We start from the raw sequence: 56,549 nt of genomic DNA on the forward strand, positions 1-56,549 counted from the left end.
ATCAGCATGCCGAGCATCAGGGAGACCTTGGGGCCGTGCTTGGCCGAGATACGGGCGTAGAGCGGCGCGGTGAACATCATCGTCAGGCCGAGCGGTGCCACGCACAGACCCGCCACCACCATCGACTGGCCCAGGCCGTATCCGGTGGAGGCCGGGAGCTGGAGAAGCTGGGGCAGCACGAGGGAGATCGCGTAGAAGGCGACACCGACCATGATCGACGTGAGGTTGGTGAGCAGCACCTCACGCCGGGCGCTGGTGCGCAGATCGACCAGCGGCGCGGAGCTCCTCAGCTCCATCACGCCCCACAGCAGCAGGATGGCCACCGCCAGGCCGAAGAGTCCGAGAGTGGTGGACGAGCCCCAGCCCCAGTCGCTGCCCTTGGTGATCGGCAGCAGCAGGGCCACGAGTCCGGCGGAGAGACCGAGCGCGCCGAGCCAGTCGAACCGGCCCGGGGCGCGTACCGAGGACTCGGGTACGAAGAAGACGGTGAGCAGCATCGACAGCACACCGAGACCGGCGGCGCCGAAGAAGAGCGCGTGCCAGTCGGCGTTCTGCGCGACCAGGGCCGCCGCGGGCAGCGCGAGACCGCCGCCCACACCGATGGAGGAGCTCATGAGCGCCATGGCCGAGCCGAGCCGCTCGCGCGGCAGCTCGTCGCGCATGATGCCGATGCCGAGCGGTATGGCGCCCATGGCGAAGCCCTGGAGCGACCTGCCGACGATCATGATGACCAGATCGTCGGTGAATCCGCAGATCAGCGAGCCGATCACCATGACGGCGAGGCTCGCGAGCAGCATCCGCCGCTTGCCGAAGAGGTCGCCGAGCCGTCCCATGATCGGTGTGGAGACCGCACCGGCGAGCAGTGTCGCCGTCATCACCCAGGTGGCGTTGGCGGGCTCCGTGTGGAGCAGTGTGGGCAGATCCTTGATGACGGGTACGAGCAGGGTCTGCATCACCGCGACGGTGATGCCCGCGAAGGCGAGGACGGGGACGACACCGCCGGTGCCCCGTTCCCGTGAGTCCGGGCGAGTCCCGGCGTGTTGAGCGGTCGTCGTCTGCGGCATTCGTGCGGCCTCCGGGCGGCAAAAGGTGTTATGGGAATGAGATGCGGGCGGGCGCGCGGGCCCTGGCCGGACAGCGTTGTCCGTGAAGTCGGCGCGGGGATTCCATGAAGTCGGTGCACCATGAAACCTTCACTGGCGGCGCGATATTCCGACGAACGTGTTACGAACAGCACCTGAAGCCCGCGAAGCGGTTGTGCTGACGGTGCGTCAGGCGTGCATGGCGGGGGCGCTCGTGGGGCGCGAAACCGGCCGTGGTATCTTCCCGCGCCGTCAGACCGGTCGGCGCCGTCGCGCGGTCACAGCCAGCCCTGTCGGCGGGCGGTGCGTACCGCCTCCGTGTGGTCGCTGGCGCCGGTCTTGCCGATGGCCGAGGAGAGAGAGTTCCGTACGGTCGACTCGGGCAGCCGCAGCTTCGCCGCGATGTCTGCGATGTCTGCGAGGTCCGCGCCGTCCATGGACGCGTTCAGCGCGTCCCGCTCCCTCGCCGTGAGCGGGTTCGGGTCCGCGCTCAACGCGGCCGCTGCCAGGGCCGGGTCGATGACGGTCTCGCCGGTCAGCACCCGGCGGATCGCGGTGGCCAGCTCCTCCACCGGACCGTCCTTGACCAGGAAGCCCGCCGCTCCCGCCGCCATGGCCCGCCGCAGATGGCCGGGCCGGCCGAAGGTCGTCAGGATCAGGACCCGGCAGTCGGGCACCTCGTCCCGCAGCAGCGCGGCGGCGTCCAGCCCGCTGAGGCCGGGCAGATCGATGTCCAGCAGCGCCACATCGGGACGCGAGTGGAGCGCGGTCTCCACGATGGCGTCGCCGGTGCCGACCTGGGCGACGACCTTGATGTCCCGTTCCATGCCCAGCAGCAGCGCGAGCGCGCCGCGCGTCATGCTCTGGTCCTCGGCGAGAAGGACGCGTACGCGCGTGGCCGGCCTGCGGTCCCGGGGCATCTCCGTCACGAGCACAGGGTAGGGCGGCCCGGGCCGTCCGGCGCGGGCATGCGCCCGGGCCGGTGACGCCGGCTCGCCGGGACGGTCCTGTCTCACCGCCCGGCGGACAGTCCGTCCGGCGGAGACCGTCCTGGAGCCGCGCGACACCCGCCAGGAGCCGGCCCGTTCGGCGGTGGACGGGAACGGCTGGATTCTGTGGCCTTTTTAGGCTTTTGGCCTTTTTATCCCTCTCGGCTGCCGGGAGGTCCGCGGTGTCATATCGTCCTCGCCGAACGGCGGTACGAGACCACGGCGTAGGCGCCGAACACGAGCAGCCAGCCGAGCAGGACCGCGACGGTGACGGCGCCCGGGGCCGTGCCCCGCGCGGCGGACCAGCCCAGGTCGGCGAACCGGTTGGCCGGTGTGTACTCGGCGACCGAACGCAGCCAGCCGGGAAAGGCGTCCGCCGGGAACCACAGCCCGCCGATGATGGCCAGGCCCATCAGACAGCCCGTGTTCACCACGCCGGTCGTCTGGGCGGAGAGCCGGTAGCCGTTCGCGATGCCGAGCAAGGTGAAGGGCAGCGCGCCCGCCCACAGCAGGACCGTCAGTGCGGCCCACTGCCAGAGGCCGAGCCGTACGCCATTGACCACGGCTCCCGCGACGAGCACCGCCAGCAGCGCGGGCAGGACCGTCACGGAGCCGCTGATCGCGCGGCCGAGTACGACCTGACGGGGCAGCATGGGTGTCACGCGGAGCTGGCGCAGCCAGCCGAGGGACTTGTCCTCGGCGATGCCGGTGCCGGTGCTGACGGCCGCGCCGAGCGCACCGTACGCGGCCATGCCGACCATGGAGGTGGTCTTCCAGCCGTCGTCGCCGCCTCCGCCGAGGTTGGTGAACAGCAGATACATCAGGACCGGCATCCCGGCACCGAAGATGACAAAGCCGGGATCGCGCAGCGTCCGGCGCACTTCGAGCTTGATGTACTCCAGCATCACGCGGTCTCCTTCTCCGGCACGCTCTCCGTGGCGTTCTCCGGCACGTTCTCTCCGGCGTTCTCCGTGGCTGCCTCGTGGAGGCGTTCCGCCGTCTTCCGTGTGAGCGTCAGGAAGGCGTCCTCCAAGGTCGCCGGGGACACTTCGAGCCGGCGGATCGCGCCGAGCCCGGCGAGCGCGACCACGGTGGCGTCGGAGTCGTCCGAGCGGAGCCGGGCGCGAGCGCCGCGTATCTCGGCCGACACCACGCCCGGCAGCAGCCCGAGCCACTCCGTGTCGTCGCCGCTCGCGCCGTCCGGCAGGTCGAAGGCGACGAGATGGCCGCCGGCCGAGCGCTTGATCAGCTCACTGGTGCCGTCGGCGACGATCCGGCCGTGGTCGATGACGACGATCCGGTCGGCGTAGCTGTCGGCCTCCTCCAGATAGTGCGTCGAGAAGAGCACGGTGTTGCCCCGGTCGGCATAGGCGCGCATGGAGGCCCAGAACGCGCGGCGGGCCTCCACATCGAGGGCGGCGGTCGGTTCGTCGAGGACGATCAGTTCCGGGCCGCCGGCCAGCGCGACCGCGAATCTGACGCGTTGTATCTGGCCGCCGGAGAGCTTGTCGACGCGGCGGCCGGCGAGTTCCGTGAGCCCGGCGAGGGCGAGTGCCTCGGCCACGGGCAGCGGACGCGGAAAAGTACTCGCGACAAATGTGACCAGTTCCCGCACGGTCACGCGGCGGATCGGCCGGCCGTCCTGAAGCATCGCTCCGACCCGCCCGGCCGCGACGGCCCGCGCGGGCGGGCGGCCGAAGAGCCGTACGGCGCCGGCGTCCGGCTCGTCGAGCCCGAGGAGCAGCCCGATGGCGGTCGACTTGCCGGCGCCGTTGCGTCCGAGCAGCGCGACGGTCTCACCGCGCGGGATGTCGAGGCCGGCTCCGTCGACCGCCCGGACCGTTCCGAAACTCTTGACCACGCCGGTGAAGCTCACCGCGGGCGAGGTGTCCGCTGTCTGCGTCATGCCGATGACGCTACGGAACAGACCCGTGGTCCCGACAGATGTTCGTGTACGGACGTGGCCAGTACCGATGTTCCGCCGTCGGCGGCGGCGCGGATCACCGAATGGCGCCGGGAGAGAGGCCGTTGGGTCTCCGGCTCCGGATGAGTCGGCATGACGTGACGTCAATTCCGCTCCGTACGACCGGTGTTGGACGCCGTGTTGGACGCGTCCCGGTGCGGCCGGGCATGCCGAGAGGCCGGCGCGGAGCTGCCGCGGCGGCCTCTCGGTGTACGCGTGGGCCGTCAGGCCGCGTTGCTGGTTTCCGCTGGTCGGCGGTGGCGGCCGTACGCCGGAGACATCGAGTCCTCCGTCGAGGCCGCACCTCCTCGGTGCTTGCCGTGGTTGCCGAATTCGTCCCGGTCGGCCGCCGTTCCCTGCGGGCGCTTCTGGGTCGTGTCGGTTCGGGCTTCAGACATGTGGGAAGTCACCCCGTCGTGATCGCTGCTTGCGTGGCACAGGGCACCAGCCGTCCCGTACCACCCCGACAACGGCACGGTCACTGTCCACATCACAGTCACCGACGGCGTCCGGTCGGTACGGCTGCGTAGCCCCCGCGAAAGTCTATCCAGGTGCCGCCCGGCCGGTGAGCGGCGCCTGCTGCAAGGGCACCGGCCTGCACATCACAGGAGTGCGCGGAGCGCCGGACGGTTCCGTGTCCGCGGATTCCGTTCGCGCCGGTTCCGTGATCACGCCGGATCCGGAGCCCGGTCCGCCGCCGGAGCGCGGTTCGAATCCGGCTCCGGGACCGGGTGCGTCGGTCACGAGGCTGGCCAGCCCGCACGGCACCGCCGCTGTCGCGTAAGGCAGCCGCAGCACACCTTCGCGGGTCCACAGCCCTGCGCCCGCCAGCCATCCCTCGGGCGCGGGCAGTTGACGCAGCCCACGGCCCATCGGCCGCCACACTCCCACCCAGCTACCCGCCGCGCCGTCGATCCGGAACGCCACCGCGCAGCTCTCCGGCATCAGCGCCTGTCCCGGCTGCACCGCGAACGGTGTCACCGCGCAGTCCGCCTGCCGCAGGCTCTCGGGAAAACGCACCGGCCGCGGACTCCCGAGCACGCCCCAGCCCAGCCGGTCATGGCCGGGCGCGTCCGAGCGGATCAGCAGCAGTCCGCTGTCGGCGTCCGCGAGCAGCAGCCGGTCGTTGCTCTCCTCCGTGATCTGCAACAGAGGCGACACCTCGCCGCCGCGCTCCAGGTCGACGACGACGGCCTTCACCACACCGTCCCGCTCCCGGTCCAGGGCCAGCATCCGGCCCGTACGGTCCAGCCATACGCCGCCCGAGCAGCGGCCCGGGACCTCCGCGACCCGCTCGGGTCCGCGCCCGCCGTCCGCCACCAGCCAGACCGCGGTGGAGTGTTCACCCGGCGAAAGGGCGTACACGCACCGGCCGTCCGGCGACGGCGGCAGCAGCGTCAGCTCCGGACAGCCGATCGCGCCCACCGGGAGCTGCCCCGTACCCGGTCCGGTCGGATACAGCAGGGAGAAGTCATGCCGGTCAGCGACCCGACGGCGGATCAGCACCCGCCCGTCGGCCAGCGGAAGGACCTCGGTGCCGGGCTCCTCCGGCTGGTCGAGCGGAAGGGACACGGCATAGGGCTCGGGCCCGTCGAGGGTCCACCGCTCCGGGAACCACGCGTCCCCGCCCGCGTCGTCGCCGACGTCTCCGCCGTTCCGGGGCCGGCCGAGTGTCAGCCGTGCGGCATACGTCCCGTCCGCCGTCATCGCGAACTCCGTACGCCGTACCGCTCCGTCCTCGGCGGTCAACTCGATGGCACAGGCTGTCATCGGTTCGTCACCTCCGGCGACGAAGCTAGTTTTCGCACTTCCTGCCGAACAGCACGGGAGCGTCTACTTCACACATAAGGGTGGCCACGCCGCGATTCGCCTGAATGTGCGGGGGTGGGTGTGCTGGTCCGGAGGGCCACCGTTAAGGTAAGGCACGCCTAAGTGACCACCCTGAGCACCGCCCTGCATCGCTCTTCTTCGCCTGCACGCCTTGCTCGACCTCTCCATCAGGAGCATGTAGATGTCCATACGACGCCGTGGCGCCGCCGCCGTCGTCGCCCTCGCCGCCGCGCTCTCCCTCGCGGCCTGCGGCAGTGGCGACTCCTCCAGCAGTGGCTCCGCCAAGTCCGACGACGCCGGCGGCAAGAAGGCCGCCGTCGCCACGGGCGGCAAGGACTTCGCCGACGCGGCCAAGAAGACGGCCGGATACGGCACCGACGCCGAACCGGGCCAGTTCCCGCGCACGATCACGCATGCCATGGGCAAGACGGAGCTGAAGGCGCGGCCCGAGCGGGTCGTCGTGCTCGACGTCGGTGAGTTCGACAACGTGGTCTCACTCGGCGTCAAGCCGGTCGGATACGCGCCCACCGAGGGTGACGAGGCCATCCCCAGCTATCTGGAGAAGGGCGCGGGCGAACCGAAGAACGTCGGCACCATCAACAATCTCAACCTTGAGGCGATCGCCGGTCTCAAGCCCGACCTCATCCTCGGCAGTCAGCTTCGCGCGGCCGACAAGTACCAGGAGCTGGCGAAGATCGCTCCGACGGTCTTCGCCATCCGGCCGGGCTTCACCTGGAAGGAGAACTACCTCCTCAACGCCCAGGCGCTGGACCGCACCGCCGAGGCGAAGGCCGCGCTCGCCGCGTACGACAAGAAGGCGGCCGACCTGAGCGCGGCGATCGGCCCCGACAAGCCGAGCGTCTCGATGGTCCGCTACATGCCGGGCCGGCTGCGGCTCTACGCGAAGGCGTCCTTCATCGGCACGATCCTCCAGGACGTCGGTCTGCCGCGGCCCGCGAACCAGCAGATCAACGATCTGGCCGTGGAGATCAGCCCGGAGAAGATCGACGACGCGGACGCCGACTGGATCTTCACCGGTGTGTACGGCGACGCGAAGAAGACCGACCGGGACACCGCGCGTTCCAACCCTCTGTGGAAGAACCTGAAGGCGGTCAAGGCCGGCCAGGCGAAGGACGTCAAGGACGAGACCTGGTATCTGGGCCTGGGCGTCACGGCGGCCAACCTGGTCCTCGACGACCTCCGCGGCTATCTCGTCAAGTAGTACGACGGCCGGCGACGACCGCCGCACGGGGCCGCACGGCTCCGTGGCGCACGGCTCCGGCCCGGCGCCACGGGAAGCCGCGCGGCCCCGGTCCACACCGGCCGCACCGCACGGCGACCCGGGCGGCCGGTGGCCGTTCGCGCGGCCGGAGCCATGGTGGGCGGCGCACCCAGGACAGGTAGCCTTTCCCACGTGCCCCGTCTGTCCGAAGTCCTCGCCGCTCTCGACGCCCTCTGGCCTCCCGAGCGGGCCCAGCAGTGGGATGCCGTCGGGACGGTCTGCGGTGATCCCGATGCCACGGTGACGCGCGTCCTGTTCGCCGTCGATCCCGTCCAGGACATCGCCGAGGAAGCCGTGACACTCGGCGCCCAGCTCATCGTCACGCACCATCCGCTCTATCTGCGCGGTACGACGACGGTCGCGGCCTCCACCTTCAAGGGCCGCGTCGTACACACCCTCATCAAGCACGACATCGCGCTGCACGTCGCCCACACCAACGCCGACAGCGCCGACCCCGGCGTCTCCGACGCCCTCGCGGGCGCGCTGGACCTGCGGATCGTGCGGCCTCTCGTGCCGGATCCCACCGACCCGGCCGGCCGGCGCGGCCTCGGCAGGGTCTGCGAGCTCGACCGCCCCGCCACTCTCGGCGACTTCGCGCTGCGCGTCGCGCACCGGCTGCCCGCCACCGCGCAGGGCATCCGGGTCGCCGGTGACCCGGACGCCCTCGTCCGTACGGTCGCGGTCAGCGGCGGCTCCGGCGACAGTCTCTTCGACGAGGTCAGAGCGGCGGGCGTCGACGCGTTCCTCACCGCGGACCTGCGCCACCACCCCGCCTCCGAGGCCGTCCAGCACTCACCGCTCGGACTGATCGACGCCGCGCACTGGGCCACCGAATGGCCCTGGTGCGAGCAGGCCGCCGCCCAGCTCGACGAGATTTCCGACCGCCATGGCTGGGACCTGCGGGTCCATGTCTCGAAGACGGTCACCGATCCCTGGTCCTCCAGCCTCGCCCCTGCCACCGTCCTTCCAGCGGGCGCTTCGAGCGCCTCCGCCGATTCCCCAGGAGCCCCCAACTGAACGCCGCCCCCGCCGACCAGATCCGACTCCTCGACGTCCAGGCCCTCGACGTACGGCTGTCGCAGCTCGCCCACAAGCGCAGGTCGCTGCCCGAGCACGCCGAGATCGAGTCGCTGAACAAGGATCTCGTCCAGCTCCGCGATCTGCTCGTCGCCGCGACGACCGAGGAGAGCGACACGGCCCGCGAGCAGACCAAGGCGGAGCAGGACGTCGACCAGGTGCGCCAGCGCGCCGTACGCGACCAGCAGCGCCTGGACTCGGGCGCGGTCACCTCGCCCAAGGACCTGGAGAACCTCCAGCGCGAGATCGTCTCGCTCGCCAAGCGCCAGGGCGACCTGGAGGACGTCGTCCTCGAAGTGATGGAGCGCCGGGAGTCCGCCCAGGAGCGCGTGGCCGAGCTGACGGAACGTGTCGCCTCCGTCCAGGCCAAGGCCGACGACGCGGTCGCGCGCCGGGACGCCGCCGTCGCGGAGTTCGACCTTGAGGCCGCCTCCGTGGCCAAGGAGCGCGAGGTCGTCGGCGCGTCCATCCCGGCCGATCTGCTGAAGCTGTACGAGAAGCTGCGGGTGCAGCAGGGCGGGGTGGGCGCGGCCCGTCTCTACCGGCGCCGCTGCGAGGGCTGCCAGCTCGAACTCAACATCACCGAGGTCAACGATGTCCGGGCCGCGTCCGCGGACACCGTGCTGCGGTGCGAGAACTGCCGCCGCATCCTGGTCCGTACCGCCGACTCGGGTCTGTAGCGGATGCCGGAGCCGCAGCGGACTCCGAAGTTCGTCGTCGAGGCCGACGGCGGCTCCCGGGGCAACCCGGGGCCCGCGGGTTACGGAGCCGTCGTCCTCGACCCGGTGACCGGAGAGACGCTCGCCGAGGCCGCCGAGTACATCGGTGTCGCCACGAACAATGTCGCCGAGTACAAGGGACTGCTCGCCGGTCTGCGCGCCGCGAAGGCCCTGGATCCGGCCGCCGAGGTCCATGTCCGGATGGACTCCAAGCTGGTCGTCGAGCAGATGTCGGGCCGCTGGAAGATCAAGCACCCGGACATGAAGCCGCTGGCCGCCGAGGCCGCGCGGGTCTTTCCCACGGGACAGGTCACCTTCGAGTGGATCCCGCGCGAGAAGAACAAACACGCGGACCGGCTGGCCAACGAGGCGATGGACGCGGGCAAGAAGGGCAAGCGGTGGGAGCCGTCGGCGTCCACGGCGGCGCTGGACGCAGCCGCGGCGCGTTCGGCCGCCTCGACCGCGCCGCCGGCCGGTCCGCCCGGTGACGCGGCGGCGGGCGCGGCGAGGGCGCGAGCGGCCCTGGCGGGACGGACCGGATCACCGGGCGGTGCCGGACGTACGGCGCTGACCGAGCCCGCCGCGCCGGAGCGGGCCTCCGCGGCCACTCCGTCGGTCGGCTGGGGCGCCGCCGCCGACCTCGGCGTCCCCACCACCTTCGTCCTGCTGCGGCACGGCGAGACCGCGCTCACTCCCGAGAAGCGCTTCTCGGGCAGCGGCGGCAGCGATCCGGACCTGTCGGCGGTGGGCCTGCGCCAGGCCGAGGCCGTCGCCGAGGCACTGGCCGCACGCGGCACCGTGCAGTCCATCGTCTCCTCGCCGCTCGGCCGCTGCCGCCAGACGGCGGAGGCCGTGGCCACCCGGCTCGGCCTGGACGTCGGCGTCGAAGAGGGCCTGCGCGAAACGGACTTCGGTGCCTGGGAAGGTCTGACCTTCGCGGAGGTCCGGGAGCGGTATCCGGACGATCTGAACGCCTGGCTCGCATCGCCCGCCGCGCCGCCCACGGGCGGCGGCGAGAGCTTCGCGACCGTGGGACGGCGGGTCGCGGCCGCTCGCGACCGGCTGCTCGACGGCCACCGCGGCAGGACGGTGCTCGTCGTCACGCATGTCACGCCGGTGAAGACCCTGGTCCGGCTGGCCCTGGGCGCACCTCCGCAGTCGCTGTTCCGGATGGAGCTGTCGGCGGCCTCACTGTCGGCCGTGGCGTACTACGCGGACGGAAACGCCTCGGTGCGGCTGCTGAACGACACCTCCCATCTGCGCTGACAGCCCAGGTCAGTGACAGTTCACCGCGCCGGCGGCCGGGAAAAGCGTGTGCGGCGGAAGACAGCGGCGTAGGACCATCGGGCATGACCTGGCAACTGACCGAGGACGTCGAGGAGTTCCGCCGCGCCGCGGACTCGTGGCTCAGCCGCGATCCGGCGCGGAACACCGTACTGCTGACCGTCAGCGAGTCGCTGCGCGGCGACGGCGTGCCGGGCGCCGCCGTCGCTCCCGCGCTGTTCGGCTGGTGGCGGGAGAGCGAAAACGCCCCGGTGAGCGGCGCGTTCATCCAGACTCCGCCGCAGCCGCCGGGCCTCGGGCCGATGAGCGCGCGGGCGGCGGCCGAACTGGCCGGCGCGCTGCGAGCGAGCGGCCGGCCGGTGCCGGGAGTACGCGGCGAGCGGAAGAGCGCGGCGGCCTTCGCCGAGGAGTGGACCGGCGGCGTCGTACGAGCGGAAGGGCCCGGCGGCTCTGTCGGGATGCGGCTGTTCCGCCTCGGCGCACTGACTCCGCCGCGGCCCGCGCCCCGGGGCCGGGCGCGGCTCGCGGATACCGAGGACACCGCGCGGGCGGCGGAGTGGATGAGCGCGTTCGCCGCGGACATCGGGGAGCCGGCCGGTACGGACTACACGGCGGCGACGGCCCGGCGGATCGAGGAGGGACGCCTGCTGCTCTGGGAGGCCGAGGGCCTGCCGGTATCGATGGCGGGCCGTACACCGCTGGTCGCGGGACAGATCCGGATCGCTCCCGTCTCAGGGCTGTCCCGTCGTCCCCGGCGGGCGCGCGACGACAGCTACGGCGCCTCGCCGCGTTGTCGGAACTCCCGAATACGTCCAGTATTCGGGCGCCCCTCCGCCTTGCGATGCACCGCATCTGACGCCGCGCGCTGATCCACCAGGGATGACGGGACAGCCCTACCCCGCCGCTCCTGCGCGGTCAGGGATACGCGGGAGCGGTGACGGCCGCGGTGAGCGAGGCCGCGCGGAAGGCGGGCGCCGACGAGGTGGTGCTCTTCACGGATGTGGCCAATCCGACGAGCAACGCGCTGTACCGGCGCCTGGGATACCGGCCGATGGCGGAGTTCGTCTCGTTGGACTTCGGCGGCGGCGGGGACATCGCCTGAGTGGCCCAGGACTTCCAGGACCGGCCGCTCAGGACCGGCGGCTCAGGACCGGCGGCTCAGGACGGGCGGGCTCAGGACTGGCTGCTCAGGCGCAGCGTCGACGCCTCGCGCGCCAGCGACTCCACCCGGTCCCAGTCCTTCGACGCCAGCGCGTCCGCCGGGAGCATCCAAGTACCGCCTACGCAGCCGACGTTCGGCAGGGAGAGATAGGACGGGGCCGATTCCGCCGTGATGCCGCCCGTCGGGCAGAACCGGGCCTGGGGGAGGGGACCGGCCAGGGACTTCAGATAGGCAGTGCCGCCCGCCGCCTCGGCCGGGAAGAACTTCATCTCCGTCACTCCGCGCTCCAGCAGCGCCAGGACCTCCGAGGCCGTCGACACACCGGGCAGGAACGGCACGCCGGACGACTTCATCGCGGCCAGCAGCGCCTCCGTCCAGCCGGGACTGACCAGGAAGCGCGCGCCCGCCGTCACCGATTCGGACACCGCGTCCGGCGTGATCACCGTGCCCGCGCCGACCACCGCGTCCGGCACCTCCGCCGCGATCGCGCGGATCGCGCTGATCGCGGCCGGCGTCCGCAGCGTCACCTCGATCGCGGGCAGTCCGCCCGCGACCAGAGCGCGGGCGAGAGGCACGGCGTCGGCGGCATCGCCGATGACGACAACAGGGATCACGGGCGCGAGGTCCAGCACGGAGGTCATGTCCTTATCCTGCCGGGCGCCATCAGACTGTGCAACGAGCGTTGCGTGTCATGCAACAAGCTCTCGCGAGGGCCTCAGTGGATCTCGGTCACCACCACATCCAGCGCCCAGGTCCGGCCCGTCTTCGCCGGAGCCGTCGCCTCCACCGCGTACCCCAGCTCGCGCAGCGCCTCCACCAGCTCCGCCGGATTCTTCGGCCGGACGCCCGCCGACAGCAGGTCCCGCACCAGCCGGCCCTTGGTCGCCTTGTTGAAGTGGCTGACCACGGACCGCTTCTCCACTCCGGTCGTCCTGTCGGTCTGCGCGTGCAGCACCCGTACCGTCGCCGTACGTCCCGCCAGCTCACCCTTCGGCTTCCACGCCGCCGTGTACGCGGACGAACGCAGATCCAGTACGAGTCCCTCGCCGGCCGCCTCCGGCAGGGCCGACTCCATCGGCGCGCGCCAGTACGCGCCCAGTGCGCCGAGCCCCGGCAGCCGTACGCCCATCGAGCAGCGGTACGACGGGATCCGGTCGCTCACCCGTACCGCGCCCCACAGCCCGGAGAAGACCAGCAGCGACTTGCCGGCCCGCCGTCGTGCGGCGGTGTCCAGCGTGGCCAGGTCCAGTGCGTCGTACAGCACGCCGGTGTAGATCTCGCCTGCCGGACGCGTGCCGGCCGTGCGCAGCTCCGCGTTCTTCGCGATCTCGCCGCGCAGCCCTTCGCTCAGGCCCAGCACCTCGCGCGCCTTCTCCTCGTCCGCGGCGCACAGCGCGACCAGCTCGTCCAGCACGGCGGCCCTCGCCGCGGCCAGACCGGGCAGGGACAGGGACTCCGGCCTCAGCGGAGTGCCGCGTCCGGAAGCGGCCTTTCCTTCCGAAGGCGGCAACAGCACGAGCACGGTGGTTCTCCTCGGACGGCATACGGAACGGCGGAGCGGTTCCAGCGCCAGCGTAGGTGACCTCCGCGGCCCCGGCGGACGCGGTCCTTCACGGTGGCCGGCCACCGGCGCCGATGCGTACCGCTCCGCTCCCGCCGGGTAACATGGCCGACACGGCAGACGAGCCGGGCGGACGGCCGCGTCAAGATCTTCGATCTTGCCGAGGAACGTCCGGACTCCATACGGCAGGGTGGTGGGTAACGCCCACCCGGGGCGACCCGCGGGACAGTGCCACAGAAAACAGACCGCCGGGGACTTCGGTCCTCGGTAAGGGTGAAACGGTGGTGTAAGAGACCACCAGCGTCCGAGGTGACTCGGACGGCTTGGTAAACCCCACCCGGAGCAAGGTCAAGAGGGGCCATCGGCTGATGGCCCTGCGCGGACGACTGAGGGCTGCCCGCCCGAGTCCGCGGGTAGACCGCACGAGGCCGGCGGCAACGCCGGTCCTAGATGGATGGCCGTCTCCCCGGCCGCCGCGAGGCGACCGGGCGACAAAATCCGGCGTACAGCCCGACTCGTCTGCCGTCGCTTGCGGTTTTATGTACGGGCCGAAGTGAACGATCGGGCTGCCCACCGAGGCAGCGCTCCCAGGGGTGCGAGCGGCACGTTCATCAGCCAGGCCGCACATCCGGCGAAGGGTGGCGCCGGGCTGATGCCCGGAAGGCCCGGCGCACCGGTGCGCCGCAGGTGATTCTCCGGCCGGCCAACCATGACAGCCCTCTCGGTGTCAGTGCCGGGTGGTACACATACCACTGGCCATCTTGAATCAGGCCGGTAGAATTGATTCAGAAGGAGGTGCCACGTGGATCTCATGCTTGTGGGGGAGCGGATCCGCCGTGAACGTGAGCGCGCTGGACTCAACCAGCGCGACCTCGCTGCTCGCGCTCACCTCTCCCAGCCGACTTTGAACCGCATCGAAAAGGGCGTCCGCGCCAACGTGACGCTCGCTGAACTGGATTGCCTCGCAGTGGCACTGGACGTTCCTGTGCGGCTGCTGACCAGCGGAAATCCTGTGCGCACCCGAGTCCGGATCGCGGCACGAACCAATGAGGTGGTGGCTGAGGAGCGCGAGGAGGCGCTGCGGCACACCCTCGAAGTGCTGGAGCTGGATGCTCGCCTGGACAAGCTGGGGCCCAGTGCGGCACAGCGACGCAAGCCGAGCGGTTTGCTACCCGTGCCGGACGAGCAGCTCTCACTGCAGCGACAGGCCAAGGACCTGGCTCAATGTGTACGAAAGGCTCTTCGTCTCGGCTGCGCTCCCATTGCTGATGTCGATGAACTGATCGAGCAACTCACCGGCGTCGACACGGCGGTGTTGCAGCTACCCAGGACAGCCGAAGGGTTCACCGCGACTGACCCAGAGCGTGAGACCACGCTCATCGCCGTCCGCGCGTGTGACATCCCGGAACGCCAGCGTTTTAGTTTCGCTCACGAGCTTGGCCATCTTCTGTGGGATGACGGGGCGCAAGTGCATGAGTTGAGCGAGGCCAGGACCCCGGGCGAGAAACGATGTGACGCCTTCGCCCGTCACCTCTTGGCGCCTGAGGACGGCATCAAAGCCTGGCTGTCCGCTGAGCGCCTCCCCGAGAATGACAGTTTGGACGAACGCACGGTCGCACGTTTGGCACGTCATTTCCGGGTCAGCTTCATCGTGATTCTCATTCAGCTTGAGGCAATGGCGCTCATCACGACAGAGCGGAAAAGAGAGCTGCGAGGTCCGACCGGCGCTCAATTGGCGCAGCGGTACGGATGGGGGCCGGCATACGAACAGGAACAAGAGGCCGCCGAGGCGGTACGGGCCCCGAGGCGCATCCTTGAACGCGCGGTGGAAGCATATCGTCAGAATCTTATTGGGGTTCGAGCTCTCGCCATGCTTGAAGGCCGCAAGCCAGAGGAAGTCGAAGAGAGGCTAAGGGAAGCCGGCATACTTCCCGAGCCTCTGACTCCCAGGCGTGCCAATCTCTCGCGGCTGGTCGCTCGTGGGTTGGCGAAGGGCTAGAAAGGGAGTGTTTGCCGAGTCGTCCGCGTACGTCTGTACGAGAACGATCCTCCGCCCTGTGAACGTACGCGCCAGATGCCGCGAGCCTGCTCTGCGGGCGGACGGCACTACTTCTAAATCCGCCCTAGTAGAGTAGTTCCGACGTACGCGTCGGAGGGGTGGGGGCTTGTCCGAGGAACAGGGCGATACATCCAACGAGGATGTATCGCCAGAGCAGTTGGAACCGGTCTGCATTCTGGACGCGGTCATCTGTGTGCACTTCGTCGGCGCCAACCTTCAGCGCCTGCTGATTGATGTCCTGCAGAAGGCCGACTTGGTGCTTCTGGTACCGCAGGAAGTCTGCGACGAAGTCACCCGTAAGGACAGGAAGTACGAGGGACTCAAGCTCAGGTGGTCCCGGCTCACAAGCAGCCGATACATACGGATTCTCCCGGCGATCGAGGCCGAGTCGGCGCCGAGCCGTGTGGTCGAGGTCTTCGAGGACGTACGAGGCCGTCAACTCGAAGACGCCCTGCGGGAGTCGAAGGACCTTGGTGAAGCAGTCGTAGTGGCTCACGGAGTCCATCACCAGGACTTGGGGCACGAGGTTTATGTCGCCATCGATGACCAGGGTGGCCAGGCCCTCGCGGCGGTCCGTGGTCTTGACGTCCTCACCATGGAAGACGTCCTGGGAATGGCAGTGGAATTCGGTAAGTTTCCCACTGAGGGTGAATTGAAGAAAGTCTACGAGAAGCTGCGTGGGTTTGGCGATGGACTTCCACCGTACACGCGGACTTCGTTGGCTGTTTGTTTCAAGGAATGGCGGTCGCGCAGGGTGGATGATTAGTCTCGATTTTTCGACGCTTTATGTGCTTCGCGATGCCTGTCGAGCGGAAATCAAGGACGGTACCGTGGCGATGACGCTCAGCTCGATAGATAGCTCTGTTCATACGCTGCTTATGACCGCGTTCCCGTTGCCACCGGGTGAATGGTGACTGGACGGCCCGGTCCGTGCGACGAAGAGGCACGACGAAGGCCCCCACCGTGGTGGGGGCCCTGATCTCGCCTGCTCGACTGCGCCGGACGGCCGGCGGCGGGATTCGTACCCGCGTCGTGTGATCACTGTAGCGGTCGGTGCCACGGAGCGGCGGGAGGCCCGGCGGCGTGTCGGCATGTGCGCGGAGGGCAGCCGCCTCCGGGAAGCGGACACAGCGCATGGCAGGGATGATCATGGTGGTGATCCGCAATGGCACGCGGCAACGCGTCAAGGAGGATGTCTCATGTCGAAACCGCCGCTTCCCGAAGAGGCCGTCGCCCTGCTGGCGAAGGCCAACCCGGCCGTCATCACGACTCTGCGCTCGGACGGCCAGCCGGTGTCCGCAGCCACCTGGTATCTGTGGGAGAACGGCCGGGCGCTGGTCAACATGGATGAGGGCCGCAAGCGGCTGGAGCATATGCGCAACGACCCTCGGGTGACGCTCACGGTGCTCGACGAGGGCAACTGGTACACGCACATCAGCATCATCGGCCGCGTCACCGAGATCAGCGAGGACGAGGGACTGGCCGACAGCGACCGGCTGGCCCAGCGATATCTCGGCAAGCCGTACCCGGAGCGGGCCCGCCGGCGGATCAACGCATGGATCGAGGTCGACCGCTGGCACGGCTGGGGCACCTTGAAGGACACGGGCCAGCCCGGCTGACGCGCGCTTCCGCGCGGTGCTGCGGCCATCAGGCCGCTTGCGGCTGGCGGGACTCGGCGAACCGTTCGACGATGGCCGCGCAGAAGGCCGGCAGGTCGTCGGGAGAGCGGCTGGTGATGAACTGGCGGTCGATGACGACCTCCTCGTCGACGACATTCGCTCCGGCGTTGCGCAGGTCGGTGCGGATGCTGGGCCAGGAGGTCAGCCGCAGTCCCCGTACGACGTCGGCCTCGGCGAGAGTCCATGCGCCGTGGCAGATGGCGGCGATCGGTTTGCCGGTGGCGACGAATGCCTTCACAAAGGCGAGCGCGTCGGGATTCATGCGTAGCTGGTCGGGGTTCATGGTGCCGCCCGGCAGCAGCAGCGCGTCGTAGTTCTCGGGCCTGGCGTTGGACACCAGGCGCTGTACGGCGAAGCTCCCGGCCGGATCCAGGTCGAATTGGCGTGCCTGGATGTCGCCGTCGTGAATGGAGAGGAGTTCGGTGCGGGCGCCGGCGCCGTGCAGGGCGCCGCGTGGTTCTTCGAGTTCCACTCGCTCGACTCCGTCGGTGGCCAGGATGGCCACGGTGCGGCCGTGCAGATCGTGGTGTGTCATGAGGATTCCTTGTCCGGCCCAGTCGGGCAGGTGAGTTGGCGTATCGCCGACGCCGTGAGCGGGCGGCCCGCGCGACCGGGCGGGCCGCCCGCGTCCGGCCGTGGATCAGAAGGCGGGATGCATGACGACCTTGGTCCAGCCGTTGTCGCGGGCGTCGAAGTGCTGGTAGCCCTCGGGGCTCTTGTCCAGCGGCAGCTCGTGGGAGACGATCCAGGACGGCTTGGCCTTGCCCTGCTGGATCAGGTCGCAGAGCTCACGGTTGTACGCCTTGACGTTGGCCTGGCCGTTGCCCACGGACTGGCCCTTGAACCAGAACAGCCCGTAGTCGAAGGCGACTTCGCCCTGCTTGTAGAGCTGGTCGGGGCTGCCGGGATCCTGCGGGACAAAGATGCCGACCACGCCGATGGTGCCGGTGAACTTCACGGAGTGCACCAGGTTGTTCAGTGTGAGGTTGGGGTGTTCACTGCCCTGCGGGTCGTGTGCCTGATAGCCCACGCACTCACAGCCCCGGTCCGCGCCGAGGCCATTGGTCTCCTCGTTGATCCGGTCGATGGGCGACGACTTGGAGTCGTCGATCGGGATCGCCCCGATCTCCTCGGCCAGCTTCAGGCGGTCCGGATGGCGGTCCACGACCATGACCTTGGAGGCGCTCTTGAGGGTCGCGGAGAGGGCGGCCATCAGCCCGACCGGCCCGGCGCCGTAGATCACCACGGTGTCTCCGGGCTGCACGTTCGCGAGCTCGGTGCAGTGCCAGCCGGTGGGAAAGATGTCGGAAAGCATCACGTAGTCGTTCTGCTTCTCCCGCGCCTCCTCCGGCAGAACGAGGCAGTTGTGGTCGCCGTAGGGCACCCGCAGCAGTTCGGCCTGTCCGCCGGCGTAAGGGCCCATGTCCGCGAAGCCGTACGCGGCGCCGGCCATCTTGGGATCGTCCGGTGTCGTCAGACAGAAGGCGGTCAGGCCCTTCTCACAGTTGCGGCAGAAGCCACAGCTGATGTTGAACGGCAGACAGACCAGATCACCCACCCGCACCCGGTCCACGGCGTCACCGATCGCGACGACCTCGCCCATGTTCTCGTGGCCGAGGATCCGGCCTTTCTCGAAGTCGGTGCGTCCCTCGTACATGTGCAGATCAGAGCCACAGATATTGGTGGTGGTGATCTTCACCAGGACGTCCGTCGGTCGCTCGATCCTCGCGTCCGGTACTTCCTTCACGCTCACCGAGCGCGGTCCTTCATACACGACTGCCTTCATGGTGTACTCCCTTCGCTCCACCGCCCGTGTGCGTGTCCGCTGCTGAGGCCGCGTGTTCTCGCGACACAGTTCTCGCGGTACAAACGACACAGTTCTCGCGGTACAAAAAGGAATTTTCGCGGCACAAGGAGCGGTGGTTGGTGAGACACACAGCCGGTGAGGAGGCGCTTCCATGCCCGCCGCGCGAATCCCCGCGAATGGCGCGAGCGCTGTCGTGCCGCCGATGGCGGCTGCGGTGTGGTGTGTCCGCCGTTCTGAGAGGCGAGACACCGTGCTCCCTTCCAGCCTCTCACCAGGAATCCGCCTGTCAAAGCGGAGAGGAGGCCGCCGCGCGAAAGACCTTCGCTCACTCCGGCCCGGTCACCGCGAACGGAAGCGCTCGACGGAACGCGCTCAGCCGCCGAACTTGCCATGGATATGGTTGGCCGCCTCGGGCGGACAGTCCGGGCGTCTGGCCAGTGCCAGGCTTCGATGTCCCGGAGTTCCCGTCTCCACGCGCGCGAAACACTCCGCGATCGCGTACTTGTTGTCACTCGACGTGGTGGTCCAGAGCCGCTCCAGTGTCGACAGCACCTGTGGATACCGCAGGCCGGCGGTCTCCAGCAAGGACGCCAGGGAACGCCGTGAGCGGCCGCCGATCCTGCCCGAGTCGACGCGCGTGACGACCTCGGTCACCAACTCGGTCACCTGGTCGTGGCTGAGATGCCTGAGCCCGACGGCCGCGACCGCCTTGGTGTAGAGCAGGAAGAGAGCGGGAAGCTGAGCCCTTCTCTTCGGAGCGGAATCCGGCCCGAGGCCGTCGATCACGATGTCGAAATAGGTGGCGACCACGCTTCTCGCCACTCGCGCGTCGAGTTCCGAGGACTGATCGACCGCGATGAGGAGATCGAGCAGCGCGCTCTGCACCTGCGCGTCGGCGTCGCGCTGGGCCCAGGTGACGAGATGGCCGCTCACGGTCACACCGTGCCGGCCCGGCAGCGGAACGAGCGGTGCCGTCTCCGCCAGGCCCCTGGCCACCATCCGTACCGCGTTCGAGTGCGGCGAAGCCAGCAGACCGAACAGCCAGGGAATGGCGTCCGAGTGCGGCTCGGCGGCCGCCAGCTCCGGGAGTGCCTCCACCACGGCCCGCGCGGCAGCCGAAACGACCTTGGTGCCGTGCCCCGTGAGCAGCTCCGACTCGACCCAGTCCCGCGCTTCGGCGGAGCACAGCGCGATCGTCCCCTCCAGCCGCGCCCTCCTCACCCGGTCCACCGCCTTGTCGGAACACAGCACACGGAGTTCCTCCTTCATCTCGGCCACCTGTCGCCTGCTCAGAAGGCTGAGGAATCCGTCGAAGCTGCTCTGCAACACCGTGCGGACCATGGCGTCGCCTCGCTCCGCCCGCTCCACCATGCCCTGAAGCGAGGCCGCTCTGGCACGCAGCAGACCGATGTCGCCGGCGCAGAGTTTGATCGTCGTCGGCCACACCCGTCGTGGTTCGGCCGAGGCGTAGCGGTCGAGCACGGCGATCAGGTCCTGCCGCTCCCCGGCCGGAAGCAGCGGAGCGACATGGCTCGCCACCGAGCAGACCGAGCCGAGCGCACTCGCGGTGAGTCCGTCGCCGATGCTCAGGAGCATCCGGCGTATCACCTCCGGATTGGCGTCGGCGATCCTCTTGGCGGCATTGGTGTACCGGACACGCGCGACATTCGCTGGGCCGGTCACGGTGCCGAGCAGCTTCTGTGCGGCGGCCTCGTCCCGGCACAGCTCCGCGGCCAGCAGCACCTGACACGCGTCCCAGCGCGTCGGAAGGTCCATTTCCAGCATGTCGGTCCAGCCCGGCCAGTGGACCTCACTCCGGAACGCGGCGTCCTCCCAGCTCCGTATCAGAATGGCGGTCGCGTGCTCCACCGCACCCTGCGGGCACGGCAGTCGCAGCGCCTTCACCAGCAGGGAGCGATCGAGTACAGGATCCCTGGATCCGGCGGCGACCAGGCTCAGGACCTCGGCGCGAGCGGCATCGGGCAGCGCCGGATACTCGTCGGCCAGCACCCGCACCATGGCGGGCCCGGACGGCGACACCTTGACGGTCTGGGACAGCAGCCTGCTGATGACCGACGACACCACAGCGTGTCCGAGCTTCTCGGGTCCGGCCGCGATCCCGGTGACCACCCGGCGCAGTTCCCGCGCCTGTTCCTCGGGACGGCTGTTGAGAATCAGCGACGCGGCGGCGATGCCGACGCCCGAGAGGTCCTTCGCCGTCTCCGCCGCCGCCGCGCACTTCAGCAGTGTGTCGAGAGTGACACCGACACACTCCGGAGGGCTCTTGTCCAGCACACTGACACTGGTCAGCAGCGTGTGCGGCGACTGCGCCCACACTCTCTCCGAGACCCGCTTCACCAGAGTGGCCGAGCCACGGTTGAAGGCGCCGAGGAAATGGGCCCGTACTCCTTCGACCGCGTCGCACGGGACGGCCTCGGCCATGAGCTCGTAGCGGTCGGCGTTCATCGTCATCATCAACAGGTGCTTGGCGATGGGCCAGTAGGCCGACGAAGTCGACCGGAGATCCGCCGCCAGCCGCGCGAGGTCCTCGCCGTCCCCGGTACGGACGAGAAGACGGGCGACCGCGAACTCGGCGTAGGTCTGGTGGAAGAACGCGTAACGGCCCGTGGTCTTTGTCACCACGCCGTCGCTGAGCAGGCTGTTCAGCGCGCTCGGATCGCTGTTGGCCAGATCTCCGGTGACGGACTCCACGAACCTGGAGGTGCTGGCGGCCCATACCTCGGCGGCGAGCCCCTCGGCGGCCGTCTCCTGCGCGGTGGCGGCCGCGCCACCGCGGCCCCGGCGATCCTGCGCGATACGCCGCTCCCAGTACTGCTCGTACAACTGCGTGACGGTGAGGTCTTCCGGGATCCCACCGGACTTCGCGTAGATGTCGCACGCCATGGCCAGTCTCAGCGGTGAAGCGCAGACGTCCCGTACCCGGCGGCCGTTCCGGTCGGTCACCAGGCTCGCGAGGAACGTCCGTCTCTTTTCCACGTCGAGGTCCGACGACCGGAGATACGCCTCCGCCCACCGGCCGATCTCCTCCACTCCCAGGACCGGCATGCGGTAGAGAGACCGCGCGATCTCGCCGTCGCTGCCCAGATACGCGCCCCACTCCTGCTCGCGGCAGGTGATGACCAGCTCGCAGTGGCGCGCCAACTGCCTGAGGAGATAGGCGATGTCGTCGGCGTTCACCTCGCTCAGTACGAGATCGAGAGTGTCGATGAGGAGACGGACACGGCCGTTCGCGGCGAGCGCGGCGACGATGCCGGTCAGCGCCGGTGAATCACGGGAGTCGACCGCCGCGTTTCCCAGCGCGCGGTCCAGGGACTGAAGGTCCGACAGATCCGCCGACGCCGGAACGCGCCCGCACGGAAGGAGGAGTGTGCGGGCGCCGCTGTCCTTCTCGTCCCGCACCAGCGCGTCGAAGACCTGGCCGAGCAGCACACTCTTGCCGTAGCCGCCGTCACCGACGATGACAACGGGCGCTCTCAGACGAGAGACGGGAGCACCCAGCTTGTCCGTGAGACCGGCCAGCCGGTCCATGTTCGGCATGATGTCCGGCCATACGACGGATCTGGCCTGACGGCTGCTCGACACCACCGCTTCCAGCAGATGGTCCGGTGCGCCGGTGCCGGGCGGGTCCGCGTGGAGCACTGCCGAACGCGGCCTGGGCGGCAGTCGCGGCAAGGCGCCGAGCGGTGGTTTGAGGTACTCCGGCTGATCGGTCATCACCCGGACCAGCTCTTCGATTCCCGCCGGAGTGATCTCCGGGACCGTCACCCGCCGCAGCCGCTCCAGGTCCGGCGGGACGTCCTTCGCGTCGACTCCGGGAAGGAGGACGATCACGCATTTGTTCTGGAAGACGTCCTGGTTCTTGGTGAAGAGACCCTTCAGAGTGTCCGCTTCGACCACCACGCCGGCGCCTTCACGCGGGTCGTTGTGTCCCTGCCAGCGTTCGCTCCAGGCGCGGCTGATGACGATGAGCACGAAGTCGCACTCCACGACCAACTGCTGTCCGCGCCGTGTCCAGTCCGTGCGACTGGGCGCCCAGAGATCCAGCTCGGCGTCGATGCCGTGTGCGAGGAGAGTCTCCGCGAACCCGACCACCGATTCCCGCCAGGCGGCCGTCCGCTCGCTGTCCCAGCGGCGGTCCTGGTGCGCCCAGCTGATCAGCGCTCGGGGATGGTCCACTCCTCGCTCCCCCTTCTCCGCTCCTCGGGCGGCACGCTGACGCATCGTCAGCCCGATGGTCCGGCACACACGCCAGGATATGGCGCCCGCGCCGCCGGGACCATCGTGGTGCCCGGCGGCCACCGCGCGGACGTGACCGGCGTCATGGGAGCGTGCGCGGCCGGAGCTCAGGAACCCACCGCACCGAGCCCGACCGCGAGATGACGCGGGCCGCGCAGTATGGCGCTGCGCCGGTACGGAGGCGGGTCCTCGATCAGACGAGGGCGGTCGAGGTGCCTGATGAGCTCGGTCAGCGCGATCTGTGTCTCGACGCGGGCGAGCGGCGCGCCGAAGCAGTTGTGGATGCCGCTGCCGAAGCCGAAATGCTGGTTGTCCTCACGGGTCGGATCGAAGCGGTCCGGATCGTGGAAGCGCTTGGGGTCACGGTTGCCGGAGGCAATCATGAGGACCAGTGGCGCGCCTTTGGGCACGAGGGTGCCCGAGACGTCGATGTCCGTCAGCGGAGTGCGCTGCGGCAGCATCTGGACGGGCGGCTCAAAGCGGAGCAGTTCCTCCACCGCTCTCGGCATCAGCGAGGGCTGCCGGCGCAGCCGCTCCAGTTCGTCGGGATGGCGCAGCAGTGTGAGCATGCCGTTGCTGATGAGATTGACGGTCGTCTCGTGACCGGCGATGAGCAGCAGGACGGCGGTGGCCATCAGTTCCGTCCTGGTGAGGTGTCCTTCCGGGCTCTCGTCGTTGACGTACGCGGAGAGCATGTCGTCGGACGGATGTCCACGGCGTTTGTCGGCGAGCTCTCCCAGATACAGCCCCATCGCCTGCCGGGCCTCCACGCCGGCGCGCAGGCGCTCGGCGGAGTCGGCGTCGGAGACGGGGTCGATTCTGGCGATGATGGTGTCCGACCACGCGCGGAACCGCGGTTCGTCCTCGCGTGGCACGCCCAGAAGCCGGCAGATCACGGTGACGGGCAGCGGGTAGGCGAAGTCGTCGACGAGGTCGATCCGCTCTTTGTCCCGGAAGTCGGCGATGAGTTCCCCGGCGATCCTGGTGATGTCGCCGCGCATGGCGTCGATCCGGCCCGGGGTGTGAGGCGGGCCGAAGGGCCGCATCGCGAGGCGGCGGAGCCGGTCGTGTTCGGGATCGTCGACCGAGATGAAGGCCGGCTCCAGCTCGTAGGCGTCCTCGTCCGGACGGTTGAGCTTGCGGCGGTCCGAGCTGATCCGCGGATCGTGGAGCAGCGCCGCGATGTCGTGATAGGTGCCGACCACATAGCTGCCGTCGTCCTGGCGCGCGACCCGGTTCTGGCGCAGCTCGGCGTAGAGCGGATAGGGATCGGCGCGGTTGGCGTAGTCGGTGATCCGGTGGAGCAGGGTGTCGCCGGCCATGGGAGACGCTCCTTGTCGCTGGAGGTGCGGGCGGTTCAGTCGGCGTGCCGCACCAGGGTGAGGCGCCGGTCCGGCAGATAGCCGGTGAGCGCGACGGTGGGCCCGTGCGAGAGCACCTTCGGGTCCAGTACGTCGGAGGAGACGGGGCCGGCCGTGTCGGGATGGTCGGCGGCGCCGGGCTCGGGCGGAAACGGCGCCGCCGTCTCGATCTGGTTCTGGTAGTACTCCAGCCATTTGGTCCGGTTCACGCTCACCGCCGCGGTGACCCGGCCCCGGTAGCCGTAGACGGCGACGAGCCGGGCCTCCTTGAGGGAGCCCTGGGCGATGACCACCTGGTCGGAGAAGGTGGGTACACCGACGGACTTGATGTTGAGGCCGAACTGGCTGGACCAGAAGGCCGGCATCGCCAGATGAGGACGTCTCTTCGGCCCCGGGTTGACCATGTTGTGGGCCGCGACCTCGGCCTGCGCGACGGCGTTGCCCCAGTGCTCCAGGGAGAGCATCTGGTACTCGAAGAGCGGATGCGGGAAGCGGGCCACATCGCCGGCGACGAAGACATCGTCGGTGACGATCCCGTACATGTTGAAGGCACGGCATCCGGCGTCGCAGGTCACTCCGAGCGGGCCCGCGGCGAGTCCTGATTCGGCCAGCCATTCGGTGTTGCGGACGGCGCCCAGCGCGACCACGGCGACATCGGCGTCGATCCTGCTGCCGTCGGAGAGCGTCGCACCGGTGAGCCGGTCGGTGCCTTCCAGCGCGGTGACGGTCACTCCGCAGCGCAGGTCGACACCGTGCGCGAGCTGCAACTTCGCGGCGAGCGCGCCGAACGCTCCACCGAGCGCGCCGACCAGCGGCGCGGGACCGCGCTCGGCGACCGTCACCTCAAGACCGCGTTCCCGGCAGGCGGAGGCGATCTCCGAGCCGGTGAACCCGGCGCCGATCACCAGCACCCGGCGCGGCCCGGCGTCGAGCCGTGCGGCCAGGCGGCCCGCCTCGTCGCTCGTGCGCAGCGTGAACACTCCGTCCAGTGCGCCCTCGGCGGGATTCGGCCAGGGCCTGGCCCGGGTTCCGGTGGCGATCAGCAGCCGGTCGTACGGCAGCTCCTCGCCGTCGGCGAGGAGGACGCGCTTCTCGACCGGGTCGACACCGGTGGCCCGTACGCCGAGCTTCCAGCGCGCGTCCACGTCACGGCGGCGCGGCAGCCCGGTGTCCCGCGCGGCCACTCGTCCGAGCAGCACCTGTTTGGACAGCGGCGGTCTGTCGTACGGAGGATGGGGCTCGTCGCCGACCATGGTCAGCGAGCCGGTGAAGCCCTCCGCGCGCAGCGTCTCGGCGGCCCGCAGTCCGGCCAGCGACGCGCCGACGACGACGATCCGGCAGCCGCGCAGCTCACCGTCGCCCGGCATCGGCGCCCGCCTCCTCGCCGACGAGGATGGCCTGCACCGGACAGGCCGCCGCGGCCTGTGCGACGCGTTCGTGCTGGTCCGCGGGCACGACGGGGCTGTACAGCAGGGCCTCCTCGCCATGCATCTCGAACACCTGTGGAGCGAGGAACGCGCACTGTGCGTAGCCCTGGCATCGATTGAGGTCGACGACGACGTTCATCCCGAGCCACTCCTCCCACCGCGACGCCCGTGATGTCCGTCCTACTACCGATCGGACGACGGCGCGGACGGTGTTGCTCCGTCCGGGTGATGGCTGAGCGTGACCGGCCGGAGGCGGCCGTCCGCGCGGGCCGGTTCCGGGACGCACCGGCCTGTTGCCTTCGTGCGCGCTTCAACTCCTAGCGTGGTGCCCATGGAAGCCATGGAGAACAGAACGCTGGGACAGAGCGGAATCACCGTGAGCGCGCTCGGCTTCGGCTGCTGGGCGATCGGCGGTGAGTGGCAGGACAACGACGGCAATCCGCTCGGCTGGGGCAAGGTCGACGACGAGGAGTCCGTCGCCGCGATCCGGCGGGCTCTCGACCTCGGGATCACCTTCTTCGACACGGCCGACGTGTACGGCACCGGCCACAGCGAACGCGTACTCGGCCGCGCCCTCCAGGGACGGCGGGACGAGGTGGTGATCGCGACCAAGTGGGGCAACACGCTGGACGAGAGCACGCGGACGCTCACGGGCACCGACGACACCCCCGCGTACGCCCGGCGCGCGCTCACCGCCTCACTGCGCCGGCTCGGCACCGATCATGTCGACCTCTATCAGCTTCATCATTCCGACGCACCGCTGGACCGGGCCGCCGAACTCCGCGACGCCTGCGAGGAGTTCGTACGCGAAGGGCTGATCCGCGCGTACGCCTGGAGCACCGACGACCCGGAGCGTGCCGCGCTCTTCGCCGAGGGACCGCACTGCGCGGCCGTACAGCACGCCTGCAATGTCCTGGAGGACACGCCGGAGATGTTCGACCTCTGCGCCGAGCGCGGTCTCGCGAGCGTCGTCCGCAGTCCGCTCGCGATGGGCCTGCTCACCGGGAAGTACCGGCCCGGCGGCCGTGGCGCGGCCGGAGACATCCGGGCGGTGCCGCCGGCCTGGCTGCGGTGGTTCGGCGCGGGCGGAGCGCCGTCGCCCGAGTGGTCCGCGCGGGTCGACGCCGTGCGGGACGTCCTCACCGAGGACGGCCGCACGCTCGCGCAGGGCGCACTGGCCTGGCTGTGGGCGCGCAGCCCGCACACGGTGCCGATCCCGGGCTTCCGCTCGGTCGCGCAGGCCGAGGAGAACGCGGGCGCCATCGCGTTCGGTCCGCTGCGGGAACGGCAGCTCCAGGAGATCGCCACGCTGCTGGCCGCGTAACGCCCGCCCGGCGCCGGGCCGGTGCCCTTCCCGGACCGGACCTAACTACCGGACGGCTCCGGGATCCGGGCACCCGCGCCGCTCACCCGGACGCGCGGGTCGCCGGGACGCAGCTCCACCGTCAGGACGCCGGGACGGCCCATGTCCTCGCCCTGGTGCAGCGTGAGCACCGACACCGACTCGGCCGGTACGGCGGCGAGTTCGCGGACGTACGCGCCGAACGCGGCCGCCGCGGCTCCCGTCGCCGGGTCCTCGACCACACCGCCCACCGGGAACGGATCGCGTACGTGGAAGACCGTCGCGGACTCCCGCCAGACAAGCTGGACGGTCGTCAGGTCGAGGCGACGCATCAACGCTTCGAGGCGGTCGAAGTCGTACGAGAGATCCGCCAGCCGCGCCCGGGTCGCGGCGGCCAGGACAAGATGACGGGCTCCGGCGAAGGCGATCCGGGCCGGCAGCTCCGGGTCGAGATCCGTGGCCGGCCAGTCCAGAGCGGCGAGTGCCTCCCGTACGTCCTCCTCGGCCACGCCGCTGATCCGCGGCTCCACGCTGGTGAGCGTGGCCCGCAGCGTGCCGTCCTGCTCGGTGACCGTCACCGGCACGGTCCCGGCGCGGGTCTCGAAGACCAGATCGCCGGGACCGATCCGCTCGGCCAGCGCCACGGCGGTGGCGATGGTGGCGTGTCCGCAGAACGGGACCTCGGCCCTCGGGCTGAAATACCTGATGGTGAACGCCCGGCCCGGTGCGCCGAGCCCTTCGGGCGGCGCGGTCAGAAACGCGGATTCGCTGTATCCCAGCTTCGCCGCGACGGCGAGCATCTCGTCGTCACCGAGCCCGGCCGCGTCCAGGAGGACTCCGGCGGGATTTCCGCCGCGGGGATCGGTGGCGAAGGCGGTGTACCGGAGGACATCGGCGGAGGCGCCGGTATGCGGTCTCATGACGGGCCAACCGCGCCGGCGGCGTCGCGCATTCCCGCGCGCGCCAGGAGCGCCGGAGCCGCGCCGGAGCCGCGCGGCCGGCACGGCGCGGCGGGCCCGCGCTCCCGGCGGTCCTCAGCCCCGGCCCACGAAGGGCATCGCCGTCGCGAGCACCGTGGCGAACTGGATGTTCGCCTCCAGCGGCAGCTCCGCCATGTGCAGCACCGTCCTGGCCACGTCCGCCGCGTCCATCACCGGCTCCACCGCCAACTCGCCGTTCGCCTGCGGCACTCCGCGGCGCATCCGCTCCGTCATATCGGTCGCCGCGTTGCCGATGTCGATCTGGCCGCAGGCGATCCGGTACGGACGGCCGTCCAGCGACAGCGACTTCGTGAGCCCGGTCATGCCGTGCTTCGTGGCGGTGTAGGCCACCGAGTCGGGCCGCGGGGCGTGCGCGGAGACCGAGCCGTTGTTGATGATCCGGCCGCCTTGCGGACGCTGAGTCTTCATCAGCCGGAACGCCGCCTGCGCGCACAGGAACGTCCCGGTCAGATTGGTGTCGAGGACCTTCCGCCAGGCCGAGTACGGCAGGTCCTCCAGCGATATGCCTCCGGGACCGAATGTGCCCGCGTTGTTGAAGAGCAGGTCGAGCCGGCCGTACCGCTCGCTCACCGCCGCGAACAGCGCGTCGACGTCCTCGGGACGCGACACATCGGTACGTACGCACAGGGACTCGCCGCTCATGGCTCCGGCCGTCTCCTCCAGCGTCTCGCTGTGCCGTCCGGCGAGCGTCACCGACCAGCCCGCTTCACCGAGAACCAGCGCGACCGCCCGTCCGATGCCCGAGCCCGCGCCCGTCACCACGGCGAACTTCCGCTTGGTGCTGATGTTCCGCATGGCGTCCATGGCTACGCAGCGTACGTGAGATACAACTGTGGGCGCAGCTAGGCCCCGTCTGACACATCCCGCCTGGCCTGCGACGGCTGGCACGCACGCTGACCGCGTTGTCGGAGTCATCCGAGTACGTCCAGTACACGGATGATCCTCCGCCTTGGGATCGCACGCACCAGACGTCGCGGGCCCCGCCCTCCGGGCGGACGGCGCTATGTGTCAGACACGTCCTAGGCCAGGACCTAGCGGAAATCATCCATTCGCCACGTTGATGTTGTGTACGCGACATAGGGCGCTTTCGTCTCCCACCGTGATGTATGCGACAACCGCCACCAGGGGAGGGGCATATGACACCTGTTCAGCGCCGCACGACGGACATCCACGCGCCCGAGCTCAGGGCCGCCGCCGCGCACATCGCGCGCCGCCGGTTTCTGACCGGCACCGCGGCCGCCGCCGCCCTCGCGTTCGCCGTCGATCTCCCGGCCACCGGCACCGCGAGCGCCGCCGAACTGGACGCCAGGAAGATCGCGGAGAATCCATTCACCCTTGGTGTCGCCTCCGGTGATCCGCGCCCGGACGGCATGGTGCTCTGGACCCGGCTCGCACCGCGTCCGTACGAGCCGGACAGCGGACTGCCGACGAGCCGGGTGTCCGTGCGCTGGGAGCTGGCCCGCGACGCGAACTTCCGCCGGATCGTGTTCCGCGGACACACGCTGGCGCATCCGGAGCTGCACCACAGCGTGCATGTCGATGTCCGGGGACTGGCCTCCGACCGGGTGTACTACTACCGCTTTCGCGCCGGTACCTGGCTCAGTCCCGTCGGCCGCACCCGCACCGCGCCGCTGCGCACCGCGCGGATCAGCTCGCTCAGGCTCGCCGCGGTCTCCTGCCAGGCCTACCACGACGGCTACTTCACCGCGTACAAGCACCTCGCCGAGGAAGACCTCGATGTCGTCTTCCACCTCGGCGACTATCTGTACGAATACGCCGTGACCTCCTCCGGAGGCGCCCGCGCCTACACCGACCGCAGGCTGCCCGCGCACTTCAACCGCGAGACGGTCACGCTGGAGGACTACCGGCTGCGGTACGGCCTCTACAAGTCGGATCCCGATCTGCGGGCCGCGCACGCCGCGCATCCGTTCGTCGTCACCTGGGACGACCACGAGACCGAGAACAACTACGCGACGGAGACGCCGGAGAACGACGTGCCGCCGGAGGAGTTCCTGCTGCGCAGGGCCGCCGCCTATCGCGCGTACTGGGAGAACCAGCCACTGCGCAAGCCGCAGCAGCCCAGGGGTCCCGACATGCGGCTCTACCGGCGGCTGAGTTTCGGCCGGTTCGCGCAGTTCGACATCCTGGACACCCGGCAGTACCGCTCCAACCAGGCGTACGGCGACGGCTGGCAGACCCCGGGCCCGGAGTCCGAGGACCCGTCGCGCACGCTGACCGGCGAGGCCCAGGAGCAGTGGCTGCTGGACGGCTGGCGGACGTCCGGCGCGACCTGGAACGTCGTACCGCAGCAGGTGACCTTCGCCCGGCGGCGCAATCTCTCCACGCCCGACTTCAAGCTGTCGATGGACTCGTGGGACGGCTATCCGGCCTCCCGGCAGCGGCTCATGGACGGTGTGGAGCGGTCCGGCCTCAAGAACTTCATGGTGCTGACCGGCGATGTGCACACCGGTAACGCGTACGACCTGAAGAAGGACTGGAACGACCCGGGATCGCGCACGCTCGGCACCGAGATCGTGGCGACCTCCATCGCCAGCGGCAAGGACGGCAAGGACGAGCCGCTCGACTGGGCCGCGCACATGGCGGCCAATCCGCACATGAGGTTCTACAACGGGCGGCGCGGCTATGTGACCGTGACCCTCGGCGAGCGCCAGGCGCGGGCGGACTTCAAGACCGTCTCCGCCGTCACGAAGTCCGGCGCCCCGGTCACGACAGCGGCGTCCTTCGTGACCGAGGCGGGCGACCCGGGTCTCAAGCCGGCCTGACGGCCCGGCACCCGAGGACCGCTCCGCCGGCGCACCGTCAGATGCGGTCGGCCGGTCCGCTCGCGGAGCTTTCGCTGACGGGCGGCTCGTCCACCGGGAAGCGGACACCGACGCGCTCCCGCACCGCGTCGAGCGTACGCATCACCGCGAGCGTGCCGTCCAGCGGTACCAGCGGTGATTCCGTCTCGCCGGCCCGCAGGCAGCGCATCACCTCGGCCGCCTCGTGCTGCATCCCGCGCAGTCCGCTCGCGGCCGTGAACTCCTCGGGCTCGGCGCCGCTCCGGTGCAGGACGAACCGCTCCGGGTCGAAGAAACCGGCCGGCACCTCGATCCGGCCGGTCGTGCCCGTCACCGTCGCGGTCCTCGGAGTCTCGCCCGTCACCGAGCAGGACAGCAGCGCCGTCGCTCCCGAGTCCCAGCCCAGCAGTATTCCGGTGTTGAGGTCCACGCCCTCGGGAGAGATCAGCGCGTCGGCGTGCACACGGTCGGGCTCGCCCAGCAGAAGCTGCGCGAAGGACACCGGATACACACCGAGGTCCAGGACGGCGCCGCCGCCGAGCGCCGGGTCGCGCAGCCGGTGCTCCGGAGCGAACGGACCCTGGATGCCGAAGTCGGCCTGGACGGTCTGGACGTCACCGATCGCTCCGTCCCGCACCAGCTCCGCCAGGCGCAGGATGACGGGGTTGCAGTAGGTCCACATGGCCTCCATCAGGAAGACGTCCCGCTCCCGGGCGAGCGACACCAGTTCGCCGGCCTCCCTGGCGTTGAGCGTGAACGCCTTCTCGCACAGCACCGGCTTTCCGGCGGCGAGAGCGAGCCCGGTGGCGGCCCGGTGCGCGGAGTGCGGAGTCGCGACGTATACGACATCCACCTCCTCGTCGGCCATCAGCGAGGCCCAGTCGCCATGGGCCCGGGCGATCCCGAACCGTCCCGCGAACTCCCGCGCGGAGGCGTCATCGCGCGAGGCCACCGCGACGACCTCGGCGTCCGCCATCTCCAGCACGTCGGCCGTGAACCGCGCCGCGATTCCGCCAGTCGCCAGCACGCCCCAGCGCACGGCTCTGTCCTGTACCACCTGTCCGGCTGCCATATCCGCCCCATTAAAAAGGTCTCGACCACTCTCGCTGAGCTGAGAGCATAGGTAAGGATTCAACGACATGGAGATGCGGATGCCGGACGGCGGCCAGACAACCGAGGGACGTAAGGGGCATATACGGTCAGGACGGCGCCTGTCGGGAGAGGTGCCGGCTCAGCGTCCGGGACCGGCCGGGGCTCCGTCAGCCACCCACGCGACCGCGTCCGCGACCCCGCCCAAGGCGGCCGGGCGCGGTGTCGGACTGCTGGTCACACTGGTCCTCGGCGGGCTCACCGCGCTGCCGCCGCTCTCCATGGACATGTACCTCCCGGCGCTGCCCGAGGTCACCCGCGCACTGAACTCGCCCGCCGCGACCGTCCAGATCACCCTCACCGCCTGTCTGACAGGCATGGCCCTCGGCCAGATCGTCGTCGGACCCATGAGCGACAAATGGGGCCGGCGCAGGCCACTGCTGCTCGGCATGGTCGTCTATGTCCTCGCCACGGCCATCTGCGCGCTGGCACCCACCACGGAACTCCTGATCGGCTTCCGCCTCCTCCAAGGACTGGCGGGCGCGGCGGGCATCGTGATCTCCCGCGCGGTGGTGCGCGATCTGTACGACGGCGTCGAGATGGCGCGCTTCTTCTCGACGCTGATGCTGATCTCCGGAGTCGCGCCGGTCATCGCGCCCGTACTCGGCGGCCAGGTGCTGCGCCTCACGGACTGGCGCGGCATCTTTGTCGTCCTGACCGTGATCGGCGCCCTGCTGACACTGGTCGTCTGGAAGTATCTGCACGAGACTCTGCCGCCGGAGAAGCGGCACAGCGGTGGCGTCGGCGAGGCACTGCGCACCATGCGCGGACTGGTCGCCGACCGGGTCTTCACCGGTTACATGCTGGCGGGCGGGCTCGCCTTCGCCGCGCTGTTCGCGTATGTCTCCGCCTCGCCGTTCGTGGTGCAGGAGATCTACGGCGCCTCGCCGCAGACCTTCAGCCTGCTCTTCGGCGTCAACTCCATCGGCCTGATCACCGTCGGCCAGATCAACGGCAAGCTGCTGGTCGGCCGGGTCAGCATGGACCGCGTGCTGGGCTTCGGCCTGGTCGTCATCACGCTCGCCGGGCTGGCGCTGCTGCTGATGACCTCCGGAGTGTTCGGGACCGTGGGGCTCTTCCCGGTGGCGGCGGCCCTGTTCGTGCTGATGTCGGCGATGGGCCTCGCGATGCCCAACACCAACGCCCAGGCGCTGATGCGGACCCCGCACGCGGCGGGCTCGGCCTCCGCGCTCATCGGCACGTCGTCGTTCCTGATCGGTGCCATCGCCTCACCGCTCGTCGGTATCGCGGGAGAGGAGACCGCGGTGCCGATGGCCGTCGTCCAGCTCGTGTGCGCGGTCGGCGCGGTCGCCTGCTTCCTGGGTCTCGTACGTCCCTGGCAGCACCAGCGGCCCATGGAACAGCCCGCCGGCGCCTGACGCGCGGCGCCCGGCCGCGTCCGGTCAGCCGCGCCAGGCGTATCCGATGAGATGCGGCGTGTCCCTGGCGTCCGTCCAGCGGAAGACGCCGACCCCGCCGGTGTCCCGCTCGGCAGCCGGACGCCGGCGGTGAGGGCCGTCGGCGTGCCGGTCGCCAGGTCCACGGCGACCGGGCTGCCACCGCCCGCCAGAGCGTTCGCCGGGCCCCGGGCGTCCGACGCGCCGTACGCCGTGCCGTCGTCCGTCACGGCGGTCGCGGGACGCGCTGCCGGGAGGAGCCGTAGAATTCGGCGGTGAACGTCACCCTCTCCACTCCGGACGTCCTGCGGACCGCGCTCGCCGGACTGCTCGACGGGCTGCCGCCGAAGCAGGCCGGACAGGCCGTCGACCGGCTGATCGCCAACTACCGTGGCGCCACTCCCACGGACGCGCCGGTGCTCCGCGACCGGTCGGACGTCGCCGCCTACGCGGCGTACCGGATGCCCGCGACCTTCGAGGCGGTACGCGCGGCACTGGACGGGCTGGCCGGCGCCGCGCCGGACTGGGCTCCCGGCAGCCATGTGGATGTCGGCGGCGGGACCGGGGCCGCGATCTGGGCGGCCGACGCGATCTGGGCGGAGCCGCGCACCACCACCGTCCTGGACTGGGCCGAGCCCGCGCTGGCTCTTGGCCGTGAGCTGGCCGCCGCCTCCGGACTTCCCGGGCTGCGCGCCGCCGAGTGGCGGCAGGCCAGGATCGGAGCGGCGCTGAAGCTGCCGGAGAGCGATCTGGTGACCGTCTCGTACGTACTGAAGGAGCTGGCGGAGCGGGACCGCGGCGCGCTGGTCGCCGAGGCCGCGCGGGCCGCGCGCGCCGTGGTGGTCGTGGAGCCCGGCACTCCGGACGGCTATCTCCGGATCATCGAGGCCCGTGATCAGCTCATCGCGGCCGGGCTGCGGATCGCCGCGCCCTGTCCGCACAGCGGCGCCTGCCCGATCGAGCCGGGCGAGGACTGGTGCCACTTCGCGGCGCGGGTCAGCCGGTCCTCCCTGCACCGGCAGGTGAAGGGAGGCTCGCTGGCCTACGAGGACGAGAAGTTCAGCTATGTCGCGGCGGTGCGCTTCGAGGCGCGGCCGGCGCGGGGCCGGGTGACGCGCAAGCCGCAGATCCGCAAGGGACAGGTGCTGCTCGATCTGTGCACCGTGGAGGACGGGCTGCGGCGGGAGACGGTCACCAAGCGGCACGGCCCGCTGTACCGCGCGGCGCGGGACACGGCCTGGGGCGACGTCTGGCCGCCGCGCGCCACGGAGGACGGGCCGGACGCGTAGGACGCGTTCAGGCCCGTAGCTCCTGGGTGCAGCACTTCACGCTGCCGCCGCCCTTGAGCAGCTCGCCCAGATCGATGCCGACGGGCTCGAACCCGCGGTCGCGCAGCGGCGCGAGCAGCCCGGCCGCTGTGGCCGGCAGCAGCACATGGCGGCCGTCGCTCACCGCGTTCAGGCCGAGCACCGCCGCGTCCTCCTCCGACGCGACGAGCGCGCCGGGAAAGAGCCGGGCGAGCACGGATCTGCTGCCCGGCGAGAAGGCGCCCGGGTAGTACATGATCTCGTCCGCCGTGTCGTCCAGCACACAGAGCGCCGTGTCCAGGTGGTAGTAGCGCGGATCGATCAGATCCAGGCCGATCACCGGCCGGCCGAAGAACTCCTGTGCCTCGTCGTGGGAGAGCGGACTGGACCGGAAGCCGCGCCCGGCCAGCAGATAGGAGGCGGTGACGGCGAAGTCGCCCTCGCCCTCGTTGATGTGTACCGGCTCATGGATCTCGGCGTATCCCCGGGCGCGGAACCAGGCCAGATGCGCCTCGGCCTCCGGCATGCGCTCCTGATGCGCGAAGCGGGCGCCGAGCACCTTGCCGTCGACGACCGTGGCGCCGTTGGCCGCGAAGACCATGTCGGGCAGGTCCGGCCGGGGGTCCAGCAGCGAGACGGTGTGGCCGAGAGCGAGATAGCGGTCGCGGAGGTCTTCCCACTGGGCGAGCGCGAGCGGCAGGTCCACCGGTTTCGCCGGATCCATCCACGGGTTGATCGAGTACGTCACCCGGAAGTGGTGCGGCGGACACATGAGATAGCGGCGAGGCGAGGCGTCACGAGGCAAGGAGGGCTCCTCACGAGCGGTGATGCGCACAACATGTGCGTGCAAGCCATGCTCCGCTCCGCGGCGGCCTCGCGCTGTGATCCATTCGGGTGGTTCCACCGGACGGCCGTACACCGGTCAGCCGTACGGCGGTCATCGGGCACCGGCCGCCTGCTCCGGTGCCGAAATGAGACGATACGTATCGGCTCATCCCTCGGTAGATTTGGGCCCATGGCTGAGATCAAGGCACCCGACTCCACCCGGCGCAGCGAGCGCTCCCGCCGCGCCATCCATGACGCGGCCCTCGCCCTGGTGGGTGAGGTGGGCTATCCGAAGACGACGATCGAGGGCATCGCGGCCCGCGCCGGTGTGGGCAAGCAGACGATCTACCGCTGGTGGCCCTCCAAGGGAGCGGTGCTGCTGGATGCCTTTCTCGATCTCGCCGACCGCACGGCGCGGGAGGCGGCCGACGGAGAGATGGCGGACGGGATTCCCGACACCGGCGATCTGGAGGCCGACCTCAAGCTGGTGCTGCGGGCCACGGTCGACGAGATGAACGACCCCAGGTTCGACGTGCCGAGCCGGGCGCTCACCGCCGCGGGGATCGTCGACGCGGAGCTGGGCGCCGAGTTCACCGGGAAGCTGCTCGAACCACAGCTCCAGCTCTATGTGCAGCGGCTGCGGGCCGCCCAGGACGCCGGACAGGTGCGCCAGGACATCGACCTCCGGACCGCCCTGGAGCAGCTCACAGGACCGGTGGCGCATCGCTGGCTGCTGCGGACGCTTCCGCTGACGCACGAGTACGCGGACCGGGTCGTCGAGTACGCGCTGTACGGTCTGGCGCCGCGGCGCTGAGCCGTCGCGGCGCCGGTCCGAGTGGTGTCCCGCGAGGCGGCGGACGGCGCCGCCGTGTGTCCGACGCCATGGGCCACCGGCGGCCGAAGCCTTGTCGCATATCGGCATATACGGCGAGAAGTTCACCAGGGTCGCCGTTCGGTCTCCGTACCCCGGTTGGGGAGCACGGCCACCTGAGGAGCAGGATGGTGCGACGATGGGAGTGTCCGCAGGGACGAGCGTGAGGTGTGTGAGGGGATAGATGGGCGACGATTTCGGCCGCTACCGCGGCACGGAGAGCAGGATTCCCCAGTGGCTGCGCAGGCGCCCCAAGAAGAGCGCCGGTGACGCCGGGCTCGACGGAGACGCCGGTGGCCGGGAGGCACTGCTCCTCGCCGTCGCCGATGCCGGTATGCCGCTCTCGCCCGCCGCGCATCCGGTCGGTTACCGATGTTCCTGCGAGCGGATCGGCTGTCCGACCCCGGCCAGACACCCGATCTCCTTCGCCTGGGGGACCCAGTCCACCACCGACCGCGCGCAGATCGAGCGGTGGGCGCGGAACCAGCCCGAGGCCAACTTCATCACCGCGACCGGCATGGTCCACGACGTCCTGGACGTCCCGCTGGAAGCCGGCAGCCGGGCGCTGGAGCGTCTGCTCGAAGAGGGTGTCGACGTCGGTCCTGTGGCCGACTCCGGCGGTGACCGGATGCTCTTCTTCACCGCGACCCGAGGCACTCCGGAGGACGAGGACGAGTGGTGGCCCTGTGAGCTGGACTGCCATCCCGAGACGATGGACGAGCATCCGGGCCTGCGCTGGCACTGCCGGGGCAGCTATGTGCTCGTACCTCCGGCCCGGCTTCCCGGCGAACTCGCGCTGCGCTGGCTGCGCGGTCCCGAACACCCGCTGCCGGACCCGCTGACGCTCCTGGAGGCGCTGACCGACGCGTGCGCACGCTACGCCGGTGAGAACGCCGAACTGGACCCGCACGCGGTGGCCTGGCCGATGGGCCGCTGAGCGGACGGCGCCGCCTCTCGCCCGGCCTCAGGAGCCCGTGGCCCCGATGACTCCCTGAAGGCGGCCCGACACCACGACCTGAGACGCGCCCGCTCCGCCGCGCGGCACCAGGACCGCCTGGCTGGAGACCCACTCCTTGGTGAGAGTGGTCTTCACCTCACCCGTCATGAGCGCCTTCACATCCGCGTTCGCCGGCGGCCGGACACCCTTCGCGCCCGTCTGGCGTTCGAAGTAGCGCGTGGCGAAGAAGACAAGCGCGTCGCCGTCCTGTGTCATCAGGCCCAGCGGCGCGAAGTCGCCGCCGGTCAGCGGCTGGTCGACATACTGCGTGGTGAGACCGGGCAGCCGCGCGTTCCTCGCGCGGCTCTCCCGCCAGGCGTCCGTGTGCGGGCCGGCCGCGAAACGCGCCGGCTCGCCGCTTCCCAGATACGCGGCGTACTGCGCGCTCAGCTCCTTCGGCGCCACCGACAGCGCCTCACTGTCCGCCGCCACCGCCTCGCCCCAGCCGTCCTTGTCCGTCTTGAAGACCGGGACCTCGTCCGGAGAGAGGATCGTCAGATACGGCACCTGCCACTGCTTGCCGGGAGCCTCGCGGACGAAGACCAGCACCCAGCGGTTGTCCTCCGGGCCGCCGTCCCGGTCCCGGTTGCTGTCGGTGTCCGCGACGAACCAGCGCGGCCAGCCGGCCTTCTTCGGGATCGTGAACCTCGCGTCGGCCAGTTCGAGCGGCTGGTGCCCGGGATTGCCGTCCGGGCTCGTGATGCTCCGCGCCTTCAGACCGGCCTGGTTGATCGCGCCGAGCGCGCCGGTCACCCGGTCCGCGTCGAGCGCCGGATCGTAGGCCTTGTCCGCCTTGTTGTACGCGTCGGTGAAGTCCTTCAGCGCCCGCGCGGCCTCAGTCCGCTTCGCCGACGGTACGACCGCCAGCTCCCCGTGCACCGTCACGCACCCGCTCGCCGTCAGCGCCAGCGCCGTCACCGTCGCGAGCCCCGCCGCTGCCCGAATCGGCCTTCTCAGCCTGCTCATCGGTCGCCTTCTGCTCCTTGACCCCCACTGACCGTCCGAACCATACCGGGGACAGGAACAGCGCGAGCGTCGGGACCAGATACAGGCACCACACGACGACTTGAAGCACCGTCGGGTCCGGCTGGAAGTTGAAGACGCCCTTGAGAAGCGTGCCGTACCAACTGTCCGGCGGGACCGTCGAGCTGATGTCGAAGGCACGGTCGGACAGACCGCCGAGGAAGCGCGCCTCCTGAAGGTCATGGACGCCGTACGCGAGCACACCCGCCGCGACGACCACCAGCATTCCGCCGGTCCAGGTGAAGAACTTCGCCAGATTGATCCTGACCGCGCCCCGGTAGAAGAGCCAGCCCAGCACCACCGCGCTGGCGATGCCGAGCAGCACTCCGATCAGCGGCCCGTGCGTGCCGTCCGACGACGCCCGCACCGACGCCCAGACGAACAGCGCGGTCTCCAGCCCTTCCCGGCCCACCGCCAGGAACGCCGTCGCGACCAGCGCGCCCGTGCCCATCCGCAGCGCCGCGTCGAGCTTGGCGCCCAGCTCCGCCCTCAGATGCCGCGCGGTGCGCCGCATCCAGAAGACCATCCAGGTCACCAGCGCCACCGCGACGATCGACAGCGACCCGCCGAGCGCCTCCTGCGCCTCGAACGTCAGCTCCTGCGAGCCGAATTCGAGCGCGCAGCCGAAGCCGAGCGCGAGAGCCACCGCGACGCCGATACCGGTCCAGATGGGCCGCAGCGCGTCACGCCGGTCCGTCTTCACCAGATACGCGATCAGGATGCAGACGACGAGACTGGCCTCCAGCCCTTCGCGCAGACCGATCAGGTAGTTGCCGAACACGGCGTCGGGTCCCTTCTGCTTCTAGGAGATCAGGGTCCGGCCCCACCAGTCGTCCGTGTCCCGGACGCCCGGCGGGATCGCGAAGACCGCTGAACCCACGTGCTGGATGTACTCGTTGAGCGCGTCGGAGCGCGCGAGGCTCTGCTGTACGGGGATGAAGGCGGCCCGTATGTCGCGCTGGTACGCCAGGAAGAACAGCCCCGCGTCCAGCCGGCCCAGACCGTCCGTACCGTCCGTGAAGGAATAGCCACGGCGCAGCAGCCGGGCCCCGTGATGGGAGTCCGGATGCGCCAGCCGTACGTGCGAAGTCGGCAGCATGGCCTCCAGACGGGGCCGGTCGTGCTCGCGGGCCCGGCCGACCGCCGCGCCTTCGCCCTTGTCCCGGCCGAAGACGTCCTCCTGCTCCTGGAGGGACGTACGGTCCCAGGTCTCGATCCGCATCGAGATCCGGCGCGCGACCAGATAGGAGCCGCCGGCCATCCAGGCGGCGCCGTCCTGCTCCGCCGCCCACACATGCCGGGAGAGCGCGGCGGTGTCGGTGCCCGCGATATTGCTGGTGCCGTCCTTGAAGCCGAAGAGATTGCGCGGTGTCTGAGCGCCCGGCGTGGTCGACGACGTCTTGCCGAAGCCGAGCTGCGACCAGCGCACCGCGACCTTTCCGAAGCCGATCCTGGCCAGATTGCGGATCGCGTGCACCGCGACCTGCGGATCGTCCGCGCACGCCTGGACACACAGATCGCCGCCGCCGCGCGCCGGATCGAGATGGTCGCCAGGGAACTTCGGCAGGTCCACCAGCGCGGCCGGACGCCGCTCGTCCAGTCCGAACCGGTCCTTGGCGAAGAGCGACGGGCCGACGCCGAAGGTGAGCGTGAGCCGGGACGGCTTGAGGCCCAGCGCCTCGCCCGTGTCGTCCGGCGGGGCCTCGGCGAGACCGCCGTACGCTCCCTCGCCGACCGGGTGTCCCGCCGTCAGCCGCTCGGCGGCCCGCGTCCAGTCCTTGAGCAACCGGACCAGTTCCGCGCGGTCCTCCGTCGTCACGTCGAACGCGGCGAAGTGCAGCCGGTCCTGGACGGCGGTGGCGATACCGGCCTGGTGCGGCCCGTGGAAGGGAACCGCCGCGCCGGTGTCACTCGCGGGCCCGGCGCCGTCTCCGTCCCGTACGGCGGCCACCGCGCCGCCGGCCGCGGCGGCGCCCAGCGCGAGCCCGGCGCCGCCCCAGCCCAGCAGCGCACGGCGGGACGGCGCGGCACGGGACGGGCCGCCGTGGCCCGTCGCCGCGGACTCCGCTGTTTCATCGGACATGTCCCGGTATTCCCTTGCTCGACGGTTACTTGACGACGGCGGCGGCGAGCTTGGAGAGCGGCTCGGCCAGCGCGTTCACACCGTCCGACAGCTCCTTGCGCTGCGCCTCGCCGACCTTCTCGTACGAGGTGAAGTCGTACGAGTCCGGTGCGGCGCGGTACGTGTCGAGCAGCGTGTTGATCGCGGCGAACCGCTTGTCCAGCTCGGTCACCAGCGCCGGGTCGTTCTTCGAGGCGACCGGCTTGAGCAGCTCGTAGGAGTGCTGCGCGCCCTCGACATTGGCCTTGAAGTCGACCAGGTCGGTGTGGCTGTAGCGCTCCTCCTCGCCGGTGACCTTGCCGGACGCGACCTCGTCGAGGAGTTCCTTGGCGCCGTTGGCCATGGAGGTCGGTGTGATCTCCGCCTTGCCGACGCGCGTCTGCCAGTCGGTGAGGTCCGTGTCGAGGGCGTCGGCGAGCGCCTTCGCGTCCGGGCCGAGCTTCTTGTCCTGCCAGAGTTCCTTCTCCAGCCGGTGCCAGCCGGTCCACTTCTGGCCGTCCTCCAGGCCGTCGGCGCGGACGTCCACCTTCGGGTCGATGTCACCGAAGGACTCGGCGACCGGCTCGGTGCGCTCCCAGCCGATCCGGGAGGTGGCGTATGCCTTCTTCGCGGCCTCGACGTCTCCGGCGCGCACGGCGTCGGTGAACACCTTGACCAGGGGCAGCGTCTCGTCGGCCTGCGTCTGGGCGTACTTGCGGTACGCGGCGACCGCGGCGTCCATCTCCGGGCTGCGCTTCGCGGCGGTGCCGCCGGTGACGGTGATCTTCTGGCGGATGCCGTCGCCCTTCATGCCGGGCTTGCAGGCGATCTCGTACGTACCGGCCTTCACCTCGGCGGTGACCTTGGCCTTGGTGCCGGGGCCGATGTTCTCCCGCTCGGTGACGATGCGGTCGTCCGGGAAGAGGACATAGACCTCGGTGACCTTGGAGCCCTTGTTCTCGACGGCCAGTTCGACATGGCCCGCCGGGAATTCCGTCCTGGAGACCTCGCAGGAGTCGTCCTTCGCGGTGACCTGGACGGCGCCGTCGCCGGCCTTGGTGTCGCTCTTCTCGGCGCAGCCCGTGACGGCGGTCAGGGCGGCCACCGCGGCGATGGCGGTGGCGACGGAGAGGCGGACAGGTCGCATACAGGGCTCCACGATGGATGGAATGAGGTACTGAGGCGGACCTAACTTAACCGAGGCTTCCCTAAGCGCTACCCGCCGGTCAGGTGATTCAGATCTCACTCTTTTGGCCGGATACGGGAAGGTTACGACAGCTCCATCAAGGCCCCACGGCGACGCAAAGCGCCGGTCAAGTGGCCCGCTTCGGGATCACCAGCGGTACTCCGGTACCGGGATGGCGGAGGACCTCGACGGGCTGCCGGTAGACCCGGCTCAGCAGTTCGTCGCGGAAGACGCCTTCCGGCGGGCCCTCGGCCGCGATCCGGCCGTCGTGCAGGACGGCGGTCCGGTCCGCGTGCGCCGCCGCCAGTCCGAGATCGTGCAGTACGACCACGACGGCGTCGCCCGCCGCCGCGCGCGCCCGGCAGATCCGCAGCACCAGTTCCTGATGGCGCAGATCGAGCGCGGCGGTCGGCTCGTCGAGCAGCAGCAGTGGCGCCCGCTGCGCGAGCACCCGGGCGAGAGCGACCCGGGCCCGCTCGCCGCCGGAGAGTGCGGAGAAGGGACGTCCGGCGAACTCCGCGGTCTCGGTGAGCGCCATCGCCTCGGCGACGGCGGCGCCGTCCTCGTCCTCCAGCGCGGTCCCGGCCCATGGCGCCCGGCCCATCCGTACCACCTCCGCGACCGGGAACGGGAAGGAGAGCGTGGCGGCCTGCGGCAGCACGGCGCGGCGCAGCGCGAGTTCCGGTGCGGACCAGTGGTGCGCCGGACGGCCGTCGATCCGTAGCGCACCGCCGTCCGGACGCAGATCGGCGGCGAGCGCGGCGAGCAGGGTCGACTTACCGGCGCCGTTGGGCCCGACGAGCGCGAGCACCTCACCGGCGCGGACGGTGAGATTGATCCCGGAGAGCACCTCGCGCTGCCCGAGGCGGAGCTGAAGGCCCTCCGCTTCGGCGACGGCCGTGCCCGGCCGGACGGGCCCGGGCAGAGCGCGCTCACGCGCGGCGAACAGACTCTTGAGACGCATACGGGACTTCCTCGGATACGGATGCGGCGGATAGGGCGGCGCGGCGCGGGTCACGCCCAACCGCCTTGCCTACGACGGGTCCTGCGCAGCAGCCAGAAGAAGAACGGACTGCCGAGGAGCGCGGTGAGCACGCCCAGCGGGAGCTCGGCCGGGGCCGCGACCGTACGGGCCGCCAGATCGCCGGCCACCAGGACCAGCGCGCCGCCGAGCGCGCTGCCCGGCACCAGGAAGCGATGGCCGGGTCCGTGCGCCATCCGCAGCAGATGAGGCACCAGCAGCCCGACGAAGGTGATGATCCCGGCCACCGCGACGGCGGCCGCGGTGAGCAGCGCGACCACCAGGACGAGGACCGTACGGAGCCGCTCGACGTCCACTCCGAGATGGCGGGCGGGCCGTTCTCCGAGCGCGAGAAGGTCCAGCTTCCCGGCGTGGAACGGCGCGATGGCCAGCCCGGCCAGCGCGCACGGCAGCACCGCCAGCACCTTCGGCCAGGTCGCCTGCGCCAGCGAGCCGAGCTGCCAGAAGGTGATCTGGGTGATCTGCGCGCTGTCCGCGAAGAAGATGAACAGCCCGATCAGCGCGCCCGCGAAGGCGTTCACCGCTATCCCGGTCAGGATGAGCGTGACCACCTCCGTACGGCCTCCGGAGCGGGACAGCGCGTAGACGAGCAGCACCGTCGCCAGCCCGGCGGCGAACGCGCAGACCGTCACCGTCCAGTTGCCGAAGAAGCTCAGGCCCAGCGCGATCGAGGCCACCGCGCCGACCGCGGCGCCCGACGAGATGCCGATGACGCCCGGTTCGGCGAGCGGATTGCCGAACACGCCCTGCATCAGCGCGCCGGCGCAGCCGAGCGAGGCGCCGACGAGCAGCGCGAGCACGACCCGTGGCAGCCGGACGTTCCACAGGACGCTCTCGCCGACGCGGTCGAGCGCGGCGCCGCCGAGTCCGGCCCGGTGCTGGACGGAGGCGAGCACGTCCGCGAGCGGTATGTGGTAGGCGCCGGTCCCGGCGGAGAGCAGACAGAGCACGATCAGCGCGCCGAGCAGCCCGCCGGTCAGCAGGGATGTCTTCCCGGGCCGCCGCGGTCGGCTCCGGCACTCGGCGGGCGCTTCGGTGGCCGGCGCCGGCGGATCGTCCGTGTCCGGGACGCCGCCGGCCGGCGCCGGCGCGGGAGTCGTCGTCATATCAGTTCTCGTCTCCGTAGAGCTGGTCGACGATCGACCGCAGCACCCGGTCGGTGCGCGGGCCGTAGTTCAGCAGCACGCCGTCGTCGACGGAGACGACTCTGCGGTCCATCCCGGCGGGTGTCTCCGCGACTCCCGGGATCTTCACCAGGCCGTCCGTCCCGCCCACCGATTCAAGGCCCTTGGTCATCACCAGGATCGCGTCGGGCGCGGCCTTCGCCAGCGCCTCGCTGGTGATCGCGGTGAAGTCCTTCCGCAGCCCGGATTCCTTGCCCGCGTCGACCGCGCCGGCGGCCTCCAGCAGCGAGCTCGCTCCGGAGTCACCGCCGCCGATCAGATAGACGGAGGCCGAGCCGCGCAGATAGAGGAAGGCGACGCGGGGCCTCGCGCCGTCCTGCCGCGCGGGAATGTCCGCGCGTACGGCGGCGATCCGCTGCTCGGTACGTGCCTTCAGCTCGGTGCCCGCCGTGGTGACGCCGAGCGCGGCGGCCACCGTGTCGATCCTCGTCCCGACGTCGCCGAGGCTCTTCGCCGGTTCGACGACGACCAGAGGGACGCCGGCGTCCCGGATCTGCGCGATGGCCTCGGCGGGTCCGGTGGAGGTGTCCGCGATGACGACGGTCGGCTTCAGCGAGAGGACGCTCTCCGCCGAGACATCGTGCGCCCGGGTCACCACCGGCAGCTTCGCCGCCTGTTCGAACGTGGCGGTGATGTCGCGGGCCACGACCTTCGCGCCGAGGCCGAGAGTGAAGACGATCTCGTTCAGCGAGCCGGTCAGCGGCACGATCCGGTCGGCCGAGGTGACCGTGACCCGCCGGCCGTCCGCCGAGTCCACGGTGACCGGCAGCCGTGGCGCGGGCACGGACGCCAGCGGCTCGACCCGGTCCGCCGCGACGGCGTTCGCACCACTCTTGTCCGCGGAGCCGGAGCCGGAGCCGGAGCCGGAGCCGCTGTCACCGCAGCCGGTGGCGGTCAGGGCGAGGGCGAGTACGGAGAGAAGCGCACCCGCCAGACGTGATCTGCGCACGGAGTGCACCGTCCTGTTCGTTCTGCTGGTGGTTATGAGGTCTATCCATCGTTCTGCAACGCTTTGTTGAGGTTTCGCTGGACTGAGAGGTTCCGGAACGGCTTGAGATAGCTTAGGTTAGCCTTGCCTTGCTTGTCAGGTCCGGGGCTGCCCGGATTCCGGCTCGTTCAGACGTGGGAGTGACTTCATGCCGTCCTTCAGACCCTTGCGCGCGTTCGCCGTCGCGCTTCTCATGGCGCTGCCGGTGGCCCTGCTTCCGGCCGCCGGCGCACAGGCGGCGGACCGCACGGTCCAGGGCGGCAGACTCGACTGGGGCATCAAGTCCTCGTTCCAGAGCTATGTCACCGGGCCCATAGCGCACGGCAGTTGGAGCCTCACCGGCGGCGCCGCCACCGTGGGCGGCAGCCAGTTCCGCTTCCACTCCGCCACCGGCACCTACGACCCCGGCACCGGGGCCTTCCGCGCCGGATTCTCGGGCGGTGTCCGCTTCCTCGGGCACCGGAAGACCGACGGAACGTATGAACTGGACCTCACGATCAGCCGGCCCACCGTGCGCATCTCCGGTGGCGGCGGCACCCTCTACGCGGACATGACCAGCAAGGCGAAGGGATCGGGCAGGGTCACCACCGCCTCCCAGGTCCCGCTCGCCGCGCTCGATCTCTCCGGGATCACCATGGCGGGCGGCGGCAGCCCGGTCGCTCTCGCCAATGTCCCGGCGAAGCTCACCTCGACGGGCGCCACCGCCTTCGCCGGCTACTACACGGCCGGTACGCCGCTCGACCCGGTGAGCCTCTCCGTGGATGTCGCGGCGAAGAAGCCCGTGCAGAAGCCCACGAGCGATGGCGCCAAGAAGGACACCAAGACGGAGCCCAGGGCCGCCGGAGCGTTCCAGGACGCGGCCGTCGACTGGGGCGTACGCCGCACCTACCGCGAGTACGTCACGGGCTCCATCGCCCAGGGCCGGTGGGCGCTGAGCGGCGGTGCCCAGGACGGCGGCGCGCTGTTCCGCTTCCCTCGGGGCAAGGGCTCCTACGACGCCGCGAAGCGGACGCTCGACGCGGGCTTCGCGGGCAGCGTCCGGTTCACCGGGACCGGCCTCGACCTGACGCTGAGTCAGGTCACCGTCCGGGTGAGGGACGGCCGGGGCACCCTGTCCGCCGATGTCGCCGACGCCGCGGCGGGCCGGGCGGCCATGAAGGCGGTGCCGCTCGTCACCTTCGCGGCCAAGGACCTCACGCCGAAGAACGGCCTCGCCTCGGTCAACGAGGCTCCCGCCACGCTCACTTCGGAAGGCGCCAAGGCATTCGGCTCCCTCTACTCGGCGGGCACGGCGATGGATCCCGTCTCGCTCGCCGTCGCCGTCGACCGGACGGCACGCCTGCCCGCTCTGCCGGATCTGGGCAGCGAGGCCACGGCCTCCGCGCGGCCGGAGCCCTCGGCGGCCACCAGCCGCACCGCAGGCCCGGCCACCGAAGACGCGGCGGCGTCGGCGTCCTCCGCGCCGTCCGTCGGCACCGGAACGTACGCGGCGATCGGCGCGGGCCTGCTCGTCGTCGCGGGACTCGGCGTGCTCGTCGTCCGCAGGCGCCGCGGCGCCGCCGGACCCGGCGGCCACTGAACACCCACGCGATCCACGCGCGGCGCGCGTTCCGCGCCGTCAGGACGGCCGTCGCAGACGCACGGTCCGCGCCCGCGCGAACCACACGACATACGAACCATCGAGGAGAACACCACCATGCCAGCCACTCGCCGCCCCCGGGCCCTCGCCGCCGCCATCGCGACGGCAGCCGCCCTCGGCGCCACCGCCTTCACCCTCCCGGCCCTCGCGGCCGGTGTGCCCGCCGCCGCGCCCGCCGCGCCCGGTGCTCCGAAGCTGGAGCTGAAGGACGGCACCCTGGACTGGGGCCTGAAGGAGTCCTTCCGGAAATATGTGACGGGCATCGCCGCGGGCACGATCTCGGCCACCGAAGGCGCCACCCAGGCCGCCGGAAACGGTCCCTTCACCTTCACCGGCGGCACGGGCACCTATGACCCCGCGACACACAACGTGACCACGGACTTCGACGGCGGTGTGCGCTTCACCTCCGCCGCGCACGGCTTCGACATCCAGATCGCCGATGTGAAGCTGGTCACCGAGGGCACCGGCGGCGCCATACAGGCGGACGTCAGCCTCAACGGCACCACCCAGGACGACATCGAGCTCGCCGAGATCGATCTGGCGGGCATCCGTCCGGAGACCGCGGCGGGCACGATGGTCTTCAAGGACATCCCCGCCAAGCTGACCGCCGACGGCGCGAAGGCCTTCAACGGCATGTACGCGGCGGGCACGGAGCTGGACAAGGCCACGCTCGCCGTCGCGTACTCCACGGGCGGCACACCGACACCGACTCCGACGCCGAATCCGACCGAGTCCGAGCCGACACCGACACCGACGGCGACCGCGCCCACCGGCACGCCCACCGGCGGAACCACTCCGGCTCCCACCGCGCCGGCCAGCGACGCGCCGCCGGCCGCCGAGGACGGCGCGATCGTCGACGGCAATCTGGACTGGGGTGTGAAGGAGTCCTTCCGGTCCTATGTCACGGGACCGATCGCCAAGGGCAAGGTCGAACTCTCCGGCGGCGCCACCCAGTCCGGCGCCGCCTACCGCTTCTCCGACGGAACGGGCTCCTTCGACGCGGACGCGCACACGCTCTCCGCGTCCTTCGCCGGTACGGTCCGCTTCCTCGGCCACGAGGAGGCCGGTGAGTATGTGCTCGACCTCGGACTGAGCGGTCTCCGGGTCGAGGTGAAGGACGGCAAGGGCACGCTCGTCGCGGACGTCAGCACCAAGGACCGGGACACGCACAAGGTCGCCACCTTCAAGGACCTGACCTTCGCCACGCTGGACCTCCCGGCCGGTGGCCCGGTGGCCAAGGACGGCGTGGTCACGCTGAGCGGCGTCCCCGCGACCCTCACCGCCGACGGCACGAAGGCATTCGGCGGCATGTACCCGGCCGGCACGGCTCTCGACAAGCTGACCCTCGCGGTCTCGCTGGACGACGACGCCGACCTCCCGGGCGGCGGCGACTCCGGCGGCGACTCCGGCGGCACGGGCGGCGACTCCGGCACGACGGGCGGTACCACGGGCGGCACGGTCGGCGGCGGTACCGTCGGCGGCACCGGCTCGCTCGCCTCCACCGGCTCCGAGATCCCCACCGGCACGCTGCTGAGCGCGGCGGGCGCCGTCGCCGCGGCGGGCGTGGCCGTGGTCTTCGCCGCGAAGCGCCGCCGGACATCTCAGGAGGAGACCGCGTAACGCTCACGCCGCCAACGGCAGGGCCGCACCGACCGGAAGGACGGTGCGGCCCTGCCGTCGTGTCCGCCGCGATGCGCGGCCAGGGACATACCGCGGTGCCGCGAGGCGGGCCCGTGATGTTGAATGCCCGGGTGACAGACATCGACGTACTCAGCGTCTTCTGCGCCGCCGACGGCCGGCACGGCAATACGCTCGGGGTGGTCCGCGAGGGCCGCGCCCATCCGGACCGGGCGTCCCGGCAGGCCATCGCGGCCCGGCTCGGCTACAGCGAGACCGTGTTCGTCGACGACCCCGAGCGCGGCGTGGTCGACATCTACACGCCGGGGCTGCGACTGCCGTTCGCCGGACATCCGCTCGTCGGCGCCGCCTGGCTGCTCGACCTGGAGGCGGTCAATCCGCCGGCCGGAGAGGTCTGGGTGCGTCAGGACGGCGAGTTCACCTGGATCACGGCCCGTCCCGAATGGGCGCCGCCGCGCACGATCCAGCGGTACGCGTCAGCCGCCGAGGTCGACTCGCTGCCCGCTCCGCCGCCCGGCGAGGGCTGGCTCTACGCCTGGGCCTGGCTGGACGAGGCGGCGGGCCGGGTCAGGGCCCGCGCCTTCCCGCGCCGCGACGACGGCATCGTCGAGGACGAGGCGACCGGCGCGGCGGCGCTGTTGCTCACGGCGGAGCTGGGCCGCGCTCTGAACATCACTCAGGGCCGGGGATCGCAACTCCTCACGGCCCCCGGCCCCGACGGCTCCATCGAGATAGGCGGACGCGTACGCCTGCTCTCGGCCCACTGAGAGATCAACGTCCGACGCGGCGGGAGCCCGGTCAGGCACTCAGCGGGAACCGCGCGCCCAGCTCGCGGAAGACCGCGCCGTTGAAGTCGAACGCGCGCTTGCACTCCGCGATGATCCGCTGCTTCTCCAGATCGTCCGCCGCCACCTGGTCCAGCAGCTCGCGGTAACCCCGCTTGAACGCGGCCGGGTTGGAGATCCGCTCGAAGACATAGAAGCGGACGCCGTCGCCCTTGCGGGCGAAGCCCCAGGTCTTCTCCGCCGTGTCGCGGATGATCTGGCCGCCGGAGAGGTCTCCGAGATAGCGGGTGTAGTGGTGCGCCACATATCCGCCCGGCCAGACGCGCGCGCACTCCTCGATCCGCGCGGCGTACGCGGCGGTCGCGGGCAGCGGCTCAAGGTCCGTCCGCCAGTCCGCACCGCGCAGATGCGCCAGGTCGCGCTCCAGTTCGGACGTACGCAACAGCTCGTCCTGGATGAAGGGACCGGCGACCGGGTCCGTTCTCAGCGACTCGGCGGCGTCCTCCAGCGCGCGGTACACGAACCAGAGCTGCTCGGTGTACCGCGTGTACGCGTCCACTCCGAGTCTGCCGCCCAGCATGTCGCTCATGAAGGCGGAGGTCTCCGCCTCCGTGTGCTGTTCGTGCGAGGCGACTCGGATGAGCGTGGAGAACGGAGTGGCGGTGGCGGTGGCGTCCAAGGCGGGCCTCCAGGGACCGAAGGGGACGGGAGCAGGCAAAGGCCGGCGGCGACGGCACGGGGCCGCCGCCAGGACCGATACTCTTACTTAGGCTTACCTAAGTCAACTGGTTCCCGACGTCCTGTCGGTAAAAACGCTACTCCTCACCCGCCCGGAGGCAACCTCAGGGCAGCGTGAGGATCTCGGCGCCCGTCTCCGTCACCACCAGCGTGTGTTCGAACTGCGCGGTCCGCTTGCGGTCCTTGGTCACCACGGTCCAGCCGTCGTCCCACATGTCGTGCTCGTAGGTGCCGAGAGTGAGCATCGGCTCGATCGTGAAGGTCATGCCGCGCTGGATGACGGTGGTGGCGTGCGGGCTGTCGTAGTGCGGGACGATCAGTCCGGAGTGGAAGGACGAATTGATCCCGTGACCGGTGAAGTCCCTGACGACGCCGTAGCCGAACCGCTTGGCGTACGACTCGATGACCCGCCCGATCACATTGATCTGGCGGCCGGGCCGCACCGCCTTGATCGCGCGGTTCAGCGACTCGCGGGTCCGCTCCACCAGGAGCCTCGACTCCTCGTCGACATCTCCGCAGAAGTAGGTGGCGTTGTTGTCGCCGTGCACACCGTTGATGTAAGCGGTGACATCGAGATTCACGATGTCGCCGTCACGGAGCACCGTGGAGTCCGGGATGCCGTGACAGATCACCTCATTGACGGATGTGCAGAGCGACTTGGGAAAACCGCGGTAACCGAGCGTCGACGGATAGGCCCCGTGGTCGCACATGAACTCGTGCGCGACCCGGTCGAGCTCGTCCGTGGTCACACCGGGCGCGATGTGCTTCGCGGCCTCCTCCATCGCCTGCGCGGCGATCCGTCCCGCGATCCGCATCAGCTCAATCGTTTCCGGTGTCTGCACTTCCGGCCCGTTGTACGGGGTAGGAGCAGGCTTCCCGACATATTCGGGGCGCCGGATGTTTCCGGGAACGGAACGGATGGGAGAGAGCTCTCCTGGTACGAGCAGTGACTGGCCAGACATGCCAGCGAGTCTAGGGCGTGTTGGAGAAGTGGCGTCGTCCGCCCGCAGGGCCCGACCAGCGACCGTGGGGCAGCATGGCGTCAGAGGAAGGAGCCGATGATGGCCCTGTTCAAGAAGCGCACGACCGCTAAAGCCGGCGAGTGGTACTACTGCCTGGAGCACAAGAAGGTCGAGGAAGGCCCCGACTGCCCGGCCAAGGACCGCTTCGGCCCCTACGCGACCCGCCAGGAGGCGGAACACGCGATGGACACGGCGCGGGAACGCAACCTGGAGTGGGAGAACGACCCTCGCTGGCACGACGGCTCCCGCGGCGAGGAGGACGACACTCCGTCCGCCTGACGGCGGCGCGGTTCAGGCGGCGCGCTTCAGGCCGCGGCCTCCGCGCCCGCGGGGGCCGCGCCGGCCTCGGCCGTCGCCTCCCGAGCAGTCGCCTCCCGCTGGGCCCGGCGGCGCAGCGCGTCCTCGTCCGTGTCGGCGTTGTACGTCATCAGCTTCGGCAGTACGGCCGCCAGCAGTCCCACCGCCGCCACACAGGCCAGGCCGCCGCTCCAGATCGCCGGACGCGTGCCGGTCCAGCCGGCCACGGTGCCGGCCCGTAGCTGGCCGAGCTGCGGCCCGGTGCTGTACGACAGCACCTCTATGCCCGCGAGCCTGCCGCGCAGCTCCTCCGGGACGGTCTGGTCCCAGATCGTGTGGCGGGCCAGGCCACTGACCATGTCGCCGCCGCCCGCGATCACCAGACAGGCCAGGATGAGCCAGATGTTCGACATCCATCCGGCGGCGGTCATCGCGAGACCCCAGCCCGCCGCGCCCAGCGTGACCATCCGGCCGTGGCGGCGCACCCGGGAGGCCCAGCCGCTGGTCAGGCTCACCAGTACGGCGCCGAGCGGGATCGCTCCGTACATCAGCCCGAGCGCCCACTCGGCGTGCAGGTCCTGGGCCAGAAACGGGAACACCGCGATCGGATAGGCGAAGAACATCGCGGCCATGTCGATCGCGTACGTACCGAGCAGGACGGGCTTGCTCCAGGCGTAGCGCGCGCCCTCCACCACACTGCGCAGCGACGGCTTGCCTGCCGTGTGCGAAGGCGGCGCCGGCGACAGCCGCAGACACATCAGGACCGAGACCGTGAAGCCGGTGACCGTCACCGCGTACGCCGTCGGCGCGCCCGCGAAGGCGACGACGACACCGGCGAACGCGGGACCGACCACGGCCGCGATCTGCCCGCGCATGAAGTTCAGCGCGGCGGACGCGGTGAGCTGGTCGTGCGGGACGATCCGCGCGATCAGCGAGCCCAGCGCGGGCTGCTGGAGGCCGGAGAGCGCGGAGACGCCGGCCGCGACCACATACAGCGGCCAGAGCGCCGGACGCGGCAGCAGTCCGTTCACCAGCAGGACGGCGGCGAGCAGGCCCAGTCCCGCCTCGGAGAGCAGGATGACCCTGCGGCGGTCGACCGCGTCGGCCAGCGCTCCGCCGTACAGCCCGAAGACGATCAGCGGCACCATTTCGACGGCGCCCATCGCACCGACCGCGAACGGCGAGTTGGTCAGGTCCTTGATCTGGAGCGGCAGCGCGATCATGGCCATGGAGCTGCCGAAGGAGGTCACCAGCCCCTGGATCCAGAGCAGCCGGAATTCGCGCAGGGTACGGAGCGGAGTGAGATCCGGCAGGATCGCCTGGAGCTTTTTGGTCACGAGGGGCCATGTTCCGTGCTGATACGTGGAACATGCAAGCGAAATCCTGGTGACGCCGGCCGCTCCGCTACCAGCGGGCCGGCGGCGGCGCCGTGAGCTGCTCCGCCAGCCGCGACAGCCGGTCCCGGAAGCGCCGCCGCCCACGGGGTCCCGGCACGCTGTTCTCTCCGGCGGCCGCGCTCACGAGATGCTGCACGGTGTCGAGATCCACACCGTGCTCCAGGTCCGCCGCGGCCACCGTCAGCGCCTCGTGCGCCAGCCCGCGCACCTCCGCGTCCCCGCCGTCGAGCGACAGCACCGTCGCGCCGGCCCGCCGCGCGTCGTGCACCCGCTCCAGCAGCCCGCCGTCCGGCCGCTCCGGCGCCACGACGAGCAGCGTCTCGCCGCGGCCCACCGCCCTGAGCCGGCCCAGTCCGACGGCGAGATGCGCCGGATCCTCCGGCCGCACCCGGTGCCGCACCAGCGTGGGATTCAGCTCCGGCTGACCGGACCACGCGGCCTCGTCCACCAGATGCGCGGCGAGATGCCACGGCTCGTACTCCTCGGTGCCGACCAGCAGCAGCCCGCCGCCCTGCGGTACGACGGAGGACCGCAGGGCCCCGGCGAAGCGGCGCGCCGCGGACGGCCATTGCGTCCCGGCGAGGACTTCACGCAGCAGTGCGACGCGTACGGCATCCATGGGCCCGCATCCTGCCGCAGCCGGGCCTCCCGCGCGGGCCGGTCACCACGGGCTCACCCGAACGGGGACCGCTACCTACGAGTAGTGCGGGAAGTAGGGTCGGAGCATGACTTCACATGACAGTGGCAGCGCGCCCACGCCTCCGGCCAGGGAACCCTGGGACCTCCCGGACGTCTCCGGGCTGGTCGTCGGCGTGCTCGGCGGCACCGGCGACCAGGGCCGCGGCCTCGCCTACCGGCTGGCCAGGGCCGGGCAGAAAGTGATCATCGGATCCCGGGCCGCCGAGCGGGCCGAGTCGGCCGCCGCCGAACTCGGCAACGGCGTCGAGGGCGCCGGCAACGCCGAATGCGCGCGACGCAGCGACGTGGTCATCGTCGCCGTGCCGTGGGAGGGCCACGCCAAGACCCTGGCGGCCCTCAAGGACGACCTCGCGGGCAAGCTCGTCGTGGACTGCGTCAATCCGCTCGGCTTCGACAAGAAGGGCGCGTACGCGCTCACGCCGGAGGAGGGCAGCGCCGCCGAGCAGGCCGCCGTCCTGCTGCCCGGCTCACGGGTGACCGCCGCCTTCCACCACCTGTCCGCGGTGCTCCTCCAGGATCCGTCGGTCGAGCGGATCGACACCGATGTGATGGTGCTCGGCGAGGCCCGCGCGGACACCGATGTCGTGCAGGCGCTGGCCGGCCGGATTCCGGGAATGCGCGGGGTCTTCGCGGGCCGGCTGCGCAACGCCCACCAGGTGGAGTCGCTGGTGGCGAATCTGATCTCGGTCAACCGCCGCTACAAGGCGCACGCCGGACTGCGGGTGACCGACGTGTGACCGGCGGCCGGGCGACCGGCACCGGCGGGCATGGGGGAGACTTGACGGCGCCGGCCGCGTGGACGCGGTCCGGTAAGCCGTCCCCGACAGGAGCCGACCCCCATGCCCCGCCTCGCTCTGTACGCCTTCGCCGTCTGCGCCCTCGCCGTCGTCGCGGCGGTGGTCTCCTTCGCCGCCGGCAACTGGCTCGGCGTCGTCTGGGTGCTGCTCGCCGCGCTGTCGTCCAACATGGCCTGGTACTACCTGCGCCGGGCGAAGGCCGAGCGAGCGGCCCGTACGACCACGGCTACGAGCTGACAGGACCGCAGGCGAATTCGTTCCGGTCGGTCCACCAACTGAACAGATTACGTCCGCAGTAGGCGTCCAGATCCGATACGCCGAGCCCGCCGAGGATCGCGTGGATCACGTCGAAGAAGACCTCGTTCACGCCGGGGATCAGGATGATGACGAAGACGCCGAGCAGCCCGAACTGCGCGTACGGCTCCACCTGCCGGCGGATCCTGTACGACAGCCACGGCTCGATCACTCCGTAGCCGTCCAGACCCGGCACCGGCAGGAAGTTCAGGATCGCCGCGGTGACCTGGAGCAGTGCGAGGAAGCCGAGCGCGTACTGGAAACCGAGCGGTACGCCGTCCAGCGCGCCCAGCCAGAACGGCGCCGTGCACACGACCGCGAACAGCACGTTCGTCAGCGGCCCGGCCGCCGAGATCAGACTGTGCTTCCAGCGGCCCCGGATACGGTTCCGCTCGATGAAGACCGCTCCGCCGGGCAGACCGATCCCGCCCATGATCACAAAGATCACGGGCAGCACGATGCTCAGCAGCGCATGCGTGTACTTGAGCGGGTTGAGCGTCAGATAGCCCTTCGCGCCGATGGAGATGTCTCCGCCGTGCAGCGCGGTCCTGGCGTGCGCGTACTCGTGCAGACAGAGCGAGACGATCCAGGCGGCCGTGACGAACAGGAAGACGGCCACTCCGACGTTGGCGGAGAAGTCCGTCCACACGGCCCAGCCGGAGACGGCCATGACGGCGACGATGCCGAGAAAGACGGGAGAGATCCGCCGATCGCTGCTGCGGACGGTGGCGGTGGTCATGGACGGGGCTCCCAGGGATCGGTGGCTGTGCGGATCGACCGTACTAGGGCGTGTTGCGAAAGTAACGCCGTCCGTCCGGAGTACGGGGCTGCCCGCGGGTGGACGGTGCCGTGTGCCGGACAGGGCCCGGCGACGCCGGAAGAACGTCCCGCGAGGGCTCCGTGGTTCCTGACCGCGCGGACCGCCGCCGAGGAGGTCCCGGCCGCCGGGGGAGGGGTGCGTGGACGACCGGGCCGTGCCGGGGACAATGGGCGGATGCGCTATCGCGTCCTCGGCACCACACGAGCACTGCACGACGACGGCACGCCCGTCGCCCTCGGCGGAACACGGCTGCGTGCGCTGCTGACGGTTCTCGCCCTGAGGGCCGGGCGGACGGTGCCGGTCGGCGCGCTGGTCGCCGAGGTCTGGGCCGGCGATCCGCCGGCGGACGCGGTGGGCGCCCTTCAGGCGCTCGTCGGACGGCTGCGGCGGGCGCTCGGACACGAGGCCGTGTCCTCGTCCGACGGCGGCTACCGGCTGCGCGCCGACGAGGAGGACATCGATCTCCACCGGTTCGGACGGCTCGCCGCCGAGGGCGCGCGGGCCCTGGAGGAGGGAGACGCGATCAAGGCGGCGGCCCTTCTCGACGACGCGCTCGCGCTCTGGCAGGGCCCGGCCCTGGCCGATCTGCCCGACCGGGCGCCGGAAGCCGCCCGCTGGGAGACCCGCCGTCTGGAGGCCCGCCGGGCCCGGCTGACGGCCACGCTCGACCTGGGCCGCGCCGAGGAGGCACTGCCCGAACTGGCCGCGCTCTGCGACGAGTTCCCGCTGGACGAGCCGCTGCACGCGCTGCGTATCCGGGCCCTGCGCGACGCGTCCCGGCCGGCCGAGGCCCTGGTGGCGTACGACACGGTCCGCCGCGCTCTGGCGAACCGTCTCGGTACGGATCCGGGCCCCGGACTGCGCGCACTGCACCAGGAGTTGCTCCACGCGGGCGACCGGACCGACGAGCGGGGGAGCGGTCCCGGCCCGGACCGAGGAGAGAGATCCGGCCGGGAGGACGGTCCGGGCGGTGCGGTCCGGCGGGCCGGTCCGGCCGGCGGAACCGCGGACCGGCGGAGCCCGGCGCCGTACGGCAACCTCCGCGCGCGGCTGACCAGTTTCGTGGGCCGCGAGGCGGACATCGAGGCCATTCGCGACGATCTCGGGCGGGCCCGGCTCGTGACCCTGCTCGGTCCCGGCGGCGCCGGGAAGACCCGGCTGTCGCAGGAGGCCGCCGAGCGGGTCGCCGACGGCTGGCCGGACGGTGTGTGGCTGGCCGAACTCGCGCCCGTCGACGACCCGGAGACCGTGGCCGAGGCCGTGCTGACCGCGCTCGGAGCGCGCGAGACAGTGCTGCGCGGCGCCGGAGCCGAGGAGCTGAGAGCCGCCGACCGGCATGGCAGCGAGCCGCTCGTACGGCTGGTCGAGCACTGCGCGCGCCGCCGCATGCTGCTCCTTCTCGACAACTGCGAGCATGTCGTCGAGGCCGCCGCGACCCTCGCCGAGGAACTGCTCGCGCGCTGCCCCGAGCTGACCGTCCTGGCGACCAGCCGGGAGCCGCTCGGCGTCCCGGGCGAAGTGATACGTCCCGTCGAGCCGCTGCCGCCCGACCCGGCGCACCGGCTGTTCGCGGAGCGGGCCCGCGCCGTCCGGCCCGGCTTCGACCCGGCCGACGATCCCGGCGCCGTCGCCGAGATCTGCCGTCGGCTCGACGGGCTGCCTCTCGCCAT

The 56,549-nt window shown here is 70.7% G+C and carries 52 protein-coding genes and 1 other RNA gene (2 of these 53 running past the window's edge); 23 read left to right on the forward strand and 30 right to left on the reverse strand.

What is annotated here, in order from left to right:
• From PV679_RS04200 to PV679_RS04225, 6 genes are all read right to left on the reverse strand, one after another.
• A protein-coding gene (locus tag PV679_RS04200; protein ID WP_319678634.1) for an MFS transporter crosses the window boundary here: on the reverse strand, positions 1–1,064 show its 5' portion. Its footprint begins 715 nt before the window's first position; only the first 1,064 of its 1,779 coding nucleotides appear in the window; it begins with the start codon at positions 1,062–1,064; its stop codon lies beyond the left edge, outside the window.
• A gap of 296 nt (positions 1,065–1,360) precedes the next feature.
• Positions 1,361–2,002: a response regulator gene (locus PV679_RS04205; protein ID WP_319678746.1), complete on the reverse strand. Its 642-nt coding sequence runs from the start codon at positions 2,000–2,002 to the stop codon at positions 1,361–1,363.
• 254 nt (positions 2,003–2,256) lie between these two features.
• The gene (locus PV679_RS04210) at positions 2,257–2,976 is read right to left on the reverse strand and encodes an ABC transporter permease (RefSeq protein ID WP_319678633.1); all 720 of its coding nucleotides are present in this window, start codon (positions 2,974–2,976) and stop codon (positions 2,257–2,259) included.
• Positions 2,976–3,977, reverse strand: coding sequence for an ABC transporter ATP-binding protein (locus PV679_RS04215; RefSeq protein ID WP_319678632.1), 1,002 nt, complete (start codon positions 3,975–3,977; stop codon positions 2,976–2,978). The genes PV679_RS04210 and PV679_RS04215 overlap by 1 nt, the downstream gene beginning before the upstream one ends.
• Before the next feature lie 281 nt (positions 3,978–4,258).
• On the reverse strand, positions 4,259–4,432 hold the full coding sequence (locus PV679_RS04220; protein ID WP_319678631.1) for a hypothetical protein: 174 nt from the start codon (positions 4,430–4,432) through the stop codon (positions 4,259–4,261).
• Positions 4,433–4,577: 145 nt separating this feature from the next.
• Positions 4,578–5,804, reverse strand: a complete 1,227-nt coding sequence (locus tag PV679_RS04225) for a hypothetical protein (RefSeq protein WP_319678630.1) — start codon at positions 5,802–5,804, stop codon at positions 4,578–4,580.
• Between the two features lie 241 nt (positions 5,805–6,045).
• Here PV679_RS04225 and PV679_RS04230 point away from each other — a divergent pair, with 241 nt between their 5' ends.
• From PV679_RS04230 to PV679_RS04255, 6 genes are all read left to right on the forward strand, one after another.
• Complete coding sequence (locus PV679_RS04230; protein WP_319678629.1) at positions 6,046–7,086, forward strand: iron-siderophore ABC transporter substrate-binding protein; 1,041 nt, start codon at positions 6,046–6,048, stop codon at positions 7,084–7,086.
• Between the two features lie 192 nt (positions 7,087–7,278).
• A complete protein-coding gene (locus PV679_RS04235) occupies positions 7,279–8,163 on the forward strand; it encodes a Nif3-like dinuclear metal center hexameric protein (protein ID WP_319678628.1) in 885 nt (294 codons plus the stop codon).
• On the forward strand, positions 8,160–8,903 hold the full coding sequence (locus tag PV679_RS04240; protein ID WP_319678745.1) for a zinc ribbon domain-containing protein: 744 nt from the start codon (positions 8,160–8,162) through the stop codon (positions 8,901–8,903). Before PV679_RS04235 ends, PV679_RS04240 begins: the two co-directional genes overlap by 4 nt.
• 3 nt (positions 8,904–8,906) lie before the next feature.
• The gene (locus PV679_RS04245) at positions 8,907–10,208 is read left to right on the forward strand and encodes a bifunctional RNase H/acid phosphatase (RefSeq protein WP_319678627.1); all 1,302 of its coding nucleotides are present in this window, start codon (positions 8,907–8,909) and stop codon (positions 10,206–10,208) included.
• An 83-nt stretch (positions 10,209–10,291) separates the two neighbouring features.
• Positions 10,292–11,095 carry a GNAT family N-acetyltransferase gene (locus PV679_RS04250; RefSeq protein WP_319678626.1) on the forward strand — a complete coding sequence of 268 codons (804 nt, stop codon included), beginning with the start codon at positions 10,292–10,294 and terminating at the stop codon, positions 11,093–11,095.
• A 65-nt stretch (positions 11,096–11,160) separates the two neighbouring features.
• Complete coding sequence (locus PV679_RS04255; RefSeq protein ID WP_416069640.1) at positions 11,161–11,328, forward strand: GNAT family N-acetyltransferase; 168 nt, start codon at positions 11,161–11,163, stop codon at positions 11,326–11,328.
• A gap of 71 nt (positions 11,329–11,399) precedes the next feature.
• Here the strand turns inward: PV679_RS04255 and eda are convergent, their stop codons facing one another.
• Together eda and yaaA are read right to left on the reverse strand one after the other, a co-directional pair.
• Positions 11,400–12,029, reverse strand: coding sequence for a bifunctional 4-hydroxy-2-oxoglutarate aldolase/2-dehydro-3-deoxy-phosphogluconate aldolase (gene eda, locus PV679_RS04260; RefSeq protein WP_319678625.1), 630 nt, complete (start codon positions 12,027–12,029; stop codon positions 11,400–11,402).
• 74 nt (positions 12,030–12,103) lie between these two features.
• Positions 12,104–12,910 (reverse strand): peroxide stress protein YaaA, encoded by an 807-nt coding sequence (yaaA, locus tag PV679_RS04265; protein ID WP_319678624.1) that lies wholly within the window; start codon positions 12,908–12,910, stop codon positions 12,104–12,106.
• A gap of 160 nt (positions 12,911–13,070) precedes the next feature.
• On the opposite strand from yaaA, the gene rnpB reads away from it, so the two are divergent.
• The 4 genes from rnpB (at position 13,071) to PV679_RS04285 (ending at position 16,627) form a co-directional block, all read left to right on the forward strand.
• Positions 13,071–13,471, forward strand: an RNA gene (gene rnpB / locus PV679_RS04270) — RNase P RNA component class A.
• Between the two features lie 289 nt (positions 13,472–13,760).
• A complete protein-coding gene (locus tag PV679_RS04275) occupies positions 13,761–14,948 on the forward strand; it encodes an XRE family transcriptional regulator (RefSeq protein ID WP_319678744.1) in 1,188 nt (395 codons plus the stop codon).
• 166 nt (positions 14,949–15,114) lie between these two features.
• Entirely contained in the window at positions 15,115–15,774 is a 660-nt protein-coding gene (locus PV679_RS04280) for a hypothetical protein (RefSeq protein WP_319678623.1), read from the forward strand.
• A 433-nt stretch (positions 15,775–16,207) separates the two neighbouring features.
• Positions 16,208–16,627 (forward strand): PPOX class F420-dependent oxidoreductase, encoded by a 420-nt coding sequence (locus tag PV679_RS04285; protein WP_319678621.1) that lies wholly within the window; start codon positions 16,208–16,210, stop codon positions 16,625–16,627.
• A 28-nt stretch (positions 16,628–16,655) separates the two neighbouring features.
• Here PV679_RS04285 and PV679_RS04290 read toward each other — a convergent pair whose 3' ends face one another.
• From PV679_RS04290 to PV679_RS04315, 6 genes are all read right to left on the reverse strand, one after another.
• Positions 16,656–17,222 carry a type 1 glutamine amidotransferase domain-containing protein gene (locus tag PV679_RS04290; protein ID WP_319678620.1) on the reverse strand — a complete coding sequence of 189 codons (567 nt, stop codon included), beginning with the start codon at positions 17,220–17,222 and terminating at the stop codon, positions 16,656–16,658.
• A gap of 105 nt (positions 17,223–17,327) precedes the next feature.
• Positions 17,328–18,473: a glutathione-independent formaldehyde dehydrogenase gene (locus tag PV679_RS04295; RefSeq protein WP_319678619.1), complete on the reverse strand. Its 1,146-nt coding sequence runs from the start codon at positions 18,471–18,473 to the stop codon at positions 17,328–17,330.
• A 393-nt stretch (positions 18,474–18,866) separates the two neighbouring features.
• On the reverse strand, positions 18,867–22,691 hold the full coding sequence (locus PV679_RS04300) for a toll/interleukin-1 receptor domain-containing protein (protein WP_319678618.1): 3,825 nt from the start codon (positions 22,689–22,691) through the stop codon (positions 18,867–18,869).
• A gap of 167 nt (positions 22,692–22,858) precedes the next feature.
• A complete protein-coding gene (locus PV679_RS04305) occupies positions 22,859–24,073 on the reverse strand; it encodes a cytochrome P450 (RefSeq protein ID WP_319678617.1) in 1,215 nt (404 codons plus the stop codon).
• Between the two features lie 35 nt (positions 24,074–24,108).
• Positions 24,109–25,479 (reverse strand): NAD(P)/FAD-dependent oxidoreductase, encoded by a 1,371-nt coding sequence (locus PV679_RS04310; RefSeq protein WP_319678616.1) that lies wholly within the window; start codon positions 25,477–25,479, stop codon positions 24,109–24,111.
• Entirely contained in the window at positions 25,463–25,678 is a 216-nt protein-coding gene (locus PV679_RS04315) for a ferredoxin (protein ID WP_319678615.1), read from the reverse strand. The genes PV679_RS04310 and PV679_RS04315 overlap by 17 nt, the downstream gene beginning before the upstream one ends.
• Positions 25,679–25,870: 192 nt before the next feature.
• Between PV679_RS04315 and PV679_RS04320 the strand changes: the two genes are divergently transcribed.
• Positions 25,871–26,863, forward strand: coding sequence for an aldo/keto reductase (locus PV679_RS04320; protein WP_416069639.1), 993 nt, complete (start codon positions 25,871–25,873; stop codon positions 26,861–26,863).
• A 41-nt stretch (positions 26,864–26,904) separates the two neighbouring features.
• Here PV679_RS04320 and PV679_RS04325 read toward each other — a convergent pair whose 3' ends face one another.
• Both PV679_RS04325 and PV679_RS04330 read right to left on the reverse strand, forming a co-directional pair.
• A complete protein-coding gene (locus tag PV679_RS04325; RefSeq protein WP_319678614.1) occupies positions 26,905–27,801 on the reverse strand; it encodes a PhzF family phenazine biosynthesis isomerase in 897 nt (298 codons plus the stop codon).
• A gap of 114 nt (positions 27,802–27,915) precedes the next feature.
• On the reverse strand, positions 27,916–28,686 hold the full coding sequence (locus tag PV679_RS04330) for an SDR family oxidoreductase (RefSeq protein WP_319678613.1): 771 nt from the start codon (positions 28,684–28,686) through the stop codon (positions 27,916–27,918).
• 332 nt (positions 28,687–29,018) lie between these two features.
• Here PV679_RS04330 and PV679_RS04335 point away from each other — a divergent pair, with 332 nt between their 5' ends.
• Positions 29,019–30,665, forward strand: a complete 1,647-nt coding sequence (locus PV679_RS04335; RefSeq protein WP_319678612.1) for an alkaline phosphatase D family protein — start codon at positions 29,019–29,021, stop codon at positions 30,663–30,665.
• Positions 30,666–30,702: 37 nt separating this feature from the next.
• Here PV679_RS04335 and PV679_RS04340 read toward each other — a convergent pair whose 3' ends face one another.
• A complete protein-coding gene (locus PV679_RS04340) occupies positions 30,703–31,755 on the reverse strand; it encodes a Gfo/Idh/MocA family oxidoreductase (protein ID WP_319678611.1) in 1,053 nt (350 codons plus the stop codon).
• A 73-nt stretch (positions 31,756–31,828) separates the two neighbouring features.
• Here PV679_RS04340 and PV679_RS04345 point away from each other — a divergent pair, with 73 nt between their 5' ends.
• Both PV679_RS04345 and PV679_RS04350 read left to right on the forward strand, forming a co-directional pair.
• Entirely contained in the window at positions 31,829–33,211 is a 1,383-nt protein-coding gene (locus PV679_RS04345) for a Bcr/CflA family multidrug efflux MFS transporter (protein WP_416069648.1), read from the forward strand.
• Between the two features lie 293 nt (positions 33,212–33,504).
• A complete protein-coding gene (locus PV679_RS04350) occupies positions 33,505–34,518 on the forward strand; it encodes a small ribosomal subunit Rsm22 family protein (protein WP_319678609.1) in 1,014 nt (337 codons plus the stop codon).
• Positions 34,519–34,525: 7 nt separating this feature from the next.
• Here the strand turns inward: PV679_RS04350 and ddaH are convergent, their stop codons facing one another.
• Complete coding sequence (gene ddaH / locus PV679_RS04355) at positions 34,526–35,341, reverse strand: dimethylargininase (RefSeq protein WP_319678608.1); 816 nt, start codon at positions 35,339–35,341, stop codon at positions 34,526–34,528.
• A gap of 210 nt (positions 35,342–35,551) precedes the next feature.
• On the opposite strand from ddaH, the gene PV679_RS04360 reads away from it, so the two are divergent.
• Positions 35,552–36,175: a TetR/AcrR family transcriptional regulator gene (locus tag PV679_RS04360; protein ID WP_319678607.1), complete on the forward strand. Its 624-nt coding sequence runs from the start codon at positions 35,552–35,554 to the stop codon at positions 36,173–36,175.
• A 241-nt stretch (positions 36,176–36,416) separates the two neighbouring features.
• A complete protein-coding gene (locus tag PV679_RS04365) occupies positions 36,417–37,169 on the forward strand; it encodes a bifunctional DNA primase/polymerase (RefSeq protein WP_319678606.1) in 753 nt (250 codons plus the stop codon).
• Positions 37,170–37,196: 27 nt separating this feature from the next.
• On the opposite strand, the gene PV679_RS04370 is transcribed toward PV679_RS04365, so the two are convergent.
• From PV679_RS04370 to PV679_RS04400, 7 genes are all read right to left on the reverse strand, one after another.
• The gene (locus tag PV679_RS04370; RefSeq protein ID WP_319678742.1) at positions 37,197–38,147 is read right to left on the reverse strand and encodes a hypothetical protein; all 951 of its coding nucleotides are present in this window, start codon (positions 38,145–38,147) and stop codon (positions 37,197–37,199) included.
• On the reverse strand, positions 38,065–39,033 hold the full coding sequence (efeU, locus tag PV679_RS04375; protein WP_319678605.1) for an iron uptake transporter permease EfeU: 969 nt from the start codon (positions 39,031–39,033) through the stop codon (positions 38,065–38,067). The genes PV679_RS04370 and efeU overlap by 83 nt, the downstream gene beginning before the upstream one ends.
• Positions 39,034–39,054: 21 nt before the next feature.
• Positions 39,055–40,335, reverse strand: a complete 1,281-nt coding sequence (efeB, locus tag PV679_RS04380; RefSeq protein ID WP_319678604.1) for an iron uptake transporter deferrochelatase/peroxidase subunit — start codon at positions 40,333–40,335, stop codon at positions 39,055–39,057.
• Positions 40,336–40,360: 25 nt separating this feature from the next.
• The gene (gene efeO, locus PV679_RS04385) at positions 40,361–41,500 is read right to left on the reverse strand and encodes an iron uptake system protein EfeO (RefSeq protein WP_319678603.1); all 1,140 of its coding nucleotides are present in this window, start codon (positions 41,498–41,500) and stop codon (positions 40,361–40,363) included.
• Positions 41,501–41,666: 166 nt separating this feature from the next.
• Positions 41,667–42,503 carry a heme ABC transporter ATP-binding protein gene (locus PV679_RS04390; protein ID WP_319678602.1) on the reverse strand — a complete coding sequence of 279 codons (837 nt, stop codon included), beginning with the start codon at positions 42,501–42,503 and terminating at the stop codon, positions 41,667–41,669.
• 50 nt (positions 42,504–42,553) lie between these two features.
• The gene (locus PV679_RS04395) at positions 42,554–43,687 is read right to left on the reverse strand and encodes an iron ABC transporter permease (RefSeq protein WP_319678601.1); all 1,134 of its coding nucleotides are present in this window, start codon (positions 43,685–43,687) and stop codon (positions 42,554–42,556) included.
• 1 nt (position 43,688) lies between these two features.
• Positions 43,689–44,714 carry a heme/hemin ABC transporter substrate-binding protein gene (locus PV679_RS04400; RefSeq protein ID WP_319678600.1) on the reverse strand — a complete coding sequence of 342 codons (1,026 nt, stop codon included), beginning with the start codon at positions 44,712–44,714 and terminating at the stop codon, positions 43,689–43,691.
• 187 nt (positions 44,715–44,901) lie between these two features.
• Here PV679_RS04400 and PV679_RS04405 point away from each other — a divergent pair, with 187 nt between their 5' ends.
• From PV679_RS04405 to PV679_RS04415, 3 genes are all read left to right on the forward strand, one after another.
• Positions 44,902–46,332: an HtaA domain-containing protein gene (locus PV679_RS04405; RefSeq protein ID WP_319678599.1), complete on the forward strand. Its 1,431-nt coding sequence runs from the start codon at positions 44,902–44,904 to the stop codon at positions 46,330–46,332.
• Between the two features lie 117 nt (positions 46,333–46,449).
• On the forward strand, positions 46,450–48,012 hold the full coding sequence (locus PV679_RS04410) for an HtaA domain-containing protein (protein ID WP_319678598.1): 1,563 nt from the start codon (positions 46,450–46,452) through the stop codon (positions 48,010–48,012).
• A 116-nt stretch (positions 48,013–48,128) separates the two neighbouring features.
• Positions 48,129–48,797: a PhzF family phenazine biosynthesis protein gene (locus PV679_RS04415; RefSeq protein ID WP_319678741.1), complete on the forward strand. Its 669-nt coding sequence runs from the start codon at positions 48,129–48,131 to the stop codon at positions 48,795–48,797.
• 31 nt (positions 48,798–48,828) lie between these two features.
• Here PV679_RS04415 and PV679_RS04420 read toward each other — a convergent pair whose 3' ends face one another.
• Both PV679_RS04420 and map read right to left on the reverse strand, forming a co-directional pair.
• Complete coding sequence (locus tag PV679_RS04420) at positions 48,829–49,494, reverse strand: biliverdin-producing heme oxygenase (RefSeq protein WP_319678597.1); 666 nt, start codon at positions 49,492–49,494, stop codon at positions 48,829–48,831.
• 163 nt (positions 49,495–49,657) lie between these two features.
• Positions 49,658–50,515 carry a type I methionyl aminopeptidase gene (map, locus tag PV679_RS04425; RefSeq protein ID WP_319678596.1) on the reverse strand — a complete coding sequence of 286 codons (858 nt, stop codon included), beginning with the start codon at positions 50,513–50,515 and terminating at the stop codon, positions 49,658–49,660.
• Between the two features lie 99 nt (positions 50,516–50,614).
• Between map and PV679_RS04430 the strand changes: the two genes are divergently transcribed.
• On the forward strand, positions 50,615–50,854 hold the full coding sequence (locus PV679_RS04430) for a hypothetical protein (protein WP_319678595.1): 240 nt from the start codon (positions 50,615–50,617) through the stop codon (positions 50,852–50,854).
• Positions 50,855–50,880: 26 nt separating this feature from the next.
• On the opposite strand, the gene PV679_RS04435 is transcribed toward PV679_RS04430, so the two are convergent.
• Together PV679_RS04435 and PV679_RS04440 are read right to left on the reverse strand one after the other, a co-directional pair.
• Positions 50,881–52,209, reverse strand: a complete 1,329-nt coding sequence (locus PV679_RS04435) for an MFS transporter (protein WP_319678594.1) — start codon at positions 52,207–52,209, stop codon at positions 50,881–50,883.
• Between the two features lie 67 nt (positions 52,210–52,276).
• Complete coding sequence (locus PV679_RS04440) at positions 52,277–52,888, reverse strand: hypothetical protein (protein ID WP_319678593.1); 612 nt, start codon at positions 52,886–52,888, stop codon at positions 52,277–52,279.
• Positions 52,889–52,994: 106 nt separating this feature from the next.
• Between PV679_RS04440 and npdG the strand changes: the two genes are divergently transcribed.
• Together npdG and PV679_RS04450 are read left to right on the forward strand one after the other, a co-directional pair.
• Positions 52,995–53,705 (forward strand): NADPH-dependent F420 reductase, encoded by a 711-nt coding sequence (gene npdG / locus PV679_RS04445; protein ID WP_319678592.1) that lies wholly within the window; start codon positions 52,995–52,997, stop codon positions 53,703–53,705.
• A gap of 102 nt (positions 53,706–53,807) precedes the next feature.
• Positions 53,808–54,002 carry a hypothetical protein gene (locus PV679_RS04450; protein ID WP_319678591.1) on the forward strand — a complete coding sequence of 65 codons (195 nt, stop codon included), beginning with the start codon at positions 53,808–53,810 and terminating at the stop codon, positions 54,000–54,002.
• Here PV679_RS04450 and PV679_RS04455 read toward each other — a convergent pair.
• Positions 53,992–54,798 (reverse strand): site-2 protease family protein, encoded by an 807-nt coding sequence (locus PV679_RS04455; RefSeq protein ID WP_319678590.1) that lies wholly within the window; start codon positions 54,796–54,798, stop codon positions 53,992–53,994. The two genes, PV679_RS04450 and PV679_RS04455, sit on opposite strands and share 11 nt — an antisense overlap.
• Positions 54,799–55,053: 255 nt before the next feature.
• Here PV679_RS04455 and PV679_RS04460 point away from each other — a divergent pair, with 255 nt between their 5' ends.
• Positions 55,054–56,549: the 5' end (the start) of an AfsR/SARP family transcriptional regulator gene (locus tag PV679_RS04460; protein WP_319678589.1), read on the forward strand. The gene runs 1,915 nt beyond the window's last position; the window shows 1,496 of its 3,411 coding nt (coding positions 1–1,496); it begins with the start codon at positions 55,054–55,056; its stop codon lies beyond the right edge, outside the window.

This window comes from Streptomyces sp. AK02-01A, assembly GCF_033795305.1.
Lineage (GTDB): Bacteria > Actinomycetota > Actinomycetes > Streptomycetales > Streptomycetaceae > Streptomyces.

Bases quoted from the DNA above. Each gene is read 5' to 3' on its own strand.
- PV679_RS04205 (WP_319678746.1), bottom strand. From the start codon at position 2,002: ATGCCCCGGGACCGCAGGCCGGCCACGCGCGTACGCGTCCTTCTCGCC.
- PV679_RS04210 (WP_319678633.1), bottom strand. From the start codon at position 2,976: ATGCTGGAGTACATCAAGCTCGAAGTGCGCCGGACGCTGCGCGATCCC.
- PV679_RS04215 (WP_319678632.1), bottom strand. From the start codon at position 3,977: ATGACGCAGACAGCGGACACCTCGCCCGCGGTGAGCTTCACCGGCGTG.
- PV679_RS04220 (WP_319678631.1), bottom strand. From the start codon at position 4,432: ATGTCTGAAGCCCGAACCGACACGACCCAGAAGCGCCCGCAGGGAACG.
- PV679_RS04225 (WP_319678630.1), bottom strand. From the start codon at position 5,804: ATGACAGCCTGTGCCATCGAGTTGACCGCCGAGGACGGAGCGGTACGG.
- PV679_RS04230 (WP_319678629.1), top strand. From the start codon at position 6,046: ATGTCCATACGACGCCGTGGCGCCGCCGCCGTCGTCGCCCTCGCCGCC.
- PV679_RS04245 (WP_319678627.1), top strand. From the start codon at position 8,907: ATGCCGGAGCCGCAGCGGACTCCGAAGTTCGTCGTCGAGGCCGACGGC.
- PV679_RS04250 (WP_319678626.1), top strand. From the start codon at position 10,292: ATGACCTGGCAACTGACCGAGGACGTCGAGGAGTTCCGCCGCGCCGCG.
- eda (WP_319678625.1), bottom strand. From the start codon at position 12,029: ATGACCTCCGTGCTGGACCTCGCGCCCGTGATCCCTGTTGTCGTCATC.
- PV679_RS04275 (WP_319678744.1), top strand. From the start codon at position 13,761: ATGCTTGTGGGGGAGCGGATCCGCCGTGAACGTGAGCGCGCTGGACTC.
- PV679_RS04285 (WP_319678621.1), top strand. From the start codon at position 16,208: ATGTCGAAACCGCCGCTTCCCGAAGAGGCCGTCGCCCTGCTGGCGAAG.
- PV679_RS04290 (WP_319678620.1), bottom strand. From the start codon at position 17,222: ATGACACACCACGATCTGCACGGCCGCACCGTGGCCATCCTGGCCACC.
- PV679_RS04295 (WP_319678619.1), bottom strand. From the start codon at position 18,473: ATGAAGGCAGTCGTGTATGAAGGACCGCGCTCGGTGAGCGTGAAGGAA.
- PV679_RS04305 (WP_319678617.1), bottom strand. From the start codon at position 24,073: ATGGCCGGCGACACCCTGCTCCACCGGATCACCGACTACGCCAACCGC.
- PV679_RS04310 (WP_319678616.1), bottom strand. From the start codon at position 25,479: ATGCCGGGCGACGGTGAGCTGCGCGGCTGCCGGATCGTCGTCGTCGGC.
- PV679_RS04315 (WP_319678615.1), bottom strand. From the start codon at position 25,678: ATGAACGTCGTCGTCGACCTCAATCGATGCCAGGGCTACGCACAGTGC.
- PV679_RS04320 (WP_416069639.1), top strand. From the start codon at position 25,871: ATGGAAGCCATGGAGAACAGAACGCTGGGACAGAGCGGAATCACCGTG.
- PV679_RS04325 (WP_319678614.1), bottom strand. From the start codon at position 27,801: ATGAGACCGCATACCGGCGCCTCCGCCGATGTCCTCCGGTACACCGCC.
- PV679_RS04330 (WP_319678613.1), bottom strand. From the start codon at position 28,686: ATGGACGCCATGCGGAACATCAGCACCAAGCGGAAGTTCGCCGTGGTG.
- PV679_RS04335 (WP_319678612.1), top strand. From the start codon at position 29,019: ATGACACCTGTTCAGCGCCGCACGACGGACATCCACGCGCCCGAGCTC.
- PV679_RS04340 (WP_319678611.1), bottom strand. From the start codon at position 31,755: ATGGCAGCCGGACAGGTGGTACAGGACAGAGCCGTGCGCTGGGGCGTG.
- PV679_RS04345 (WP_416069648.1), top strand. From the start codon at position 31,829: ATGCGGATGCCGGACGGCGGCCAGACAACCGAGGGACGTAAGGGGCAT.
- PV679_RS04360 (WP_319678607.1), top strand. From the start codon at position 35,552: ATGGCTGAGATCAAGGCACCCGACTCCACCCGGCGCAGCGAGCGCTCC.
- PV679_RS04365 (WP_319678606.1), top strand. From the start codon at position 36,417: ATGGGCGACGATTTCGGCCGCTACCGCGGCACGGAGAGCAGGATTCCC.
- efeB (WP_319678604.1), bottom strand. From the start codon at position 40,335: ATGTCCGATGAAACAGCGGAGTCCGCGGCGACGGGCCACGGCGGCCCG.
- efeO (WP_319678603.1), bottom strand. From the start codon at position 41,500: ATGCGACCTGTCCGCCTCTCCGTCGCCACCGCCATCGCCGCGGTGGCC.
- PV679_RS04390 (WP_319678602.1), bottom strand. From the start codon at position 42,503: ATGCGTCTCAAGAGTCTGTTCGCCGCGCGTGAGCGCGCTCTGCCCGGG.
- PV679_RS04395 (WP_319678601.1), bottom strand. From the start codon at position 43,687: ATGACGACGACTCCCGCGCCGGCGCCGGCCGGCGGCGTCCCGGACACG.
- PV679_RS04405 (WP_319678599.1), top strand. From the start codon at position 44,902: ATGCCGTCCTTCAGACCCTTGCGCGCGTTCGCCGTCGCGCTTCTCATG.
- PV679_RS04410 (WP_319678598.1), top strand. From the start codon at position 46,450: ATGCCAGCCACTCGCCGCCCCCGGGCCCTCGCCGCCGCCATCGCGACG.
- PV679_RS04415 (WP_319678741.1), top strand. From the start codon at position 48,129: ATGTTGAATGCCCGGGTGACAGACATCGACGTACTCAGCGTCTTCTGC.
- map (WP_319678596.1), bottom strand. From the start codon at position 50,515: ATGTCTGGCCAGTCACTGCTCGTACCAGGAGAGCTCTCTCCCATCCGT.
- PV679_RS04430 (WP_319678595.1), top strand. From the start codon at position 50,615: ATGGCCCTGTTCAAGAAGCGCACGACCGCTAAAGCCGGCGAGTGGTAC.
- PV679_RS04440 (WP_319678593.1), bottom strand. From the start codon at position 52,888: ATGGATGCCGTACGCGTCGCACTGCTGCGTGAAGTCCTCGCCGGGACG.
- npdG (WP_319678592.1), top strand. From the start codon at position 52,995: ATGACTTCACATGACAGTGGCAGCGCGCCCACGCCTCCGGCCAGGGAA.
- PV679_RS04450 (WP_319678591.1), top strand. From the start codon at position 53,808: ATGCCCCGCCTCGCTCTGTACGCCTTCGCCGTCTGCGCCCTCGCCGTC.
- PV679_RS04455 (WP_319678590.1), bottom strand. From the start codon at position 54,798: ATGACCACCGCCACCGTCCGCAGCAGCGATCGGCGGATCTCTCCCGTC.